Source organism: Streptomyces sp. NPDC045470, from assembly GCF_040646595.1.
GTDB lineage: Bacteria > Actinomycetota > Actinomycetes > Streptomycetales > Streptomycetaceae > Streptomyces.
Genome location: NZ_JBEZAN010000012.1, coordinates 163,689 through 221,359 on the forward strand (window position 1 = coordinate 163,689; position 57,671 = coordinate 221,359).

Annotated in this window: 42 protein-coding genes and 2 pseudogenes (2 of these 44 cut by a window edge); 27 read left to right on the top strand and 17 right to left on the bottom strand. The window is 73.7% G+C overall.

The annotated features are described in order from the left end of the window. The 4 genes from AB0A97_RS28430 to AB0A97_RS28445 all read left to right on the top strand — a co-directional run. On the top strand, positions 1 to 764 hold the 3' portion of the coding sequence (locus AB0A97_RS28430; RefSeq protein ID WP_361155152.1) for an RNA polymerase subunit sigma-70. The gene continues 325 nt to the left of window position 1, outside the view; 764 of the gene's 1,089 nt are visible here — the last part of the coding sequence; its start codon lies beyond the left edge, outside the window; it ends in the stop codon at positions 762 to 764. A 97-nt stretch (positions 765 to 861) separates the two neighbouring features. Further along, the gene (locus AB0A97_RS28435) at positions 862 to 1,314 is read left to right on the top strand and encodes a hypothetical protein (RefSeq protein ID WP_361155154.1); all 453 of its coding nucleotides are present in this window, start codon (positions 862 to 864) and stop codon (positions 1,312 to 1,314) included. Positions 1,315 to 1,586: 272 nt separating this feature from the next. Then, positions 1,587 to 3,278, top strand: a complete 1,692-nt coding sequence (locus tag AB0A97_RS28440; RefSeq protein ID WP_361155155.1) for an adenosine deaminase — start codon at positions 1,587 to 1,589, stop codon at positions 3,276 to 3,278. A gap of 112 nt (positions 3,279 to 3,390) precedes the next feature. Continuing rightward, entirely contained in the window at positions 3,391 to 4,080 is a 690-nt protein-coding gene (locus AB0A97_RS28445; RefSeq protein WP_361155157.1) for a chorismate mutase, read from the top strand. 31 nt (positions 4,081 to 4,111) lie between these two features. Here the strand turns inward: AB0A97_RS28445 and AB0A97_RS28450 are convergent, their stop codons facing one another. Then, the gene (locus AB0A97_RS28450) at positions 4,112 to 5,368 is read right to left on the bottom strand and encodes a cytochrome P450 (protein ID WP_361155159.1); all 1,257 of its coding nucleotides are present in this window, start codon (positions 5,366 to 5,368) and stop codon (positions 4,112 to 4,114) included. Between the two features lie 445 nt (positions 5,369 to 5,813). Beyond that, on the bottom strand, positions 5,814 to 7,448 hold the full coding sequence (locus AB0A97_RS28455; protein WP_361155160.1) for an acyl-CoA synthetase: 1,635 nt from the start codon (positions 7,446 to 7,448) through the stop codon (positions 5,814 to 5,816). Positions 7,449 to 7,660: 212 nt separating this feature from the next. Here AB0A97_RS28455 and AB0A97_RS28460 point away from each other — a divergent pair, with 212 nt between their 5' ends. The 5 genes from AB0A97_RS28460 (at position 7,661) to AB0A97_RS28480 (ending at position 12,119) form a co-directional block, all read left to right on the top strand. After that, positions 7,661 to 8,461, top strand: a complete 801-nt coding sequence (locus tag AB0A97_RS28460) for a crotonase/enoyl-CoA hydratase family protein (RefSeq protein WP_361155161.1) — start codon at positions 7,661 to 7,663, stop codon at positions 8,459 to 8,461. Between the two features lie 56 nt (positions 8,462 to 8,517). Further along, positions 8,518 to 9,510 (top strand): OB-fold domain-containing protein, encoded by a 993-nt coding sequence (locus AB0A97_RS28465; protein WP_361155163.1) that lies wholly within the window; start codon positions 8,518 to 8,520, stop codon positions 9,508 to 9,510. After that, positions 9,510 to 10,586: a thiolase domain-containing protein gene (locus tag AB0A97_RS28470; RefSeq protein ID WP_361155164.1), complete on the top strand. Its 1,077-nt coding sequence runs from the start codon at positions 9,510 to 9,512 to the stop codon at positions 10,584 to 10,586. The genes AB0A97_RS28465 and AB0A97_RS28470 overlap by 1 nt, the downstream gene beginning before the upstream one ends. Before the next feature lie 56 nt (positions 10,587 to 10,642). After that, positions 10,643 to 11,809 (top strand): thiolase domain-containing protein, encoded by a 1,167-nt coding sequence (locus AB0A97_RS28475; RefSeq protein ID WP_361155269.1) that lies wholly within the window; start codon positions 10,643 to 10,645, stop codon positions 11,807 to 11,809. A gap of 70 nt (positions 11,810 to 11,879) precedes the next feature. Next, positions 11,880 to 12,119 carry a DUF397 domain-containing protein gene (locus tag AB0A97_RS28480; RefSeq protein WP_361155165.1) on the top strand — a complete coding sequence of 80 codons (240 nt, stop codon included), beginning with the start codon at positions 11,880 to 11,882 and terminating at the stop codon, positions 12,117 to 12,119. A 96-nt stretch (positions 12,120 to 12,215) separates the two neighbouring features. Here the strand turns inward: AB0A97_RS28480 and AB0A97_RS28485 are convergent, their stop codons facing one another. The 4 genes from AB0A97_RS28485 to AB0A97_RS28500 form a co-directional block, all read right to left on the bottom strand. Continuing rightward, positions 12,216 to 13,430 carry an RICIN domain-containing protein gene (locus AB0A97_RS28485; RefSeq protein WP_361155167.1) on the bottom strand — a complete coding sequence of 405 codons (1,215 nt, stop codon included), beginning with the start codon at positions 13,428 to 13,430 and terminating at the stop codon, positions 12,216 to 12,218. A 256-nt stretch (positions 13,431 to 13,686) separates the two neighbouring features. Next, a complete protein-coding gene (locus AB0A97_RS28490) occupies positions 13,687 to 14,376 on the bottom strand; it encodes a hypothetical protein (RefSeq protein ID WP_361155168.1) in 690 nt (229 codons plus the stop codon). A gap of 441 nt (positions 14,377 to 14,817) precedes the next feature. Then, a complete protein-coding gene (locus AB0A97_RS28495; protein WP_361155169.1) occupies positions 14,818 to 15,618 on the bottom strand; it encodes a DUF2637 domain-containing protein in 801 nt (266 codons plus the stop codon). A 64-nt stretch (positions 15,619 to 15,682) separates the two neighbouring features. After that, the gene (locus AB0A97_RS28500) at positions 15,683 to 15,913 is read right to left on the bottom strand and encodes a hypothetical protein (protein WP_031002141.1); all 231 of its coding nucleotides are present in this window, start codon (positions 15,911 to 15,913) and stop codon (positions 15,683 to 15,685) included. A 546-nt stretch (positions 15,914 to 16,459) separates the two neighbouring features. On the opposite strand from AB0A97_RS28500, the gene AB0A97_RS28505 reads away from it, so the two are divergent. From AB0A97_RS28505 to AB0A97_RS28530, 6 genes and pseudogenes are all read left to right on the top strand, one after another. Further along, entirely contained in the window at positions 16,460 to 18,004 is a 1,545-nt protein-coding gene (locus AB0A97_RS28505; protein ID WP_361155171.1) for a cytochrome P450, read from the top strand. Positions 18,005 to 18,018: 14 nt separating this feature from the next. Continuing rightward, on the top strand, positions 18,019 to 19,203 hold the full coding sequence (locus AB0A97_RS28510) for a terpene synthase family protein (protein ID WP_361155173.1): 1,185 nt from the start codon (positions 18,019 to 18,021) through the stop codon (positions 19,201 to 19,203). A 155-nt stretch (positions 19,204 to 19,358) separates the two neighbouring features. Next, positions 19,359 to 20,735: an NAD(P)/FAD-dependent oxidoreductase gene (locus tag AB0A97_RS28515; protein WP_361155175.1), complete on the top strand. Its 1,377-nt coding sequence runs from the start codon at positions 19,359 to 19,361 to the stop codon at positions 20,733 to 20,735. Positions 20,736 to 21,000: 265 nt separating this feature from the next. Further along, the gene (locus tag AB0A97_RS28520) at positions 21,001 to 23,931 is read left to right on the top strand and encodes an AAA family ATPase (protein ID WP_361155176.1); all 2,931 of its coding nucleotides are present in this window, start codon (positions 21,001 to 21,003) and stop codon (positions 23,929 to 23,931) included. 42 nt (positions 23,932 to 23,973) lie between these two features. After that, positions 23,974 to 24,474 (top strand): hypothetical protein, encoded by a 501-nt coding sequence (locus AB0A97_RS28525; RefSeq protein WP_031002150.1) that lies wholly within the window; start codon positions 23,974 to 23,976, stop codon positions 24,472 to 24,474. 65 nt (positions 24,475 to 24,539) lie between these two features. Further along, positions 24,540 to 25,020, top strand: a pseudogene (locus AB0A97_RS28530) (NUDIX domain-containing protein). A 62-nt stretch (positions 25,021 to 25,082) separates the two neighbouring features. Here the strand turns inward: AB0A97_RS28530 and AB0A97_RS28535 are convergent. Both AB0A97_RS28535 and AB0A97_RS28540 read right to left on the bottom strand, forming a co-directional pair. Further along, positions 25,083 to 27,083 carry a peptidoglycan recognition family protein gene (locus tag AB0A97_RS28535; RefSeq protein WP_361155178.1) on the bottom strand — a complete coding sequence of 667 codons (2,001 nt, stop codon included), beginning with the start codon at positions 27,081 to 27,083 and terminating at the stop codon, positions 25,083 to 25,085. Positions 27,084 to 27,327: 244 nt separating this feature from the next. Continuing rightward, positions 27,328 to 28,464 carry an aminoglycoside phosphotransferase family protein gene (locus tag AB0A97_RS28540; RefSeq protein WP_361155180.1) on the bottom strand — a complete coding sequence of 379 codons (1,137 nt, stop codon included), beginning with the start codon at positions 28,462 to 28,464 and terminating at the stop codon, positions 27,328 to 27,330. 260 nt (positions 28,465 to 28,724) lie between these two features. Between AB0A97_RS28540 and AB0A97_RS28545 the strand changes: the two genes are divergently transcribed. Next, entirely contained in the window at positions 28,725 to 30,233 is a 1,509-nt protein-coding gene (locus AB0A97_RS28545; RefSeq protein ID WP_361155182.1) for a hypothetical protein, read from the top strand. A gap of 116 nt (positions 30,234 to 30,349) precedes the next feature. On the opposite strand, the gene AB0A97_RS28550 is transcribed toward AB0A97_RS28545, so the two are convergent. Continuing rightward, the gene (locus tag AB0A97_RS28550) at positions 30,350 to 31,831 is read right to left on the bottom strand and encodes a SpoIIE family protein phosphatase (RefSeq protein WP_361155183.1); all 1,482 of its coding nucleotides are present in this window, start codon (positions 31,829 to 31,831) and stop codon (positions 30,350 to 30,352) included. Positions 31,832 to 32,154: 323 nt separating this feature from the next. Here AB0A97_RS28550 and AB0A97_RS28555 point away from each other — a divergent pair, with 323 nt between their 5' ends. The 3 genes from AB0A97_RS28555 (at position 32,155) to AB0A97_RS28565 (ending at position 36,042) form a co-directional block, all read left to right on the top strand. Next, complete coding sequence (locus AB0A97_RS28555; protein ID WP_361155185.1) at positions 32,155 to 33,579, top strand: HEAT repeat domain-containing protein; 1,425 nt, start codon at positions 32,155 to 32,157, stop codon at positions 33,577 to 33,579. A gap of 148 nt (positions 33,580 to 33,727) precedes the next feature. Then, positions 33,728 to 34,855, top strand: a complete 1,128-nt coding sequence (locus AB0A97_RS28560) for a glycosyltransferase family 1 protein (RefSeq protein ID WP_361155186.1) — start codon at positions 33,728 to 33,730, stop codon at positions 34,853 to 34,855. Then, complete coding sequence (locus AB0A97_RS28565; protein ID WP_361155187.1) at positions 34,852 to 36,042, top strand: glycosyltransferase; 1,191 nt, start codon at positions 34,852 to 34,854, stop codon at positions 36,040 to 36,042. Before AB0A97_RS28560 ends, AB0A97_RS28565 begins: the two co-directional genes overlap by 4 nt. Before the next feature lie 28 nt (positions 36,043 to 36,070). On the opposite strand, the gene AB0A97_RS28570 is transcribed toward AB0A97_RS28565, so the two are convergent. From AB0A97_RS28570 to AB0A97_RS28580, 3 genes are read right to left on the bottom strand one after another with little or no spacing between them, the layout of a single operon-like run. Further along, on the bottom strand, positions 36,071 to 37,126 hold the full coding sequence (locus AB0A97_RS28570) for a bile acid:sodium symporter family protein (protein ID WP_361155189.1): 1,056 nt from the start codon (positions 37,124 to 37,126) through the stop codon (positions 36,071 to 36,073). Continuing rightward, positions 37,119 to 37,568, bottom strand: a complete 450-nt coding sequence (locus tag AB0A97_RS28575; protein ID WP_361155191.1) for a hypothetical protein — start codon at positions 37,566 to 37,568, stop codon at positions 37,119 to 37,121. The genes AB0A97_RS28570 and AB0A97_RS28575 overlap by 8 nt, the downstream gene beginning before the upstream one ends. Positions 37,569 to 37,583: 15 nt before the next feature. Continuing rightward, a complete protein-coding gene (locus tag AB0A97_RS28580) occupies positions 37,584 to 38,447 on the bottom strand; it encodes an isocitrate lyase/PEP mutase family protein (RefSeq protein WP_361155192.1) in 864 nt (287 codons plus the stop codon). Positions 38,448 to 38,780: 333 nt separating this feature from the next. Between AB0A97_RS28580 and AB0A97_RS28585 the strand changes: the two genes are divergently transcribed. Next, the gene (locus AB0A97_RS28585; RefSeq protein ID WP_361155193.1) at positions 38,781 to 42,425 is read left to right on the top strand and encodes a hydantoinase B/oxoprolinase family protein; all 3,645 of its coding nucleotides are present in this window, start codon (positions 38,781 to 38,783) and stop codon (positions 42,423 to 42,425) included. Here AB0A97_RS28585 and AB0A97_RS28590 read toward each other — a convergent pair. Genes AB0A97_RS28590 through AB0A97_RS28600 form a run of 3 tightly spaced genes read right to left on the bottom strand, consistent with a single transcriptional unit; the run spans position 42,408 to position 44,748 of the window. Beyond that, a complete protein-coding gene (locus AB0A97_RS28590) occupies positions 42,408 to 43,289 on the bottom strand; it encodes a biotin-dependent carboxyltransferase family protein (RefSeq protein WP_361155272.1) in 882 nt (293 codons plus the stop codon). The genes AB0A97_RS28585 and AB0A97_RS28590 overlap by 18 nt on opposite strands. Then, positions 43,289 to 43,927, bottom strand: a complete 639-nt coding sequence (pxpB, locus tag AB0A97_RS28595; RefSeq protein WP_361155274.1) for a 5-oxoprolinase subunit PxpB — start codon at positions 43,925 to 43,927, stop codon at positions 43,289 to 43,291. Before pxpB ends, AB0A97_RS28590 begins: the two co-directional genes overlap by 1 nt. Before the next feature lie 44 nt (positions 43,928 to 43,971). After that, the gene (locus tag AB0A97_RS28600; RefSeq protein WP_361155195.1) at positions 43,972 to 44,748 is read right to left on the bottom strand and encodes a 5-oxoprolinase subunit PxpA; all 777 of its coding nucleotides are present in this window, start codon (positions 44,746 to 44,748) and stop codon (positions 43,972 to 43,974) included. 251 nt (positions 44,749 to 44,999) lie between these two features. Here AB0A97_RS28600 and AB0A97_RS28605 point away from each other — a divergent pair, with 251 nt between their 5' ends. From AB0A97_RS28605 to AB0A97_RS28635, 7 genes are all read left to right on the top strand, one after another. Next, entirely contained in the window at positions 45,000 to 45,734 is a 735-nt protein-coding gene (locus tag AB0A97_RS28605; protein WP_361155197.1) for a GntR family transcriptional regulator, read from the top strand. Positions 45,735 to 45,847: 113 nt separating this feature from the next. Beyond that, positions 45,848 to 46,555 (top strand): DUF969 domain-containing protein, encoded by a 708-nt coding sequence (locus AB0A97_RS28610; protein WP_361155198.1) that lies wholly within the window; start codon positions 45,848 to 45,850, stop codon positions 46,553 to 46,555. Beyond that, positions 46,552 to 47,520 carry a DUF979 domain-containing protein gene (locus AB0A97_RS28615; protein ID WP_361155199.1) on the top strand — a complete coding sequence of 323 codons (969 nt, stop codon included), beginning with the start codon at positions 46,552 to 46,554 and terminating at the stop codon, positions 47,518 to 47,520. The genes AB0A97_RS28610 and AB0A97_RS28615 overlap by 4 nt, the downstream gene beginning before the upstream one ends. A 113-nt stretch (positions 47,521 to 47,633) precedes the next feature. After that, the gene (gene pcp / locus AB0A97_RS28620) at positions 47,634 to 48,287 is read left to right on the top strand and encodes a pyroglutamyl-peptidase I (RefSeq protein WP_361155201.1); all 654 of its coding nucleotides are present in this window, start codon (positions 47,634 to 47,636) and stop codon (positions 48,285 to 48,287) included. 55 nt (positions 48,288 to 48,342) lie between these two features. Then, on the top strand, positions 48,343 to 49,884 hold the full coding sequence (locus tag AB0A97_RS28625; RefSeq protein WP_361155203.1) for a hypothetical protein: 1,542 nt from the start codon (positions 48,343 to 48,345) through the stop codon (positions 49,882 to 49,884). Positions 49,885 to 50,017: 133 nt separating this feature from the next. Then, positions 50,018 to 50,914: a hypothetical protein gene (locus AB0A97_RS28630; RefSeq protein ID WP_361155276.1), complete on the top strand. Its 897-nt coding sequence runs from the start codon at positions 50,018 to 50,020 to the stop codon at positions 50,912 to 50,914. Between the two features lie 89 nt (positions 50,915 to 51,003). After that, positions 51,004 to 55,779, top strand: a complete 4,776-nt coding sequence (locus tag AB0A97_RS28635; protein ID WP_361155205.1) for a hypothetical protein — start codon at positions 51,004 to 51,006, stop codon at positions 55,777 to 55,779. Here the strand turns inward: AB0A97_RS28635 and AB0A97_RS28640 are convergent. Beyond that, positions 55,772 to 56,896 (bottom strand): annotated as a pseudogene (locus AB0A97_RS28640) (aromatic ring-hydroxylating dioxygenase subunit alpha); the annotation flags it as partial. The gene AB0A97_RS28635 and the pseudogene AB0A97_RS28640 sit on opposite strands and share 8 nt — an antisense overlap. Further along, a protein-coding gene (gene solA, locus AB0A97_RS28645; RefSeq protein ID WP_361155207.1) for an N-methyl-L-tryptophan oxidase crosses the window boundary here: on the bottom strand, positions 56,893 to 57,671 show its 3' portion. The gene runs 424 nt beyond the window's last position; the window shows 779 of its 1,203 coding nt (coding positions 425-1,203); its start codon lies off the right edge, out of view; its stop codon occupies positions 56,893 to 56,895. The gene solA and the pseudogene AB0A97_RS28640, both read right to left, overlap by 4 nt.

A 57,671-nucleotide genomic window follows, 5' to 3' on the forward strand; every position in this document is an offset into this window, starting at 1 on the left:
ACAGCGCGGGCGTGCCGAAACGTTCCGCGCCGGCCGAGGTGACCTGGCTGCAGCCCTACCCCGACGCCCTGCTGGACCTGGCCGCGCCGGACGGCAGCGGCCCGGAGGCCGCGGCGATCGCCAGGGAAACCGTCGAGCTGGCCTTCCTGGCGGCGATCCAGCACCTGCCACCACAGCAGCGGGCCGTGCTGATCCTGCGCGACGTCGTGGGTCTGCCCACCGCGGAGACGGCCGGCATGCTCGAAGTGAGCGGCGCCGCGGTCAAGAGCGCGCTGCAACGCGCCCGCGCCACGCTGCGCGAGCAGTTGCCCGAGCGGCGCACCGACTGGGGGCGGGGCGCCATCGGCCCCACCGAGGCCGAGCGCGCACTTCTCCAGCAGTTCGTCGACGCCTCACGGGCCGCCGATGTCGCGGCGCTGGCCGCCCTGTTGCGTGCGGACGTCCGGCAGACCATGCCGCCCGCCCACCTGGTGTTCGACGGGCGCGCGGCCGTCATCGGCATGTGGCGCGCGGTCCTGGAGGGGGACCAGGCGTGGGGCGACTGGTTCGCCGTGCCGCTCGCCGTGAACCGGCAGCCGGCCGTCGCGAACTACGTACGGCCGCCAGCGGCGTCGGCGTACACCGCGGTCAACATCGACGTTCTGCGTATGGAGCACGGCAGGATCGCCGAGATCACCACCTTCGCGCCGGACCTGCTGCCGGCCCTCGGCCTCGCCTCCGTCCTGACGCCCGCCGAAGTCGAGGACGACCCGGACGGTCAGTGACGCAGATCACTTCCGTCCGCCGATTCCTTTCCGGGGGCCCGCCGGTCGTACGAGGACGAGCACGAGGACGAGCCGTGACGGAAAGGAAGGAACCGTGATGACGGAGCAGCGGGACGGAAGCGGCGAAGTGGCGGGGACGAACGAGGGGATCGGGGAACTGGAGCGACTGCTGGGCCGTTGGCGGGTCGAGGGCGGGGTGACCGGTACGGTCACCTACCGCCGCCTCGACGGAGGGTTCTTCCTGGTGCAGGAGGTGGAGCTGGAGCAGCACGGCCGGCGGATCACCGGCATCGAAGTGATCGGCAGGGAGAAGCCTTTCGGCGCCGTGACTCCGGGGGAGGACATCGCGTCACGTTTCTACGACAACGAAGGGCACACCTTCGACTACGTGTACGAGATGGAGGGGGACACCCTGACCATCTGGGGCGGCGAGAAGGGCTCGCCCGCGTACTTCCGGGGCACCTTCACCGCGGACGGCAATGCGCTTGCGGGTGCGTGGGTCTACCCGGGCGGCGGAGGGTACGAGTCCACGATGACCCGGATCGGCTGACCAACTGCCGGGGCCGGGGGGACTCAGCGGAGTTCCCCCGGCCTTCGGCTTCGGCCTCGGCTCCCGGTTTCGGCCTCCGGCCTCGGCTCCCGGCCTCGGTCCCGGCTCCGGCCCCTGGCTTTGGCCGCGGCCTCGGCCCCCGGCCTCGGCCGCGCCGTCGCGGGATGCGCGGGCGTCCGTTCCGCACCGAGTGGCGGGATCTTGTTCACCCAAGGGGACGCACACCCGCCTGCCGTCACCGTCCGGCCCGCCGAACTCGCCAGTATGAGCGCGTGATCTCTTTCCCTCGCCATCGCGGACGGCACCGCCGGTCCGCCCCGCTCGTACTGGGTGCGGGCGTCCTGGCAGTGCTGTCGTTGCTGCCGTCCTCCGCGCTCGCCGCACCGCCGGCCCCGGAGGTGACCGCCGCCCCGGACCCCGCCGCCCCGGGTCCGGCGGTCCCGGGCACGCCCGCCGCCGACGCGGCTCTCCCGGGCACGGCCTCCGCTCCCACCGGCGCCGAACGCCGGGTCTCCGCCTACCTCGACGGGATCAGGAAGCGGCCCGCGGCGCTGCGCGCCTTCTTCCGCGACCTGCCCAAGGGCGCCGACCTGCACAACCACCTGTCCGGCGCGGCCTCGACCGAGCTGCTGATCAAGCTGGCCGGGGACGACGGCCTGTGCATCGAGACCAGGACGATGACCGCCCGGCCCGCTCCGTGCGGGCCGGGTACGCGTCCGGCGGCGCAGGCCAGGCAGGACCGTTCCTTCCACCGGCAGATCCTGCGCGCCTGGTCGATGCAGGACTTCTCGTCGGCGTCCGGCGAGTCCGGGCACGACCACTTCTTCGCGGCCTTCGGGAAGTTCGGTGAGGTGAGCTGGCGCCACGGCGGCGAACTGCTGGCCGACGTCGCCAACACCGCCGCCCGGCAGCACCAGTTCCACCTGGAGACGATGCTGACGCCCGCCTCCGGGGGCAGCAAGAAGCTGGCCGAACAGGTCGGCTACCACGCGGACCTGCGGCGGATGCATCAACTGCTGACGGCAGGCGGCAAGTTGGACAAGCTCGTACGCGACGCGGGCCGGGAGATCGACAAGGACACCGCGGCGTTCCGCAAGGCGGCGCGCTGCGACACCGCCAGGCCGGGCCCCGGTTGCCGGCTGACCGTCCGCTACATCTCGCAGGTGTCGCGCGGCTCCACACCGGAACGGGTCTTCACCCAGATGGCGCTCGGTATGCGCCTCGCCGAACGCGACCACCGCTACGTCGCGGTGAACCTCGTGCAGCCGGAGGACGAGCGGAACGCGCTGCGCAACTACCGGCTCCACATGCGGATGCTGGACTACCTGCACGGTGTCTACCCGCGCGCCCACATCACCCTGCACGCCGGTGAACTCGTCCCCGGCCTGGTCAAGCCCGAGGACCTGCGCTTCCACATCAACGAGGCGGTCCGCACCGGGCACGCGGAGCGCATCGGTCACGGCGTCGACGTGGCGCACGAGGACGGTGCGCCCGCCCTGCTGCGCACCATGGCGCGGCGCGGCATCGCGGTGGAAGTGCCGTTCACGAGCAACCGGCAGATCCTCGGGGTCTCCGGTGCCGACCACCCGTTCCCGCTGTACCGGCGCTACGGCGTTCCGGTCGTGCTCGCCACCGACGACCCCGGGATCTCGCGCAGCGACATCAGCGCCGAGTACCGGTACGCGTCCGGCACGTACGGCCTGCGGTACCGCGAACTGAAGGACCTGGCGCGCGCGTCCTTGGAGCATGCCTTCCTCCCGGGCCGCAGTCTGTGGGGCGACCGGAACCACGGGAAGCGCGCGTACGAACTGGCGCGCCCGTGCCGCATGGAGCGTCCGGGCGGGCACCAGCCACGCGCGGCTTGCACCCGGTTCCTCGCCAAGAACCTGAAAGCGGCTCTCGAATGGCGGCAGGAGGTCGCTTTCGCCCGCTTCGAGCACCGCATCCTGCACGCGCGGCACTGAGCGCGGCGCAGCGACGAACAGCGGGAGCGGGGACGCTTCCTCGCTCCCGTGCCGCCGTCAGTAGGATCGCCAGGGCAAACCCGAGTCCGTGCCGGTGTCCGGGAGGCCGACGGTGGTACCGAACGCGCGAACGTCCCTGCGCCGCCTGCTGATCGCAGGCGCGGCCACGACCGCTCTCCTCACCGCCGTACCGGCTCCGGCGTCGGCGGGTACCGCGTCCACCTCGGCCGTCGTACGGCCCGCAACGGCGAACTCCGCGCCCGCCGCGCCCCCTCGGGAAGCGGACGCGCTGCGCCCCCTCGCCGCCCTGTCCGCCCGGCGCCTCGCCACCGCCGACCTGGTGGCCGCGGCCAAGTGGGGCACCGGCAGCCCTGTCGACGACCCGGTGCGTGAGCAGCAGGTGCTGGACGCGGTGGCGCGGCAGGCGGCGGAACTCGGGACCGATCCGCGGTGGACCGCGCGGATCTTCCGGGACCAGATCGAGGCCAACAAGACCGTGCAGCGCGGACTGCACCGCCGGTGGGCCGCGGATCCCGCGCGGGCGCCGGGCGAGCGGCCGGATCTCGGTGAGGTGCGCAAGGAGATCAACCGCGTCAACGACGCGCTGGTACGCGCGATCGCCGCGTCCGGCGCGGTACGCACCTCGCCGCGCTGCGTTCCCTCGCTGGTGGGCGCCGCCGCACACGTACGCCGCGAACAGCGCCCGGACGCCCTGCACACGGTGGCGCTGGCCCGCTCCGTACGGTCCGTGTGCGGCGGTGAGGCCCTGGTACCGGCGTCAGCACCGGCTCGGGCGTCCTGACGGCTCCGCCGCCAGGCGCCCCTGCGAAACGTCACGAACCGGGTGCCAGGAGCACCGGCATTTCCCCGAACCCGTTGAAGACCAGCGACGGACGACGGGCGGGCGGCCGTTCCGGTTCGTGCAGGCGCAGGTCCGGGAAGCGGGCGAAGAGTGCGGGCAGGGCGACGGCCGCTTCCAGCCGGGCGAGGGGCGCGCCGAGGCAGTGGTGGATGCCGTGCCCGAAGGCGAGGTGACGGGTGGTGGCCCGGGTGACGTCGAAACACCCGGCCGCGGGCCCGTGCTGCCGGGGGTCGCGGCCGAACGCGGTGTACGAGAGCATCACCGGATCGCCCGCGCGGACGGTCCGGCCGGCCACGTCCACGTCGCACAGCGCGTAGCGGAACGGGAAGTGGGCCACCGGCGGGTCCCAGCGCAGCGTCTCTTCGACCACGGCGCTCCAGGGCACCTGTCCGCTGCCCGCGAGGGCGAGCTGGCCGGGGTGGGTCAGCAGTGCGTGTACGGCGTTGACCAGCAGGTTCACGGTGGTTTCATGCCCGGCCACGATCATCAGCAGGAGCGTGTCGACGAGTTCGGTGCCGCTGAGCGGGTGGGGGCCGGGAGCGACCAGCGCACTCGTCAGGTCGTCCCCGGGACGGGCCCGCTTCTCGTCCAGGAGGCCGGCGAGCGCGGTGCGCAGCTCGCGGTGGACCGCCGGCGTCCCGGACGGGTCGGAGGGAGCGCCGAACAGGGCACCGCACAGTGACCGCAACCGGTCGCGGCGGTCGCCGGGTACGCCGAACAGCTCGCAGACGACCCGTATCGGCAGCGGGTGGGCGTAGCGGGCCCGCAGATCGACCGGCTCCCCGGGCGGGCCGGCGGCGAGGCCGTCCAGCAGTTCTCCCGCCAGCTCCTCGACGCGCGGCCTGAGCAGCTCCACGCGGCGCACGGTGAACGCGCGGGCCAGCGGCGCCCGGAGCCGGGTGTGGTCGCCCGCCGTCGCGGTGGTCATGTTGGCGACGGTCAGCAGCGGCGCCAGCGGCCAGGAGCGCGGGACCTCGCCGCTGCGCCAGGCGCGCCAGGCGCCGATGTCCTTGACGAAGCGGCTGTCGGCGAGCACCTCCCGTCCGGCCTGATGGTGGGTCACCAGCCAGGCGGACACTCCGCCGGGCAGCAGAACGGGCACCACCGGCCCCGCCGCGCACAGCGAGGCCGTGCCGGAGCGGGGATCGTGCTCAGCGGGGTCGAGCCGTACCGGAATGCCGTACGTGCCGGAGAGTTCGTCTCCGAGCTCCACGCCGTCGAAGTCCATGCTTCAGGTTAGAACCGTCACCGGGCCCCTTCCCACCCTCGGCGTGGGCCATGGCTTGCTGCATTCGCGGGTCATGGGCTGCTGCATTCGGGGGGAGCGGCGTGTGCCAAGCGGGTGAAGGGCGGGGGCCGGTTGTCGACCTGGCGCGGGGTGCGGGCAACCGTGCGGGTGTCCCCTTCTTCCCACTCAGGAGAACACCCTCATGTCGAAGATTCTCGCCGTCATACCCCGGCCCGGCGCGGCGCACACCGGTTCCCGGTCGTGTGGGCCGCGCCGCCATCACCGCCGTACCGTCTGAACCAGCCGGTCAGGGGCTCCGGCCGCCGTCGGGGCGGCGGCCGGAGCCCGGCTGGAACGGCGCGGGAGCCGTGTCCTGCGGAGTCCGCCGGAGCCCCGCGGAAGGCCGCACGCGGCGGACCTCGGACCGCCACGCGGACCGCACCCGCTACGGAGCGCCCGCCCCGGAAGCCACCGCCTTCGCCCACCGGTAGTCCGCCTTGCCACTGGGGGAGCGCTGGATGCGTTCGGTGAACACCACCGAACGCGGAATCTTGTAACCGGCCAGCCGTGTGCGGCAGTGGTCCTGCACCGCGGCCAGGGCCAGCGGCGCCGCACCGTCGCGGAGTTGCACGACCGCGGCCACCCGGCTGCCCCACCGCTCGTCCGGTACCCCCGCCACCAGCGCGTCGTAGATGTCCGGATGCGCCTTCAGTGCCTGTTCGACCTCCTCCGGGTACACCTTCTCGCCGCCGGAGTTGATGCACTGTGAGCCCCGGCCGAGGACCGTGACGATGCCCGCCTCGTCGACGGTCGCCATGTCACCGAGGAGCACCCACCGCTCGCCGTCCGCCTCGAAGAACGTCTCGGCGGTCTTGCGCGGGTCGTTGTAGTAGCCCAGCGGCACATGTCCGCGCAGCGCGAGCCGCCCCACCTCGCCCGCCGCCACCCGGGCGTGCGCGGGGGAGGCGGGATCGACCACCGCAGTATGCGCGTTGACGCGCAACCGGAAGCCCCGGCCGGGGCCCGAGTCCTCGGTGGCGGTGCCGTTGAAGCCGGACTCGGAGGAGCCGAAGTTGTTGAGCAGCAGGGCGCCCGGCACCAGCGCGGCGAACTGCTCCCGTACGGTCTCCGAGAGGATCGCCCCGGAGCTGCTGACGCTGAACAGCGAGGAGCAGTCCGTGCCCTTCAGCGGACCGGCCAGCGCGTCCGCGAGCGGGCGCAGCATCGCGTCACCGACCAGCGACATACTGGTCACCTTCTCCCGTTCGACGGTGCGCAGCACCTCCTCCGGGACGAACTTGCGGTGCAGGGCCACCTTCTGGCCGAAGTGGAAGGCGATGAAGGCGGTGAGGGTGGAGGTGCCGTGCATCAGCGGGGGAGTGGGGAAGAAGACCAGGCCCTCGCCGCCCGCGGCGACGCGTTCGGCCAGTTCCTCGGGGCGCCGTACCGGTTCGCCGGTGGGCGCGCCGCCGCCCATGCCGGAGAAGAAGATGTCCTCGTGCCGCCACAGCACGCCCTTGGGCATGCCGGTGGTGCCGCCGGTGTAGATGACGAGCCGGTCGCCGCCGGAGCGCGGAGCGAAGTCGCGCCCGGACGAGCCGGACGCCTCGGCGTCGGTGAACGGCACCGGCGCGACGGCGGGCTCCGGGGCGCCGGCGGGCGGCGCGCCCACCCGTACGAGGTGGCGCAGCCGGTCAGCGCGCGGCAGGGCGGCCGCCACCCGGCCGGTGAACTCCGCGTCGAAGACCAGGGCGACGAGGTCGGCATCCTGGTAGAGGTAGGCCAGCTCGTCCTCGACGTAGCGGTAGTTGACGTTGACCGGTACGGCGCGGATCTTCAGGCAGGCGTAGAGGGTCTGGAGGTACTCGACGCCGTTGTAGAGGTGCAGGCCGACGTGCGAGCCGGGGGTGACGCCGTGGTCGCGCAGGTGGTGGGCGAGCCGGTTGGCGGCGCGGTCCAGCTCCCCGTACGTGAGGCGGCGCTCCGCGCCGGTGCCCGGGTGGTCGAGGAACACCAGCGCCTCACGCCCGGGAACCGTGTCCACGACCGACTCGAACAGATCGGCCAGGTTGTATTCCACGTCTCCTCCAGAACAGGCGGCGGCGTCGGCTCGCGGTCATTAGAGCGCCGCACGCCGTACGGGGGAAGGGGCACGGCGCCGGAAACTGACTGTCTGTCAGAAAACTCTTGAAGTCGGCCCCCGGCTCCTGCAACCTGTTCTACGTTCCGGGGTGGACGGGCGGCTCTCGGTGGCGGCGGGCACGGACCGCGGCCGCACGGACAGGAGGACGCATGGGCGGGACCGAACATCTGACGGTGACACGCGAGGGCGCGACCCTGGTGCTCACCCTCGACCGGCCGGAGGCGAAGAACGCGCTGTCGCTGCCGATGCTGGTGGGCCTGTACGACGGCTGGACCGCCGCGGACGCGGACGACTCCGTGCGCTCGGTCGTGCTCACCGGCGCGGGCGGCGCCTTCTGCGCCGGTATGGACCTCAAGGCGCTGGCCGGCCGGGGCATGGACGGCGAGCCGTACCGCGAGCGCCTGAAAGCCGACCCCGACCTGCACTGGAAGGCGATGCTGCGCCATCACCGCCCGCGCAAACCGGTCATCGCCGCCGTCGAAGGGCCCTGCGTCGCCGGCGGCACGGAGATCCTCCAGGGCACCGACATCCGGGTGGCCGGGCGGAGCGCCACGTTCGGGCTCTTCGAGGTACGGCGCGGCCTGTTCCCCATCGGCGGTTCCACCGTCCGCCTCGCCCGTCAGATCCCGCGCACCCACGCCCTGGAAATGCTGCTCACCGGGCGCCCCTACACCGCGGAGGAGGCCGCGCGCATCGGGCTGATCGGCCATGTCGTGCCGGACGGCGACGCGCTCGGCAAGAGCCTGGAGATCGCCGCGCGGATCAACGACTGCGGCCCGCTCGCCGTCGAGGCGGTCAAGGCGTCCGTCTACGAGACCGCCGCGATGACCGAGGAGGACGGGCTGAAGGCCGAACTCGCCCGCGGCTGGCCGGTATTCGACACGGACGACGCGAAGGAAGGCGCCCGGGCCTTCGCCGAGAAGCGCCCGCCCGTCTTCCGGCGCGCCTGATCCGGCGCGCCGGCCCCCGGCCGTGCCCGCCCCCCGTACGGAAGCGAGGAGCCCGTATGCCCCCGACCTCCCGCACCGCCGCCCCCGACGCACCCGACCCCGACGCCCCTGACGTGCTGTCGGCCCCGCTCGTCGTCGCGTTCCCCTTCACCCGGTCCCTCGGGCCCGTGCAGAGCGCCTTCCTCACCGGGCTGCGCGAACGGGCCGTGCTGGGCGTCCGGACCGGGGACGGGCGGGTGCTGGTGCCACCCGTCGAGTACGACCCGGCCACCGCCGAGGAGATACGCGACCTCGTCGAGGTCGGCAGCACGGGGACCGTCACCACCTGGGCCTGGAACCCGGCCCCGCGCCGCCACCAGCCGCTGGACACCCCGTTCGCCTGGGTACTCGTCCGTCTCGACGGCGCCGACACGGCCCTGCTGCACGCCTTGGACGCCCCCGGCCCCGACGCCGTGCGCACCGGGATGCGGGTCCGCGTGCGGTGGGCGGCGGAGCGTACCGGGGCGATCACCGACATCGCGTGTTTCGAGCCGTACGAGGGCGACGGGAGCGCGGAAACCGCCCCGCACGCCGGCGAGTTCCCCGACCCCGTCACCGGCATCACCGCCCCCGCCCGCCTCGACTACACCTACTCACCCGGCCGCGCCCAGTCCCGCTACCTCGCCGCCCTCGCCGGACACCGGACCGTCGGAGAGCGCTGCCCCTCCTGCCGCAAGGTGTACGTACCGCCCCGCGGCGCCTGCCCCACCTGCGGCGTGGCCACCCGTGACCAGGTCGAAGTCGGTCCCAAGGGCACCGTCACCACCTTCTGCATCGTGAACATCAAGGCGAAGAACCTCGACATCGACGTGCCGTACGTCTACGCGCACATCGCCCTGGACGGCGCCGACCTGGCCCTGCACGCCCGTATCGGCGGCATCCCGTACGACGAGGTGCGCATGGGCCTGCGGGTGGAGCCGGTGTGGCGCGGCGACGGCCGCTACCCGGACCACTACCGGCCCACCGGCGAACCCGACGCCGACTACGACAGCTACAAGGAGCTGGTCTGATGCCCGCGACCCCCGGCCCGCCCGCGGAGCGACGCGAGGTCGCGGTCGTCGCCTTCGCGCAGAGCGACCACGCCCGCGACACCGCCGAGGTCTCCGAGGCCGAACTGCTGCTGCCGGTGCTCCAGGACGCCCTGGGCCAGGCCGGCCTGCGGGCCGGGGAGATCGACTTCACCTGCTCGGGGTCGTCGGACTACCTGGCCGGACGGGCCTTCTCCTTCACCATGGCACTGGACAGCGTCGGCGCCTGGCCGCCCATCGCCGAGTCGCACGTCGAGACGGACGGCGCCTGGGCGCTGTACGAGGCGTGGGTCAAGCTGCTGACCGGGGCCGCCGAAACCGCGCTCGTGTACGCGTACGGCAAGTCCTCGTCCGGCGCGGTCCGCGACGTGCTCACCCGCCAGCTCGACCCGTACTACCTCGCACCCCTGTGGCCCGACTCCGTCTCCCTCGCCGCCCTCCAGGCCCAGGCCCTCATCGACGCGGGTGACACGGACGAGGCGGCACTCGCCGGCATCGCGGCACGCGTCCGCGCCGATGCGGCCGCCCGTCCGCACGCCCGGCACAGCGGGCCGGTGCCGCCCGGCGACTACGTCGTCCAGCCCCTGCGCACCACCGACTGCCCGCCCGTCACCGACGGCGCCGCCGCCGTCGTCCTCGCGGCCGGGGACACCGCGCGGCGGCTGTGCGACCGGCCCGCCTGGATCCGCGGCATGGACCACCGCATCGAGGCCCACGCACTCGGCGTACGGGATCTCACCGACTCGCCGTCCACCCGGCTGGCCGCGGAGCGCGCCGGAGCCTTCGAACAGCCGGTGGACACCGCCGAACTGCACGCCCCCTTCACCGCGCAGGAGGTCGTGCTCCGCAAGGCACTGCGGCTGGACGACCGGGTACGGATCAACCCGTCCGGCGGCGCGCTCGCCGCCGACCCCATGATGGCCACCGGACTGATCCGGATCGGTGAGGCCGCGCAGGCCGTCCGGCGCGGCGCGTCCCGGCGGGCGCTGGCCCACGCCACGTCGGGGCCCTGCCTCCAGCAGAACCTGGTCGCCGTACTGGAAGGGGACCCGCGATGAGCAAGTCCGGAGCACCCGAGGGCGGAACACCCCGACCCGGAGCGTCCAGGGCCGCCGTGTCCAAGGAGCCCGTCGCCGTCGTCGGCATCGGCCAGACCCGGCACGTCGCCGCGCGCCGCGACGTCTCCCTGGCCGGCCTCGTCCGCGAGGCGGCCCGACGCGCCCTCGACGACGCCGAACTGACCTGGCCCGCCATCGACGCCGTGGTCATCGGCAAGGCCCCCGACTTCTTCGAGGGCGTCATGATGCCGGAGCTGTACCTCGCCGATGCCCTCGGCGCGGTCGGCAAGCCGATGCTGCGGGTGCACACCGCCGGCTCGGTCGGCGGCTCCACCGCCCTGGTCGCGGCCGACCTCGTCGCCGCCCGGGTGCACCGCACCGTCCTGACCCTGGCCTTCGAGAAGCAGTCCGAGTCCAACGCCATGTGGGGGCTGTCGCTCCCGGTCCCCTTCCAGCAGCCGCTGCTGGCCGGCGCGGGCGGCTTCTTCGCGCCGCACGTCCGCGCCTACATGCGGCGTACGGGCGCCCCCGCCACGGTCGGCTCCCTGGTCGCGTACAAGGACCGCCGCAACGCGCTGAAGAACCCGTACGCCCACCTCCACGAGCACGACATCACGCTGGAGAAGGTCCAGGCGTCCCCGATGCTCTGGGACCCGGTCCGCTACTCCGAGACCTGCCCGTCCTCCGACGGCGCCTGCGCGATGGTCCTGACCGACCGCGCGGGCGCACGGCGGGCGCCCCGCCCCGCCGCCTGGATGCACGGCGGGGCCATGCGCAGCGAACCGACCCTCTTCGCGGGCAAGGACTTCGTCTCCCCGCAGGCGGGCAAGGACTGCGCCACGGCCGTGTACCGGCAGGCCGGGATCACGGACCCGCGCCGGGAGATCGACGCGGTGGAGATGTACGTACCCTTCAGCTGGTACGAGCCGATGTGGCTGGAGAACCTGGGCTTCGCCGCGCCGGGCGAGGGCTGGAAGCTCACCGAGTCCGGGGTGACGGAACTCGACGGCGACCTGCCCGTCAACCCCTCCGGAGGGGTGCTCTCCGCCAACCCCATCGGCGCCTCCGGCATGATCCGCTTCGCCGAGGCGGCCCTCCAGGTCCGCGGGCAGGCGGGGGAACACCAGGTCCCCGGCGCGCGCCGGGCCCTGGGCCACGCCTACGGAGGCGGCTCGCAGTTCTTCTCGATGTGGCTGGTGGGCGCCGAGCCGCCCGCCACCTGAAGCGCGCCCTGTCCCGCACCGGGCGCGATGACTAGGCTGACCGCGACGCCGAACCGGGAGGAGCAGCGACGTGGCCGAGGGCATCATGGAACAGCGGCTCGTGGACGGGACCAGGCCGGAACTCGACCTGTCCGGCGCCGCCTGGCAGTCCAGCAGCCAGGGGATGGGCGATGTGCAGGTCGCCTTCGTCGAAGGCTGGATCGCGATGCGCAACCGGCGCACTCCGGACGTACCCGCGCTGGTCTTCACCCCCGCCGAGTGGCGCGGCTTCGTCCTGGGCGCCCGGGACGGCGAGTTCGACCTCACCTGACGCGCCACCCCCGCGCCGCGGCCCCTGCCCGGGGCAGGCGGCCGGACGACCGGACGGAGACGGCCGCCGGTCATCCGGCCGCGCGCGGCCGGGCGGTTACGCCCACAGCCCCAGCAGGAACGGATAGGCGTGCAGGACCGGCGCGGGCCCCTGGATGAGATCGCGCAGGGTGAAGACGATGTACTCGGTGCCCTTGGTGGCGAAGAAGTGCACCTCCTCGCCCACGGTGGCGGAGGCCACCGCGTCCGGCGCCGTCCAGCCCTTGGGCAGCTGGCCCAGCGGCACCGGCTGCACCTCACGCAGGTCCGGCGCGCGGAACCGGCCGTCGATCAGCACGGTCTGCTGCTCGCAGAACAGCAGGTACTGCGAGTCGTCGGGCCGGGCGGGCGTCGCCTCCAGGACCCGGCCGTACGGCTCCAGCTCCCGGGACGGGAAGTACTCCTCGGTCCGGTCGATGCCGTCGTTGTCCTTGTCGGAGAAGGCGACCGTCAGGTCCCCCTTGACCCCGAGGTAGGTCCGGCCGCTGCGCCGCGGGGCCCGGGTGACGAAGTCGAAGCCGCCGTGGAACTCCTTGGGCAGGTGCGGGAACCGCGCACTGATCTTCCGCGGCCCCTCCTCGACGCGGTTGCGCGAGGAGAACCGGATGACCTCGTCACCGCGGAAGCCCTCGAACCGTACGAACGGCGTGGTGTCGCCCGGCACATACTTGGCGACGGTGCCGAAGACACCCCCGGCGGCCTCCAGCGAGGCCTTGAAGACATGGGTGACGGTGGAGATGATGCCGCCGCCCGGCTCCACCAGCAGGCCGGTCAGCGCGTCGAAGACCGGGTCGCCGCCGCGCGCCTCGACCGGCTCGAAGGTCCACTGCTCGGCGGTGCGGTAGACGCCGGTGTTCTCCGTCGACTGGTCGACGACCGCGCCCACCGCGGCCGCGTTGTCGCGCACGTTCATCCACAGCCCGCTGTGCAGGTTGGCGACCCGGTACGGGTCCTCCTCGACGAGCTGCCACGACTGGCTGCGATACGCCGGAGTGTTCTCCTCCAGATGCTCCTGGACCAGGGGCGTGCCCTTGTCCTTGCCGCACCTGCGGACCTGGAGGTAGCCGCCGCTGTGCTGGTTCTGCAGCCGGAAGGTGCGCTCGCCGCCCGGCGCGGACTCCAGCCGCCATGCCTGGGCGGCCCGCTGCGGCCAGTCGTACAGCCGCTCCTGGACGATGTCCGCGGGGGACTGTTTGGTGTGGCCCTTGACGGTCAGGTACAGGCCGCTGCTCACGTTTCGGATCAGGTACGTGCCCTTGGCGCTGACGCTCACGGGAACCTCCTGGGAGCGGACGGAAAGAGTTCCGGTTCCGGCGTCCCACCCTAGGAGCCCGCTTCCCGGGACGCGACGGTACGGCCACCAGACCCGGCCAAGGTCAGGTGCCGGCCCCCGCCCGGGTACGCACCGCCCACAAGGCCCGATTCCCGGCGGCCGCGCTCCGCCGCTCCGTCGGGCACCCCAGCAACGACCGGAACAGCACGCAGGAAAGCGGACCGCGGCCCGCCCGCCCCGGCAGCGGGGGCGCGGATCAGGGCTGGTTGGGAATGGAACGGGCCCGCTCCAGCGAGTTCGCGGCGACGGGGGCCGGGCCGGGCTCGGCGCGCGGAGCCGGGTCGGCCGCGCGGGACGCGTACGCGGTGGGCGGCTCCGGCGGCTGGGCCTGCTGGGTGTCCGCGAGGACCGTGGTGGCCAGGTGCCGCAGCACGTCCGCGTGCGCGTGCAGCATCTGGTGCGTACGGGTGTCCTCGGGATCGGCCAGCAGGATGCGGGCGGCGGTGTTCACGGCCCGCAGCCGCGGCTTCTGGGCCGTACGGTGCGCCCGGGGCAGCGACCGCCAGGCGGTGTTGGCGACGGTGATCAGCCGCCACAGGTCGTTGGTGGCCGGGTCGGTGTCGTAGAACCGCAGGCCGTACCGGCCGACGAGCCAGTACGAGAGGGACAGCGCCACGACCACCACGAGGTCGAACGTCACCCAGGCGCGCGCCATGTGGTCGCGGTCCATGGCCATGTCGACCAGCAGCGCCACCCCCGCGCCGCCCGCGCCGAACAGGACCGAGGCGAGCACGCCGAAGAAGGCGACGGCCGGAACGATGCCGATGCCGTTCTCACTGTCCACCCGGAGCAGTCCCTGCCAGTGCGGGGCCAGATAGCGGGCGTAGCGGACCGGCTTCGGGGCGGGTTCCGTGACAGCGATTCTCTTCGCCCAACTCACTGCCATCGCTGCACACTCCTTCGTCGGGCACTGACGCACGGCTTCACGCCTCGACCAACGAATAACGGAATTCCCGGATACGCTCGGCCGGGTCAAACAACGTTTCTGCGGTGGAGTTTCCTCCGGACAGCCGGGCGCACTGGGGGCGTGGGCACGGAGTTGTCCCGGAGCGCCCGGACGCGGTCGCGCGAAACGCCGCCGGGACCCGGAAAGACGCCGGAACGCACCCGGTCGGCAGGCTGATCGGAGGATCAACGGATTACTCCGGGCCGGTATGTGCACGACACCGTGCGCAGACCGGCCCGGAGCTGTTCCGGCCGCCGCCAGGAAACGCGGCCGCACGGAAAAAGAACCATGACCGGAAAACAAAAGCCGAAAAACGATGACCGTCCGCGCCCCGGCGACCCTCCGTGCGGAGGGCGCCGGAACGCGGACGGCTGCCGGGGCTCAGCGACCGGAACGGTGCCGGTGGGCGCCGCGGTTGGAGTACGCGTGCCGGGTGGACGCCGCCGGGGCATCGGGATCGAGCTGACGGATCAGCTGGTGGAAACAGAGCAGCACGGTCACCGGCGGCAGTCCCGCCACGGTGATCCCCGCCGGGGTGGTGGGGGCCTTGGCGATGCACAGCACCGTGGCGACGGCCGCGAAGAAGATCACGACGCACCAGGAGTGCGCGGTGCGGCGCCGGTGGGTGCGGGCCCGCAGGATGGACAGGATGGCGGCCACCCACGGCCCGTAGACCAGCAGCGGCCACAACTGGGCGATCCGCGGTGTCGTGGCCTCGCCCGCCAGGGCCCGCAGCGGCGGGTAGGACGCCACCGCGGCGAGCAGGGCGACCGCCATCACGATCACGGACGTCAGGGTGACGGTGACCAGGCTCAGGATGCGCCGCCACGACCGGGTGCCGCCCTCCCGGCCGCCGCGGGCGGCGCGCAGGAAGGACGGCTTGCGGTGGCTGTGCCGCTCGGACACCGGCAGGCCGGCGGTGACCGGCGGCTGTTCGGCGGTGTCCAGCAGCTGCGCCAGTTCGGCGTCGAGGTCGTCGGGGACGACCATCGGCTCCGCGTCGTAGACGTGCGCGTCGTAGGCGTCGGCCAGGCTCTCGTGGGCCGGCTGGTCACGGAAGAGAGGGCCGTCGGCGAGGCCGAAGGCGGCCGTCAGGTCGGGCTCGGAGGTGACTTGGGCGGGGATCCGGTACCCGTCGGCGGTGGACGGCGTCAGCAGGTGGAGGGTGGGGGGATCGTACACGGCAACTTCCCTGCGGGCTGGGCGGCGGCGTCGAGGCCCGGGCTGTCAGGCGGCTAGGCCGCCCTCAGCACCGCCGGGGCCCGGCGCCGTACTCGGCTTCGGCGGGTTGCGACCACATCGCCTTGATCCGGTCGAGTTCCGCGCCGAGGCGGTCCAGCAGATCGGCGGAGAGTTCCGGCCGGAAGTATTCCCTTTCGCATTCCGCCTCGGCCGGCGGCCGGTCGGTTGCGGGGGAGTCGGAGATGCCAACGGGCTTGAAGAAGCGCCGGCCGAGACGTCGGGCCGGCTGATCCACAGGAGTGTCAGGCATACATGCGGAACGAAAAGGGCCGACACAAAGGGACGGGTATCCGGTCCGGAGCGGCCCAAGTGAACTCAAGCAGACGTGGAGGGTACGAAGAGGAGGTGATCGGAAAGGTGGATGATTCGCTTCCGGCCGCCGCGCCGACGCGGCCCGCCGGACGGGTCACCGGCCGCCGGCGCGGGCTCCTATACCACCGATCCCCGTCGCGCGTCACCACAGCCTTGAACGGCGTGTTTGGGCGGACGGCCCCGGCGCGCCGCCGCGCCCGCACGAACGGTTGTGCGCCCGAGAGCGCCCACCTCGGAAGTAAAAGGTTTCTGCCGACGTCGGAGCGGCTCCGGCGCGCGCCGTACCGTTTCAGCGTATGCCGCTCCGGTGAGCTGACCCCCACTCCGACGCGCCCCCCGGAGAAAGTATGTCCAGGGGACCGGCCGGGCGCCCCGGGTAGGTAATGGTGCGTCACATCTACCCGTCTTCCGCTCCCGGGCCCGCTCGACGGCCGCCCGGGACACCGGCCGAACAACGAGGTGGTCCCCGATGGGAATACGTGGACAGGCAGACGTCCGCGCACCGCACGGCCCCGCGGCCGCCGCACCCGGCACCTGGGTGGTCTCGACCGCGCCCGGCGGCGTCCCGCTGCTCGGGCACGCGCTCCGGCTGTGGCGGCGCCCGCTCGAATTCCTCGCCTCGATGCCCGCCCACGGCGACCTGGTCGCGATCCGCCTCGGCCCGCAGCGCGTGTGGCTGGCCTGCGACCCGGCCCTGGTGCAGCAGATCCTCATGGACCCGCGCACGTACGACAAGGGCGGGCCGCTGTACGACACGATGCGCATGGTGCTCGGCAACGGCCTGGTCACCTGCCCGCAGAACGTGCACCGCCGGCAGCGCCGGCTGGCCCAGCCCTGCTTCCGCCCCTCCCGGATCGCCGACTACGCCGCGGTGATGAGCGCCGAGATCAGCGCCGCCGTCGAGGAGTGGCGGCCGGGCCGGGAACTGGACGTCACCGACGCGATGATGGACCTCTCCGCCCGGGTGACCACCGGCGTGCTGATGTCCACCTCCCTCGCCCCGGGCCTCGCCGCCGAGGTACGCGCGTGTCTGGCGACCGCCATGCGCGGCGTACTGCTGCGCGCGGTCGTCCCGCTCGGGCCCCTCTACAAGCTCCCGACCCCCGGCAACCGCCGCTTCGACCGGGCCCTGTCCCGGCTGCACCACATCATCGACCAGATCATCGCCCAACGCCGCGCCGGCCCCGCCGAGCACGACGACCTGCTGGCCACCCTCCTCGAAGCCACGGACGACGGCGGCACCGCCGCCGGCAACGGCCCGGCACCGTACGGCGCTTCCGCACCGGACGCCTGCCCGGCCGGCCGCCCCACCCCTTCACCCACCACCCGGGAGGTACCCCACGACCAGGAACCGCTCACCGACCAAGAGGCCCACGACCAGCTGATGACCTTCCTGGTGGCCGGGATCGAGACCACCGCGCTGGCCCTCGCCTGGACCTTCCACCTCCTGGCGGCCCACCCCGAGGAGGAACGCCGGCTGCACGCCGAAGTCGACACCGTGCTCGCCGGCCGCCCGCCCGTCCCCGCGGACCTGCCCCGGCTCGCCCACGCCCGGCGCGTGGTCACCGAAGCCCTGCGCATGTATCCGCCCGGCTGGGCGCTGACCCGCGTCACCACCACCGAGACCACGCTGGCCGGTCACCGGCTGGCACCGGGAAGCACCGTTCTGTACAGCGCGTACGTGCTGCACCAGGACCCGGTGGCCTTCCCCGACCCCCAGCGGTTCGACCCCGACCGATGGTTGCCGGAACGCGCGGGGAGCGTTCCGAGCGGTGCGATGCTCCCGTTCGCCGCCGGCAACCGCAAGTGCATCGGCGACCACTTCGCGATGACCGAAGCCGTGCTCGCCCTTGCCGCCATCGCCGCGCGCTGGCGCCTGCGCCCGCCGGCCGCCAGGACCGTACGACCGGTCCCGGCCGCCGTGCTGAGCCCGGGCCCGCTGCCCATGGTCTGCGAGCTCCGCGGCAGGCCGGACGGCGGAGCAGCGCAGGCAGTGCCGTCTCAAGCACCGTGAACATGGAGAGAACCATGCAGGCAACAGGCTACGGCGCCCCGGAACACGAGATTCCCGCCGCCCGTTCGGCCGCGGTCCCCTTACCGGGGGCCGGGCCGGAGCACGACCTCGACGCGACGGCGCCGCACGCCGCCGTCGTCGTGCCCCAGCTCTTCTGCCCCATCCCGGCGGCGCCGCACCACGAGACCGCCGGCATCGAAGCGCGGGTGGTGGACTGGATGGCGCGGTTCGGGTTCTGCGACGACGACTTCCACCACGCCCAGGTACTGGCCAACCGCACCGCCGAGTGGGCGTGCCGGATCGCGCCCGACGGCGCCACCGATCCGCTGCAGATCGGGGCCGACTGGTCCTGCCTGGGCCTGCTGCTGGACGACGTCTACCTGGACGGCGGGCTCTTCAGCCGGAACCCGGAACGTTTCCTCCCGATGGCCGTCCAGGTCATCCACGGGGCCGACCACCCCGAGACCACCGACGGCCCGACGGCCGACCCCTACACCGCGGCCTTCGGCGAGGTCTCGCACCGCTACCGGCGGCACGCCACCGGCACGGTCGTACGGCGCTGGGTCGACGGCGTTGCCGAATGGTTTCTCGCCGCGTGCGTCGGCATGGGCCAGCGGGCCTCGGGGACCGTACCGAGCCTGGAGGAGTACTTCGTCATCGGCCCCCGGGACCGCGGTACCAAGGCGTCCATCGCCGTCATCGAGATGGCGGAGGGCACCTCGCTGCCCAGTGAGGCGGCCGAGACACCCCGAATACGAGCCCTGACCCAGATCGCCTCGGCGCTGGTGACCTTCGCCAACGACGTCTACTCGTACCACCGCGAGGTCAAGGAGCAGTCCCTGGAGTCCAACCTCGTCGGCATCCTGGAGCACGCGCTGCGCGTGCCGCCCCAGGAAGCCATGATCCGGGCGGCCGCGCTGCACGACCGCCTGATGTGCCTGTACGTCACCCTGCGGGACCAGACCGCCGTACGGGCCGCTCCCGAGGTGCGCTGCTACCTCGGCCAACTGGACCACTTCATCCGGGGCAACCTGGACTACAGCGCCGTGACCCCGCGCTACCGGTCCGACCCGAGTGCCGCCCCCGATCCGGCGCCCGCGTTCGGTGTCTGGGCGGACTCGCCCAGTGACGGGAGTCTCGAACCGCTGCCGCTGCGCCCGGTCGCGTGGTGGTGGGAGCAGCTGAGTCCCGCGATGTGAGCCAGGGGGACGTCGCTGTCCCCCGGCTCCGCGGTCCACGGGGCCGGCCCGTTCCCGGCGGCCCTTCGGACCCTTCGCCCCTGTCGCAACGTCCCGGTACCCGGACCGGCGCCCCGGCGGGCGCGGCCGGGCACCGGCAGGAAGGGTGAACCGTTGTGAGTGCAAAGCCCCGTGTCGTCGTGGTCGGCGGCGGGATAGCCGGCCTGTCCGCGGCCTTCCGCCTCCAGCAGGCCGGATGCGAGACCGTCGTCCTGGAGAGCGCCGGGCCGGAGATGGCCGGCGGCCGGATGGCCACCGTCAACGTCTCGGGATTCGCCGTCAACCGGGCGGCGACCATCCTCATCCACAGTTACCGCGAACTGATCCGTCTCATCGCCGCGGCCGGCCTGGCCGGCGAGGTCGTCCCCGGTAGCGACCTGTTCGGCCTGGTCCGCGGCGGCCGGGTGGACCGCGTCCGCCTCGGCTCCCGCCGACAGCTCGCCACCGGCGGTCTGCTGACCAGCTTCCCCCTCGGGGACATCGTCAAGCTGCTGCGCGACTACCGCCGTGCGCGCCCGCTGCTGACGCCGCACGACATGTCCCCGATGGCCGCGGCCGACTTCGAGTCCGTCCACCAGTACGCCACCCGCCGCGGCCTGCGGCCCGAGACCCTGGAGTACCTGCTCGACCCGCTCGTCTCCGGGCTGTGCCTGGGAGAGCCGGAAGAAGTGTCGGCCGCGATGCCGTTCGTCTTCATCGACGTCATCCTGTGCGGCGGCGGCTTCTTCACCTCCAAGGAAGGTGTCGGCTTCCTGCCCAAGGGACTGGCCCGGCAGCTCACCGTCGAATATCACGCCCGGGTCACCTCGGTCGAGGACCGCGGCGAGGAGGTGGCGGTCACCTGGCACCGGCCGGGCGAGGCGGAGCACCTAGAGACCGCCGCCGCCTGCGTCCTGGCCGTGCCGCCGCCCCAGGTGCCACCACTGTACGGACAACTCACGGCCGACCAGCGCGAGTTCCTGGACGACGCCCCGTACGCCCGCAGCATCCATGTCGCCTTCGGACTGGACCGCCCGACGGCGGAACGGGCCATGCTGGTGCAGGCGTCCCGTGTCGAACACCCGGACCTCTGTGCCTTCGTGCTGGAGCACAACCTCTCCCCTCGGCGCGTACCGGAAGGGACGGGGCTGGTCATGACCCACCTGCGCGGCGCGTGGTCGGACCGCAACTGGGACCTGGGGGACGACAAGGTGGTGGACCACGTCCTGGCGGGCGTCCGGCGGATGGGCGTCCTGCCCGAACTGGAACGCCACACCACGATGACGCACATCTGGCGCGTCTCGCCGTGCCTGATCGGCCGGCGTCCGGGGGACTACCGCGCCATCGCCCGTTTCGCGGCCGGATTCGACCCGCGCGGCCGGGTCCAACTGGCCGGCGGCGACATCCTGGGCCACTCCACCACCAACAGCAGCGTGGCGTCCGGCGAGCGGGCCGCCCGCAACCTGGTGACCCGGCTGCGCACCGAGGGGACGCTCACGCCGGAACGCCACTGACCCGCGCACCGGGCGGCTCAACTGCCCTTGTATCACCACCAGTTCACTCGTAAGAGTGGCCGCTTACGGGGGTGTCGGCCGGGCCGGTCCGTGCTACGTGCGGGCGCCTATAGCACGGTCCGGCCCCCGGTGTGCAGCATGTCACTCATCCTGGTTACCGCGGGTCCGTATGGGCGTACGCTCTGCGCTATCGCAGGCAGAGTGCGGCCGGACGGGCCCGCACTCGCGGCGGGCGGGAGCACCCACGCGGCGAACGGATTCAGTCATGGCCAACGGATGGGAGCAGGTGCGCAACGCACGGCGTGTCCTGCTCGAACGGAACGCCGAACTCGAAGCCCTGGAGGCGGCCTTGGACCGCCTCTGCGGACCTGGTGGCGGCCCCGCCGCCGCCCGGCGCGGCGGTCTGCTCTCCTTCGCCGCACCCGCCGGCATGGGCAAGACCGCACTGCTCGGCGAGGTCCGCGCCCGTGCCGCCGCGCACGGCTGCACCGTACTCTCCGCACGCGGCGGCGAGCAGGAACACGGCATGGCGTTCCACGTCGTACGCCAGCTCGTGCAGCCCGTCCTGGCCGCCTACGACGAGGCCGCCTCCCGCACCGTCCTGGGCAGCTGGTACGACATCGTCGCCCCGGCCCTCGGCCTGGTGGCCGACGCGGGCGGCAGCGTGCCCGACCCGACCGGGGTACGCGACGGCCTGGACTGGCTGGTGACCCGCCTCGCCGTGCAGCAGGCGCCCACCGTGCTGGTCCTGGACGACGCGCACTGGGCCGACCAGGAGTCCCTGAGCTGGCTCACCGCGTTCGCGCCCCGGGCCGAGGACCTCCCGATGCTCGTGGTGGTCGCCTACCGGCCCGAGGAACTGCCGCGCGACGCCGCCCCCTTCCGCAAGCTCGCCGAACGCCACGCCACCCGCCCCTTCACCCTCACCCCGTTCACCTGCGACGCGGTCGCCAGCATCGTCCGCGAGGCGATCGGCGGGGCAGCCGAGGACAAGTTCTGCACCGAATGCTGGGCGGTCACCGACGGCAACCCCTTCGAAGCCGTGGAACTCGCCGCCGGACTCCGCGAGCGCGGCCTCAAGGGCAGCCGGGACGACCTGCCCGCCCTGCGCGACGTCGCCTCCGCCGTCAAGGGCAAGGGCCTGATCGACCGGCTGGACAAGCTCGGCGGCGCCGCCGTCCGCCTCGCCTGGGCGATCGCCGTCCTGGGCGCCTCGGCCGCTCCCGACATCACCGCCGGTGTCGCCGCGCTCGGCGCCGAGGCGGCGGCCGAGGCCGTCACCCAACTGCGTGAGGCGCGCATCCTGGCCCAGGCCGAGGCCCCCGACGGCATCCTGCAGTTCGCCCACCCGCTGATCGCCACCGCCGTCCACCGGGCGATCCCGACCGCGCTGCGCGTCGGCATGCACAACGTGGCCGCCGAAGCGGTGGTGGAAGCCGGACTGGGGCCGACGGTCGCCGCCCGGCATCTGCTGGAGGTGCCCTGCCAGGGAGACGACTGGGTGGTCCACCGGCTGCGCCAGGCCGCGCGGGAGTACGTACGGGCCGGCGCACCCGACGCCGCCCGCCGCTTCCTGGCCCGCGCCCTGCGCGAGCCGCCCTCGCCGGAGAACCGCGCCGCCGTCCTGTTCGAACTGGGCGCCGCCACCTTCCTCTCCGCCCCCGAGGTCACCGTCAACTACCTCCGCGAAGCCCTGGAGGAACCGGACGTCGACCCCGAGCTGCGCGAGGCCGTCACCTACCGCCTGGCCCAGGCGCTCGCCCACACCGACAAGGTCGCCGAGGCCGCCGCGCTCGCCGCCGACGAGGCCCGCCGCACCAGCGTCCCCGGCACCCGGCTGCGGATGCAGGCCGAGAACTTCGTCTGGAGCGCCTTCCGCGCCGACGAACCGGACTCGGCGGCCCGCTCCCGCAGGCTGACCCGGCTCGCCGACCACCTCACCGGCGACGGCCTCGCCGAGCGCTACATCCTGGGCCTGCGCGCCTGGGACTGCGTGGTGCACGGCGAGCCCGCCGCCACCGCCCTGCGCTACGCCGAGGCGGCCCTGGTCGGCGGGCTGAGCTGGACCGAGGACAACCGCGGGTTCGAGGTGCCGGTCGCCGTCGCCATGACGTTCATGTACTGCGACCAGCCCGGCCGCGCCGAGGAACTGTTCACCCGCGGCATGGCCGAGTGCGAGCGCAAGGGCTGGCGCGGCGCCCACCTGGCCTTCGGCCACGCCCTGCTCGGCTACATCCGCTACCGTCGCGGCGCGCTGACCGAGGCCGAGACCCTGGTGCGCGAAGGGCTGCGGATCGCCGAGCGGGTCGGCGGCGCGGTACCGGCCCGGTGGTACGCCATCGGCATCCTCATCGAGATCCTGCTCGCCCGCGGCCGCGTCGACGACGCCCAGGAACTCGCCGACCACTTCAGCTACGGCGACATCGTGCCCAACGCCGTCGTCTACCCCGACTCGCGCACCGTCTACAGCGAACTGCTGATGGCCCGCGGCCTGCACCGGCACGCCGAACACCACCTCAAGGCGGTCGGCAGGCGGCTGGAGGCCCGCGGCATGCGCAACCCCGCCTGGTGCCCCTGGCAACTGCACCTCGCCCGCGCCACGGCGCTCACCGACAGCCCGCGCGCCGTCCAGCTGGCCGAGGAAGGCGTACGGCGGGCCCGCAGGTTCGGCACCGCGACAGCCGTCGGCGAGGCCCTGCACTGCGCCGCCACCGTGATCGGCGGCGGCCGGGCCCTCAAACTGCTCGCCGAGGCCGTACGGGAACTGGAGCACTCACCCGCCGGCTACGCGCTGGCCGAAGCCCTGGTCGACCACGGAGCGGCGCTGCGCCGGGCCGGCCTGCCCCAGGACGCGGCCGAGCGCCTCTACCGCGGGCTGGAGGGCGCGGTCCACTGCGGAGCCGACGGTCTGGCGGAACGCGCCCGCGACGAGCTGTCGGCGGCCGGTCTGCGCCCGCTCCAGTTGCACAGCACCGGCACCGAGACCCTCACCGCCCAGGAGCGGGCGGCCGCCGAGCGGCTCGCCCTGGGCTGGCCCACCAGCCGCATCGCCGAGGAGCTGGCCACCCCGGAGACGGTCGTCACCCGCCTGCTGTCCAGTGTCTGCCGCAAGATGGGCACGGACTACGCGGGCCTGCCGCGGCTGCTGGAGACGGCCGCCCCGGGCGTCGCGCCGGCCGAGCCGCCACTGGGTTGACGCCGGGCCCGCCGGCCGCCGGCGGCCACGTACGATGGCGGTATGTCCTTCCTCCGCCGCCGCAGCGCAGCCACGCCCGCCGGGCCTGACTTCGACGTCCTCGCCATGGACCCCGGGGACTGGCCCGGCAATCTCGGAGCGGGACTCCTGCCCGCCCCCGACGGTAGCTGCCAGGGGGTCTTCCTCCGCTACGACCTGTTCGGCGGCCGCGGCCCCGCGATGATCATCGGCAATCTGCCGGAGGGCTCCCCGGCGCGCGACCTGGCGGACGGACAGGTGCCGTTCGAGGTGGCGCAACTGCTCGCGGCGCTGGAGAACGACGAGCCGGTCACCGTCGTCGAGACCGAGGACACCCCGGTCATGCACGACGACAACCTGCTGATCGTCAAGCGCATCAAGTGCTCCGAGGGCCGGATCTCCTGCGCCCAGTTCGACCGCAGCGACGGCGTCCTGGTCACCATCGCCAGTTGGGACCGGCCGATCACCGACGACCTGTACGCCCTCCTGAAGCCGCTGCCGGCGGAGATGTTCCAGCAGGGCTGACCCGAAGGCACGCCCCGGCCGTACCGGTTCCTGGCATCGTGGCCGCCATGGCCGCCATGGCCGCCATGGCCGAACTGGTGGGCCGGGTGGACGAGCGGGACCGGGTGGTGGGCGTGGCCGTCCGCGCCGAGGCCGTCCGCGAGGGGTGGCTGCACCGGGTGGCGACCGTCGTGTGCCGCGACAGGCAGGGCCGGATACTGGTCCACCGGCGGACGTCTCACGGTTTCCGGGCCGGTACAACTGGCTGATCGGCGGCGCGGTGCACGCGGGGAGTCGTACGAGGAAGCCGCCGCCCGCGAACTGTCGGAGGAACTCGTCGTCCGGGCCGCGGCCCGGCTCGCCTTCACGTTCCTGTGCCGCGGGGCGATCGCCCCGTACCGGCTCGGCGTGCACGAAGCCGTCATCACGGGCGACGGGATGCCGGACCCGGCGGAGATCGCCTGGCACGACTGGCTGACCGAGCCCGCTCTCCGGGAGGCCGTGCGGCGGGGGGACCTCGTCCCCGGCGGCCGGGAAGCCTTCACGAGGTACGCCGCCCTCGCCTGAGCGCTGACGCGGCCGGACGCCGTGCCGGGCCACTGAGAGCCCGGCACGGCGCTGCCCGCGTGCTACCGCTGCGAAGACCGCACGTCCACATCGGCCGCCCGCACATAGCCGACCCGGTGCCCCACCTGGATTTCGTAGTAGACGTCCTGGCCCCGCACGACCGTGTGTTGGGACAGGTCGTACGTCGGGGCGTAGAAGTACTCGCCGCGCACCCGGTTGCCGACGGCGTAGCGCTGGCCGGACAGCAGCTTGTACGGGAGCGGCGTGACGGCCTGTACCGGCACGCCCGCCGGGTAGGCCGCCGCCTCCGGGTACGCCCGTCCGTAGACCGGGATGTCCGCCCGGCCCGCCTTCGGCGTGATCACCAGCCCCTTCGCGTCGACCGCGGTGGGCTGCTTCGGCGGGTTGTGGAACCACGCCTTCTGGCCCAGGTACCAGACGGCCGTCCACTCCCCCCGGCGCTCCGCGACCGCGTACCGCTGGCCGGTGGTGGCGCGGGCACCGGTGTCGTTGACCCCGGTCGTCGAGGGGCTGCCGTCCGGGCGCAGACCGATGTCACTGACCAGGGGCGCGCTCGCACTCGGTGCGGTGTGCAGGCGCACCGCGGCCGAGCCGTGCGGCGCGCACGGCTGCCCCGGCTTCTCGCAGTCGGTGTAGACGGGCCGGTGCCGGTCGTAGTCGGGGCGGATGGTGACCAGGCCGCCCCCGGGGCCCGCCGTGCGCACGAACGGCTTGCCCAGCAGCCGGAAGTAGTGCGCCCAGTCCCAGTACGGGCCCGGGTCGGTGTGCATGCCCTTGATCGTGTCGGGTGTCGTGCCCGGCACGTTGTCGTGGCCGATGATGTGCTGCCGGTCCAGCGGCAGGTCGTACTTGCGCGCCAGGTAGCGCACCAGGCGCGCCGAGGCCCGGTACATCGCCTCGGTGTACCAGGCGTCCGGAGCCGCGAGGAAACCTTCGTGCTCGATGCCCACGGAGTGCGCGTTGACGTACCAGTTCCCCGCGTGCCAGGCGACGTCCTTCGTCGGCACGTGCTGGGCGATCAGTCCGTCGGCCGACCGGATCGTGTAGTGCCAGGACACATAAGTCGGGTCCTTGATGAGCTTCAGCGTCGTCTCCCACGACCCCTCGGTGTCGTGCACGACGATGGCGTCGACCCGCTGGTCCCGGGGCCGGTCCGCCTTGTCGTGGTTGCCGTAGTCCCCGTCGCCGAACTTCTCGTACGGCGCGGGCACGGACACACAGGAGACCGTACGCGGGCATTCGAGGCGGGAGCCGTCCGCCGGCGCGGCGGCGGACCGCAGCCCCAGGCGCCCGAGCTGCGCCCGGTCCGGCGTCAGGCCCGGCGCGGCGGGAAGTGTCACCGCCTGGCCGGCGCCGGTCGTACGGGACCGGCCCTGCCGCAGGACGTCGTACACGTCGTCGGCGAAGCCCGCCGCCGTCCGGGCGTCGTCCGCGCCCGAATAGCGGGCGACGGCCCCGTACCAGCGGGCCGGATCGGCGGAGCGCAGCCCCAGGCGGCGCTGCTCCTCGGCCAGCAGCGCCGCACCGCCGCGGATGTTGGAAGCCGGGTCCCGGCGCAGCCGTTCGGCGGGCAGCCCGGTCAGCCGCGCCGCCCGCTCCAGGGTGCGCAGCCGGGCGGGCAGCTCCGTGGTGGCGGGGAGCCGCGCGTGGGCCCGCTTGCGGGCACGGGAGTCGTCGCCGCGCGGATCCTCGTCACCGTGGCTGTGGTGCGGCCGCTCGGCCAGCGCCGTACGGGCGTCGGTCAGGTGCATCGGGCCGTAGCCGCCGGAGACACTGGGCGCGCCGCCGTGCCCGTCCCAGCGCGACTCCATGTACGCCACGGCCAGCAGCACGTCCCGGGGGACGCCGTAGCGCGCGGCGGCGTCCGCGAACGCCTGCTGGAGGGAGTCGGCGGCGGGCTGTGCCGCCGCGGCGCGGGGCTGCCCGTCCGGGCCGGACGGCGCGGCGGAGACCAGCGGCAGCAGCAGGGCCGCCGCCGCGACGGCGGTGGCGGCCCTGCGCGCTCTGGAGCGGGGGGTTCTCTTCTCGTCGGATCCTCGCAATGCAGCCTCCTGTGGCCGACCGGGACGAGCCGGGGCGTCTGGCGGATGGTGTGCATACGGCCGTGCGCGGAACGGGATCCTTACAGCTATCGCCTGGCCGACGATCCGTCAATCACCGTGCGCCCCACGGGTTTCGTATGTCAGCGCGCATCCCGCAATCCCGTACGAGAGCGAGGGCAGCCCCCGGCACACACGGGTGAGCGGCACGCCCCTACGGCGTGCCGCTCACGTGCCCCTCGGCGGATCAGCGGGTGCCGACCGCCGCCCGTACCGCACGGCGCGCCATCTGGCAGTCGTCGTGCAGCCGACGCAGCAGCAGCCGCTGTTCCTCACCCGCCGCAAGCGCACCACCGGGGTGACCCGGCCCCGGCGTGCCCGTCGGCGTGGGCTCGCGCATGGTGCGCTGCACGGCGGTTTCGTAACGCCGTATTTCGCGGGTGAGCACCAGCATCAGATTGACCAGGAAGGCGTCCCGTGCGGCGGGTCCCGCGGCCTGCGCGAGCTGGCTGATCTGGCGGCGCGCCACCGGGGCGTCACCGAGCACCGACCACAGGGTCGCGAGGTCGTAGCCCGGCAGGTACCAGCCGGCGTGGTCCCAGTCGAGCAGCACCGGCCCGGCGGGGGAGAGCAGGACGTTGTTCAGCAGCGCGTCGCCGTGGCAGAACTGACCCTGGGTGTGGGCCAGGCCGTGCAGCAGCTTCTGCAGGTCGCCCAGGTCCCGGTCGGTCAGCAGACCGAAGTCGTGGAAGCGCCCGATGCGGCCCGCGTAGTCCAGCGGCGCGTCGAACATCCCGGCCGGCGGTCGCCAGAGGTTGACCCGGCAGATCGCGCCGAGCGCGGCCCGTACGTCGGCGCGCGGCGGTGCTTCGGTGGGATGCCGTTGAAGGGAGGCGACCCGGCCGGGCATCCGCTCGACGACCAGGGTGCAGTTGTCAGGATCCGCGGCGACCAGCCTCGGTACGCGCACCGGCGGGCGGTGGCGTACGAAGGACCGATACGCAGCTATTTCGTGCCGGAACCGCTCGGCCCACGCGGGGGAGTGGTCCAGTAAGCACTTGGCGACCGCGGTCGTACGGCCGGCGGTGCCCACCAGGAGGACGGACTTGCCGCTCCGGCGCAGCACCTGGACCGGATGGAACTCGGGGCAGATGCGGTGCACCGAGGCGACCGCGGCGCGCAGCTGAGCACCCTGGGGGCCGGACAAGTCGAGTCTCCCGCTGAGCGGTTGGGTGCCTCCCCCCTGCACCCGCCGGTTGCGGCCGCCGGTGAGGCCGGAAACCGCCCCCTGGGACTGGGAGGGGTCGAGATACGGCCCGCTTCCCGGAGGCTGCGGACGGTACGGCCGGTTCGGGGCGCTCACGGCGGACGATGCTGCGTACATGGGTGAGACAGATCCCTTCGTGCGCCGACGAGTTGCAGTGCGGCTCCCGGCCCGGCGACCCGGGGCCCGAAGGCCCCGGATCCGGTGTCCGCACCCTGGGGAATGCGGTACCGACACCGGGCCGGGGGCTGCACTTCTACAGAACACGCGGGCGCGGGTGGCAGACCATCTGGCGGACCCTGGCGAACCCTGGCGAATGCTCGCGGGCGTCCTCGGCGGCCCGTTACTGTCAAGTCAGTCGAGGAACCTGGGGGCTTGACGTGGACAGGGAGCCGAACACCCGTCTCGCGGACCTTTTCGGCCTGGCCGGCTGGTCCAAGGGCGAGCTGGCGAGACTGGTCAACCGGCAGGCGGCCGCCATGGGGCATCCGCAGCTGGCGACCGACACCTCGCGGGTACGGCGCTGGATCGACACGGGGGAGACCCCGCGCGACCCGGTGCCCAAGGTGCTCGCCGCCCTGTTCACCGAGCGTCTCGGCCGTGTCGTAACCATCGAGGACCTCGGGTTCGGTCGTTCCGGGCGCGCGGGGAGGAAACAGGCCACGGACGGTCTCCCGTGGCCGCCCGAGCGAACGGCGGCGGTCCTCACGGAATTCACGGGAATGGACCTCATGCTCAACCGACGCGGCTTGGTGGGCGCGGGCGCGGCGCTCGCCGCGGGCTCCGCACTCAGCAGCGCCATGCACGACTGGCTGCACACCGATCCGGCGCTGGCAGCCGACGCCCCCCGATTCGACGACCCGTTCGACTACAACACCATCGACCAGATCGGCTACGACCGTTACGAGGCGGCTCCCGTGGGGTCGCAGGAGATCGACGCACTGGAGCGGTCGGTCGAGGTCTTCCGCGCCTGGGACGCGGCCCGCGGCGGCGGGCTGCAGCGCAAGGCCGTGGTGGGCCAGCTCAACGAGGTGGGCGGGATGCTCGCCTACCACCACCCCGACCATCTCCAGCGCAGGCTGTGGGGGGTGGCGGCCAACCTCGCCGTCCTGGCGGGCTGGATGTCCCACGACGTGGGGCTGGAGCCCACCGCCCAGAAGTACTTCGTCATCGCCGCCCACGCGGCGCGCGAGGGTGGCGACCGCCCGCGCGCGGGCGAGGCGCTCTCCCGGGCGGCCCGCCAGATGGTGCACCTGGGCCGTCCCGACGACGCCCTGGACCTGATGAAGCTGGCCAAGTCCGGCTCCGGCGCCGAGAACCTGCCGCGGACCCGCGCGATGCTCTGCACCATCGAGGCGTGGGCCCAGGCCAGCAAGGGACAGGGCCAGGCCATGCGGCGCACCCTGGGCGAGGCGGAGGAACTCTTCGTCGCCGACCGGGGCGATGTGCCGCCGCCGAGCTGGATGCAGATGTTCGACGAGGCGGACATGCACGGTATGCAGGCGCTGGCCTTCCGTACACTGGCCGAACACGACCCGCGGGCGGCGAAGATCGCCCAGGCGCACGCCAAGCAGGCGCTGCGGCTGCGCGACAACGGCCGGCAGCGGTCGCAGATCTTCGACTACCTCTCGCTGGCCTCCGCCTGCTTCATCGGCAACGACCCCGAACAGGCCGACCGCTACGCCCGGCTGGCCCTGGTGTCCATCAAGGAGAACTCCTCCCACCGCACCTGGGACCGGCTGCGGGAGATGTACCGGCTCACCGGCCGGTACGCGAACTACGCCAAGATCCAGGACCTGCGGGAGGAGATCCAGCGGGTGATGCCGAAGGCCAAGAACAAGGGGCTGGGCCCGGGAATCGGTCCGGTGGGCAGCAACCTGCGGGTCTGACGCCGACGGCTACCAGCGGGGCCTGGAACGGACAAGAGCAAGGCGAGCCAAGACCCGTGACCCCGGTCCTGGCCGTACGGACATCGCGTCATACGGACACCGCGCAAGGGTTTGCGCTACCCGCTCACCCTGGCGATCAGCACACACGCGTCGTCCTCGCGCTCGGCACCGCCGAACTCCTCGGCGATGACGCGGACACAGTCCTGCGCGTTGCGCGCCGCGGCGAACCGCGGTGCCAGCGACAGGAGGCGCTCGGCACCCTCGTGGGGCGCGAGCGCGCCGTGCGACCGGCGCGGCACCAGGCCGTCCGTGTGCAGCACCAGAAGGTCGCCGGGCTCCAACTGCTCGCACCGTTCCGTGTAGGCGGCTCCGGTGGTGGCACCGAGCAGCACGCCCTCCGGGGGGCTCAGCGGGCTTCCCGTGCCGTCGCGGAACAGCAGCGGGGCGGGGTGGCCGGCCTGGGCCCAGACGAGCTGACGGGAGGCGGGGTCGAAACGGCAGCAGACCGCGCTGCCTAGGGCGGGCTGTGCGGAGGTGTCGAGGAGCTGGTTCAGATAGCCCATCAGCGGGCCCGGCTCCTGACCGGACACCGCCATGCCGCGCAGCGCGCCCAGCACCATCGCCATGCCGGACGTGGCGGTGGCGCCGTGGCCGGTCAGGTCGCCGACGCTCAGCAGGGTCCGGCCGTCCGGAAGCTGCAGCGCGTCGTACCAGTCCCCGCCGATCAGAGCGCTGGTGCCGGAAGGGAGGTAACGGGCGGCGAGGTCGAGTGCGACGGGCCCGCCCTGCGGGAACCGCAGGGAGCCGCGCCACGGCGGCAGCACGGCTTCCTGCAGCTCGACCGCAAGCCGGTGCTCCGTCTGCGCCATGTGCCGTTGACGCTGCAGCGAGTCACGGGTCTCGCGCACCGCCCGCTGGCTGCGACGCAGCTCGCTGACGTCGCGCAGCACGGCCCACATGCACGCCGTGCTGCCGTCGGCTTCGAGCACCGGCTCGCCCACCATGTGCACCGTACGGACGCTCTGGTCGCTCCGTACGATGCGGAACTCGTCGTCGATCGGGCGGCCGTCCACCAGGCAGTCGGTGACCATCGTGGTCAGTAGCTGCTGGTCCTCGCAGAAGACCAGGGACGGCAGCTCGTCCAAGGTCAGGGGCCCTTCGGCCGGGTCCCGGCCGAAGATCCCGAACAGCTCCTCGGACCAGCTCACCTCGTCGGTGAGGAGGTTCCACTCGGCGCTGCCGACCCGGCTGAGCAGTGAGCCGCGCGGATGCCCCGCGGGCTCGGGCGGCGCCACCGGCAGCCGGTCGTCGTCGGCTGCGCCCGCCGTGTCCTGGGCCGTCCCGGGGTCGGCGGGCAGGCCCTCCCGGAGCTGGTCCAGGTGTCCGCCGAGGTCGTCGAGGTGATGGACGGCGAGGTCGCACAGCGCCCGCTGCCAGCGCAGCCGGGGGTCGTCGGGCTCGTCGCCGCCCGCCGCGGTCTCCCGGCGTACGGCGTCCAGGCCGCCCCGCAACCGGCGTGCCTGGGTGATCAGGGCCTCGACCACGTCGCGCTCGGGCGGCTGGGCGGCTGGTCGGTCCGCGAACAGATGGGACGGCATGACGTTCTCCGATATCAGGCGGCGCCGGGGCCTGGTCTGACGGAAGGGCCGGTAACGACTGTTGCACAGGCTGCGACCGCCCGTAAGGGATTTGGCATTACCCGATACGGTGGTGCACTTGGCATATGCCCCCGGCCTCCCTGGGGCAATCTTCGGCCGAATCAGCGGAACGGAGCGTTCCAGGCTAGGCTTCGGCCGCCGTAGCGCGCTCGGTCCCACCGATCCATGGTGGGAACGACGCATACGACCCGTGGTCACCGGCAAGAATGCCGGTCAGCGGAAATCCCGTTGCCAGCCTGCCCCCCGCACCGGATGCTGACCTCATGTTCGATCCAGACATAGCGCCCAGTGGCACCCTGCTCGGCCTCCTGCAGCGAGGCCGCGGCGACGGGACCCTGCACGCCCTCGCGGCGCCGCGGGCCGAGGCGCTCGCGGCACTGAACGACAGCGTGCTGCGCGACCCCCGCCGCGACTGGCAGGTAGAGAACCGCTCCCTGTACTACGCGCGCCTCTACATGCAGCTCGACGGCGGACTCGAAGAGATCGAACGGCATCTTTTCCACCCCGACGACCTCACCGACCCCGGCGAGGAGCGCACGGGCCTCGCCCTCGCCGTGCTCGGCCACCTCGCCGCGTACGGCCGGGACGCCGCCCTCCTCCTCCTGCGCAGCTACGCCGCCGCCGGCACGAACTGGCGCTGGGCCCTGGACGAGCTCGCGCTGCGGGACGACGACGCGGGACTGGCGACCCTCGCCCCCGCGGTCCTCGCCCGCTTCCCGCACACCGCCGAGGGCGACGCCGAGCTGGCCGCCGCCGTCCGCGACGCCTTCGAGCCCCGCCCGTGGCGGCTGTGGGCCGAGGACCCCCGCTACGGCGAACGCGTCCGCGCCGCCCAGGAACAGGGCTGCTTCGACCGCTGGCAGCGCCAGCTCAGGCCCAGCGGCCCCCGCCCCGGCTGGAGCGTCACCGAAGTACTGGACTGGGCCCAGCAGGGCCTGGAGCTGCATCCCGAGGAGTGGCGCCAGGTCCCGGCGGCGCGCTGCCTGGCGGCCGTCGCGGGCCCCGAGGACCGCCCCGAGCTGCTGCGCGCCGCGCGCACCGGCCCGGACGCCGCCCGCGCCGCCGCCCTGCGCCACCTCGCCGAGCGCGGCGACCCGGAGGCCCTCGACCTCATCGAGGCCGCGGCCGCCGACCCCTTCTCCAGCCGTCCGCTCGCCGAGGCCGCGCTCGCCGCCTTCGAGCGGATGCGCGCCGTGGCCGCCGTCGAGCGGGCCCGCCGGTGGGCCCCCCGCCCCGACGCCCTCGGCGCGGCCGGCGCCACGATGCTGGCCCGCCGCGGCAGCCGTGGCGACGCCGACCTGGTGCTGGCGGCCCTACGCCGTACGGTACGGACCGAGGGACCGGACGCGGACGGACTGTGGGAGCTGGTCGACGGGGCGGGACGCCTGGGCGTGGCCTGCGCGGCGCCGGTGCTGCGCCACATCTACCGCGAGACCTCCTCCTCCCACCTCAGAGGCCGCGCCGCGGGCGCGCTGGCCGTCACCGACCCCGGGTTCCCGGCGGGCTTCGCCGTCGAGTGCCTGTGGGACTGCGAGGAGAGCACCCGCGAGCTGGCCGCCCGGCACGCGGCGACCGGCGACGACCGGGTCGTGGAGCAACTGCGCAGGCTGGCCGCCGATCCGGCCGAGGAGGCCGAGGTGCAGACGGCGGTACGCAGCCGCTTCGGGCCGGACGCGCCGGCGCTCTGAGCCGCGGGGGCGCAGGGGCCGCGGGAGCGCACGGGCCGTCCGCGCCGGGCGCCCGTGCTCCGGCGCGGGCGTCAACGCTCACGGGACGTTCCCCGGCAGGAAAGATCCCCGTGGCCGGTTCCACGCCCGGTGGGCCGACAACAGCCGTATGCGTGTTGCCATCGTCAGCGAGTCCTTCCCGCCCGACGTCAACGGCGTCGCCCACTGCGCCCTCGAAACCGCCCGGCACCTGGTCCGGCGCGGGCACGACGTGCTCGTCGTCGCCCCGACGGGCGCCGACGGGACACCGGACGGCGGACCGGGCGCCCCCTGCTCCGTCGTCCGGGTGCCCTCGGTGCCGCTCCCGGGTCACCCGCAGGTCAGGGTGGCGCTGCCCGGCCGCCGGCTGGCCGCCGCGCTGGACGGGCACCGGCCGGACGTGGTGCACCTGGCCGGGCCCTTCGTCCTGGGGGCCCGCGCGATGGCCGTCGCCGCGCGGCGAGGCGTGCCCGCCGTCGCCGTCTACCAGACCGACCTGGGCGGCTACGCCCGTGCCTACCTGCGCACCGGCGGCGCCGCGGCCTGGCGGCGCCTGCGGACGGTGCACGCCGCGGCCGACCGGACCCTCGCGCCGTCCTCCTCCGCCCTGCACGACCTGGCCGCGCACGGGGTGCCCCGGCTGCGGCTGTGGCCGCGCGGCGTGGACTCCGCGCGGTTCCACCCCGCTCGCCGCGACACGGTGCTGCGCAGCTCGCTCGCCGCGGGCCGGACCCTGCTGGTCGGGTACGTCGGGCGGCTCGCGCCCGAGAAGGAGGTACGGCTGCTGGCCCGGGCCTCGCGGCTGCCCGGCGTACGGACCGTGGTGATCGGGGACGGGCCGAGCGCCCCCGGCCTGCGCGCCGCCCTGCCCGGCGTGCGTTTCCTGGGCCGCCGCACGGGCGACGAACTGGCGCGGCTCGTCGCCTCCCTGGACGTGTTCGTGCACACCGGCCGCTACGACACCTTCTGCCAGACCGTCCAGGAAGCGATGGCGGGCGGCGTACCCGTGGTGGCGCCCGCCGCCGGCGGCCCGCTGGACCTCGTGGAGCACGGGCGTACGGGGCTGTTGGTGCCGCCGGGTGACGGGGAGGCGCTGCGCGACGCGGTCCGGCTGCTGGCCGGCGACCCGGCCGCGCGCGCACGGCTGGGCGCCGCGGGCCGCGCGGCGGTCGAACACCGCACCTGGGAGGTGGTCGGCGACGAACTGCTGGGCCATTACGAGGACGTGCTCGCCGACCGGACGGCGGTGGCCGCATGACGGCGCGGACGGGCACGTCCGCGCGGTTCGTCCTCGACGAGACCCGGTACGTCGGAGCCGGACTGCGCATCGTACGGCTCGCGAACTTCGTGACGCCGGAGTCGGGCGGGCTGCGTACCGCTCTGCGGGCCCTGGGCGCCGGATACTGCGCCGCCGGGCACGATCCGGTCCTGATCGTGCCCGGCCCGGCCGCGGGCGACGAGGACACCGGCCAGGGACGGGTGATCACCCTGCCCGGCCCGGTCCTGCCCGGCACGGGCGGCTACCGGGTGCTGGCCGACCGGCGCCGGGTCCGGCGTGTCCTGGAGGAGCTGGCCCCCGACCGCCTGGAGGTCTCCGACCGCACGACGCTGCGGTGGACCGGGGAGTGGGCGCGGCGGGCCCGCGTCCCGGCGGTGGCGGTGTCGCACGAGAGTGTGGACGGCGTGCTCCGCACCTGGGGCGTGCCGCGCGGACCGGCACGCGCCGCCGCCGACCGGATCAACGCCCGGACCGCGCACGCCTACAGCCGGGTGGTGTGCACGACGGAATGGGCGGCGGCCGAGTTCACCCGGGTCGGCGCGCGCAACGTCGTACGGGCGCCGCTGGGCGTCGACCTGACGGCCCGGCACCCCGCCCTGCACAGCCCGGAGCTGCGGCGCCGGTGCGCGGGTGGCGCCGACGTGCTCCTGCTCCTGTGCTCGCGGCTGTCGGTGGAGAAGCGGCCGGGACGCGCCCTGGACGCGCTGGCGGAGCTGCGGTGGCGTGGTGTCGACGCGGCCCTGGTGGTCGCGGGCGAGGGGCCGCTGCGGTCCCGCCTGGCGGCCCGGGCCCGTACCGAGCGGCTGCCCGTGGCGTTCCTCGGGCAGGTCGCCGACCCGGGTGAGCTGGCCGCCCTCCAGGCCGGCGCGGACGTGGCCCTGGCGCCGGGCCCGGCGGAGACGTTCGGGCCGGCGGCCCTGGAGGCGCTCGCCTGCGGAACGCCGGTCGTGGCGAGCGCCGCGTCGGCCCTGGCCGGTCTCGTCGGCCCCGGCGGTGACACCGCCCTGGACGACGGCCCCTCCTTCGCGGACGCGGTCCTGCGGGTCCTCGGGCGCCCCGAGGCGCAGCGCCGTGCGGCGGCCCGGCAGCGCGCGGAGGGCTACGGCTGGAAGCCGGCCGTAGCCGCCTTCCTCGCGGCCCACGACGCCGCCGTACCGCCGCTGTGACGCCGCCGTGCCGCCCGTACGGCAGGGGTCAGGCCGACGGTTCCCCCTCGACGGTCCGGGGCCCCAGCCGCAGCGACGGCTCCGGCGTGACCGGGGTGTCCTCCGGTTGACGGGCCCACCGGGCGGCGATGACCGCGCAGACCATCAACTGGAGCTGGTGGTAGAGCATCAGCGGCAGGATGACCAGGCCGGCCGCGCCGCCGAAGAGCACCGCCGCCATCGGCAGCCCGGTGGCGAGGCTCTTGTTCGAACCGCAGAACACGATGGTGATGCGGTCCGCCCGGCAGAAGCCCAGCCGCCGGGCGGCCAGCGAGGTCGTGACCAGGGCGGTGGCCAGCAGGCCCGCGGCCAGGAGCAGCAGGGCGAGCAGCCGGGCCGGGGTGATCTGGTGCCAGATGCCCTGCTCCATGCCCTTGCTGAAGGCGGTGTAGACGACGAGGAGGATGGAGCAGCGGTCCAGGAGGCCGAGGGATTTCTTGTGCCGGGTGAGCAGGCCGCCGATCCAGCGGCGCAGCACCTGCCCGGCGAGGAAGGGCAGCAGCAGATGGGTGGCGATGGAGAGCAGGCCCGCCGCCGAGAAGCTGAGGGCGGAGCCGATCAGCCAGGCCGCGAGCAGCGGGGTGGCGGCCATGCCGAACAGACTGGAGTACGTGCCGGCGCAGATGGCGGCCGGGACGTTGCCGCGGGCCGTGGAGGTCAGGGCGATCGAGGACTGGACGGTCGAGGGGACGACGCACAGGAACAGCAGCCCCGTGTACAGCCGGTCGGAGAGCAGGAACGGGACGAGGCCGCCGGCCGCCAGGCCCAGCAGCGGGAAGAGGACGAAGGTGCCGGCCCCGGTCAGCAGGTGAAGCTTCCACTGCCGTAGCCCGTGCAGTGCCTCACGGGTGGAGAGCCGCGCACCGTAGAGGAAGAAGAGCAGGCCGATGGCGAGGTCGGCGGCGGTGTCCGCGGCCACGGCCCCCGCTCCGGTCGCGGGCAGTACGGTGGCGAACAGGACGGTGCCGAGGAGGGCTGCCACATAGGGGTCGACCGCTCGTGCCAGGCGGCGCGGCGTGCGGGCGGCCGGTGCCGGGTCACTCATCGTCGCCGGTCTGCCAGGGCGGGTGGCCGACGCGGGACGGGTCGGCACCGGGGCCGTTGGCGTCCCGGGTCCGTACGTCGATGGCGCCGCCGCCTCCGTCGTGGTCGCTGCCCGCCGTCCCCTTGCCGGCGAGCAGGGTGTTGAGCGTCCGGTCGACCTCCAGCCAGGAGTCCGCCGAGGAGTTGTCGACGACGAGCAGGCCGACGGCCGTTCCCGCGCGGGGCGGTGGCGGGGTCTCGTCCTCGTCGTCCTGGGAGTCGCACGGCGGAGCGGGCGGCGGGACCGGCGGCCCCGGTGCCGCGGCCTGGGCGGCGCCGCCGCCCCACAGCACGCTCAGCACCGTCGCGACGGCGAGGGACAGCGTGGAGGGGCGCACGGCCCGGGACCGCGTGCCGCGGTCCCGGAGCCGCCCGGCGCCGCCCCGGAAGGGGTTCGGTGCCATACGGTCAGCCTCTTCTCAGACGGGGGCCGGGGCGCGGTGGGCGTGATGCCTGCTGATGTTCTTCTCCAACAGCTCGGTGGCGCACCGCAGTTCGACGCTGCCGGTCTGGCCCGTGACGGGCAGCCTGCCGTCGGCGTTCTTCAGGTCGGCCAGCGCTCCGTCGATGGCGCCGTGTGCGGCGAACAGGCAGGGGGTGCTGTAGATCGCCACGTCCACGCCGAGTTCGGTGAGTTCGGTCAGTGACAGGCGGGGCGACTTGCCGCCCGCGATCTGGTTGAACAGCAGCGGTTTGCTGCCCACCACGGACCGGATGCGTTCGATCCACTCCACGCTGCGCACCCCGTCCACCAGGACGACGTCCGCGTCCGTCTCGGCGAGCGCCGCCGCCCGCCGGACGATCTCCGCCTCCTCCGTGGCGTCCGTACGGGCCACCACGACCAGGTCCTTGCGGCTGCTCAGCACCAGGTTGAGCTTGTCCAGGTACTCCTCCAGCGGGAGGATCAGCTTGCCGTCCGCGTGTCCGCACCGGCGCGGTCTCTTCTGGTCCTCCAGGATCACGCCCGAGGCCCCGGCGCGCTCCAGGCTCTGGACGACGTGGCAGGCGACCTCGGGGTCCACATAGCCGTCGTCGATGTCCACCAGCAGGTGGTGGGACGGAAAGGCCAGGCGCAGCCGTTCGGTGAACTGCACCATGTCCGGCCAGGCGATGAATCCGATGTCGGGCAGGCCGTAATAGGATGCCGCGAAACCGAATCCGGAGACGAACATGCCGTCGTAGTGCTGGGCCGCGATGGACGCCGAATACATGTCGTAGATACCGATGAGCGGTGTGGTGCGAGGCGACCCGACCGCCTCGCGCAGGGCGCTGCCGTACTGCATGGTTCTCCTGCCTCTCGGGCCCGCGGAGCGCGGGTCCTTGGGGTGTTCTTGACCCGACGGTCCCAGGAAACAAAGAGCTAGTAAAAGGATTCCGGGAAGCAACACCCGTTTGAGGAAACGCCGCAGGCCACGGGGGTTGTTCGGAAATTATTATGAGGTGATGGGCGGACTGCGGAAGTGACGTTTCCGCGGGGGGATCGCGGGAGCGTAAACGTGATGAGCTGAAATGCGCCGGAGGTCGCCCGGGTGTTTTCGGGCGGCCTCCGGCGTCCGTCCGGGCGCGCCGGAGGCCGAGCACGCCGGCGCCGCCGGGCCCGCTGCCACAATGGCGGCATGACGGGACGCTGGGAGTTCTGGATCGACCGGGGCGGCACGTTCACGGACGTGGTGGGGCGGCGGCCGGACGGGCGGCTGGTCACCGGCAAGCTGCTCTCGCACCGCCCCGGGAGCGCCGAGGACGCCGCCGTCGCCGGCATCCGGGCGATGCTGGGGCTCGCCCGCGGCGCACCGGTGCCCGCCGAGCGGATCGCCGTCGTCAAGATGGGCACGACCGTGGCGACCAACGCCCTGCTGGAGCGCGCGGGCGAGCCGACCGTCCTGGTCACCACCGAGGGCTTCCGGGACGCGCTGCGCATCGCCTACCAGAACCGGCCGCGGATCTTCGACCGGCGGATCGTGCTGCCCGAGGCGCTGTACGAGCGGGTGATCGAGGTCCCGGAGCGGGTGGACGCGCGGGGCGAGGTCGTCCGGCCTCTGGAGACGGAGGTGGTGCGGGCGGAGCTGGCGCGGGCGTACGAGGACGGGCTGCGCAGCGCGGCGGTCGTCCTGCTGCACGGCTACCGCTGCCCGGACCACGAGCAGGCTGTCGCCGCCCTGGCGAAGGAGGCCGGGTTCACGCAGGTGAGCTGCTCGCACGAGGTCAGCCCGCTGATGAAGCTGGTGCCGCGCGGCGACACCACCGTCGTGGACGCCTATCTGTCGCCGATCCTCGGGCGGTACGTGGCCGAGGTGGCCCGCCAACTGCCGGGCGTACGGCTGATGTTCATGCAGTCCAACGGCGGTCTGCGGGAGGCCGCGCACTTCCGCGGCAAGGACGCGGTGCTCTCCGGCCCGGCGGGCGGCGTCGTCGGGATGGCCCGCTCCTCGGCCGAGGCGGGCGACGGGTACGACCGGGTGATCGGCTTCGACATGGGTGGCACCTCCACCGACGTGTCGCACTACGCGGGCTCCTTCGAGCGGATCTTCGGCAGCGAGGTCGCGGGCGTACGGATGCGGGCGCCCATGATGAACATCCACACCGTCGCGGCGGGCGGTGGCTCGGTGTTGCACTTCGACGGGCGGCGCTACCGCGTCGGCCCGGACTCGGCCGGTGCCGTCCCAGGCCCGGCCTGCTACCGGCGCGACGGCCCGCTGACCGTCACGGACGCCAACGTCATGCTGGGGCGCGTCCAGCCGGCGTACTTTCCCGCGGTGTTCGGGCCCGACGGCGACCGGCCGCTGGACGACGCGACGGTACGGGAGCGTTTCGACCGGCTGGCCGAGGAGGCGGCCGAGGCCACCGGCGACCGGCGCGGCCCCGAGGAGGTCGCGGCCGGGTTCCTGGACATCGCCGTGCTGAACATGGCCAACGCGGTCAAGAAGATCTCCGTCCAGCGCGGTTACGACGTCACGCGCTACGCGCTCACCAGCTTCGGCGGCGCGGGCGGCCAGCACGCCTGCGCGGTCGCCGACGCGCTCGGCATCGGCACGGTCGTCGTACCGCCGCTGGCCGGGGTGCTGTCCGCGTACGGCATCGGGGTCGCCGACGCGACGGCCATGCGGGAACAGGCCGTCGAGGTGGGGATCGACCCGGAGTCGGACGCCACGGACCTCGCCGAGGTGCACGGTGTCTGCGACCGGCTGGCCGCCCGTACCCGTCGCGAACTGCTCGACGACGGCGTCCCGGAGGAGAGCGTCACCACCCGGGGGCGGGTGATGCTCCGCTACGCCGGGACGGACTCCGCGATCGGCGTGGCGCTGGACACGCCGCGGGCGATGGCCGCCGCGTTCGTCCGGGCGCACCGGGCTCGGTACGGGTTCACGATGGACAAGCCGCTGATCGCCGAGGCCGTGTCGGTGGAAGCGGTGGGCGCCGCGGGCGGCACGGCCGGGCACGAGGTGCCGACGGGGGAGCGGGCGGGGGCGCTGCGGCCGGTCGCGACGGTGCGGATGCTCGCGCAGGGGCGCTGGCAGGACACGGACCTGTTCGCCCGGGGCGACCTGCGCCCCGGCGACATGCTCACCGGTCCCGCGATCGTCGCCGAGGACGACGCGACGACGGTCCTGGACCCGGGCTGGCAGGCCCGCGCGGGGGAGCGCGGCCATCTGCTGCTGACCCGGGCGCGGCCCCGCGCGAGCGGTCCCGCGGTCGGCACGGACGCCGATCCGGTGATGCTGGAGGTGTTCAACAGTCTCTTCATGGCGATCGCCGAGCAGATGGGCGTCCGTCTGGAGAACACCGCCCACTCGGTCAACATCAAGGAGCGGCTGGACTTCTCCTGTGCCCTCTTCGATCACGAAGGCAACCTCATCGCCAACGCCCCGCACATTCCCGTGCATCTCGGGTCGATGGGGGAGTCCATCAAGGAGGTGCTCCGGCGTCGGCGCGGCACGGACGGAGAGCTGCGGCCGGGTGATGTGTACGCGGTCAACGATCCGTACCACGGGGGTACGCACCTGCCGGACGTCACCGTCGTCACCCCCGTCTTCGACGACGCGGGCGAGGAACTGCTGTTCCTGGTGGCCTCGCGCGGCCACCACGCCGAGATCGGCGGCATCACCCCGGGCTCGATGCCCGCCTTCAGCCGCACCATCCAGGAGGAGGGTGTCCTCTTCGACAACTGGCTGCTGGTACGGGACGGCAGGCTGCGCGAGGACGAGACGCGCGACCTGCTCGCCGCCGGGCCGTATCCGTCACGGGCACCGGACGCCAACATCGCCGACCTGCGGGCCCAGATCGCCGCCAACGAGAAGGGCATCCGCGAACTGCGCAAGATGATCGAGCAGTTCGGCCTGGACGTGGTGCGGGCCTACATGGGGCACGTCCAGGACAACGCCGAGGAATCGGTACGCCGGATCATCGCGCGGCTGGCGGACGGCTCGTACCGTTACGAGACCGACGGCGGCGCGGTGATCCAGGTCGCGCTGACCGTGGACCGCGCGGCCCGCAGCGCCGTACTGGACTTCGCCGGGACCTCGGAGCAACTGCCCGGCAACGCCAACGCGCCCAGCTCGGTGGTGATGGCGGCGGTGCTCTACGTCTTCCGTACGCTCGTCGCCGAGGACATCCCCCTCAACAGCGGCTGCCTCAAGCCGGTCGAGGTGCGTGTCCCGCCCGGTTCCATGCTCGCGCCGGAGTTCCCCGCCGCCACCGTCGCGGGCAACGTGGAGACCTCGCAGGCCGTCACCGGCGCGCTCTACGCCGCGCTCGGCGTGCAGGCCGAGGGCTCGGGCACGATGAACAACCTCACCTTCGGCAACGACCGGGTGCAGTACTACGAGACCGTCGCCAGCGGCTCGGGCGCGGGCGACGGCTTCGACGGCGCGGACGCCGTGCAGACCCACATGACCAACTCCCGGCTGACCGACCCCGAGGTCCTGGAGTGGCGCTACCCCGTACGGGTGGAGAGTTTCTCCGTACGCGAGGACAGCGGCGGCGACGGCCGGTGGCGGGGCGGCCGGGGCGTCGAACGCCGCCTGCGCTTCCTGGAACCGGTGACGGTGGCGCTGCTCACCGGGCACCGCCGGGTGCCGCCCTACGGGATGGCGGGCGGCGGACCCGGCGCGACGGGCGCCAATCTGGTCCGCCGCGCGGACGGCACGGAGGAAGCCCTGGAGGGCTGCGACGTGGCGGAGATCGGCGCCGGGGACGTACTGGTGATCCGTACGCCGGGGGGCGGCGGTTACGGCAAGCCGGACGGATCAGCCGGAGACGCGTGAGCGCCGGGGGACGAAACGGACGGACGTGCCCGGTGCGGCCTGGGCCGCCGCGGCGAGGAAGCGTTCCGGCACAACGCCGACGACCGGGTAGCCGCCCGTCGTCGGGTGGTCGTTGAGGAAGAGCACGGGCAGGCCGTCCGGGGGGACCTGAAGCGCTCCCAGCGGCATGCCCTCGCTGGGCAGCTCGCCGTCCTTGCGGCGTTCCAGGGACGGCCCTTCGGTGCGCAGGCCGATGCGGTTGCTCGCCGAGGAGACGCGGAAACGGCCGGTGGCGAGCGTCCGCAGGCCCGCTCCGGTGAACCAGTCGTCGCGCGGCCCCAGTACGCAGGGCAGCACCAGTTCCGCGACCGGCGGTGCCGGGAGCGGGACGACGTCCACGGAGGCGGGCGGGCCGTGCGGGGTGCCGAGCGGCAGCACGCCGCCGTCGGACAGCGGCGCGGGCCCGAGGCCGGAGAGCAGGTCGGCGGCGCGGCTGCCGAGCACCGGCTCCGCGTCGACGCCGCCGGCGAAGGCGAGGTACGAGCGGAGTCCGGCGGTGGCCGGCCCGGCGTCCAGCACCGCGCCCGCCGGGACGCGTACCGGCGCGCCCCAGGGGGCGGGGCGGCCGTCCACCGTGACCGGACAGGGCGCGCCGGTCACCGCGGCCACGGTGTCCGTGCGGACCCGTACGGCGCAGCCGGTGAGGGTCGTCTCCAAGGTGGCGGACGTCTCCGGATTGCCCACGAGGCGGTTGGCGACCCGGTGGGCGGGCTCGTCCAGGGCGCCCGCACGCGGCACGCCGAGGTGGGCGTGGCCCGCGCGGCCGAGGTCCTGGACGGTGGTCAGGGCTCCGGCGCGTACGACACAGAAGGCGCGGTCGGTCATCATGCCTCCTGGGATTCAGTCGAAACCGGGATGAAGCGGACGCGGGTGCCGGGGGAGAACAGGGCCGCCGGGTCGCGGTCCGGGTCCCACAGGTCGACGTCACTGGTGCCGATGAGCTGCCAGCCGCCGGGCGAAGAGCGCGGATAGACGCCGGTGTACGGGCCCGCCAGGGCGACCGAGCCGACCGGCACCTTGGTGCGCGGCGTGGCGCGGCGCGGTACGTGGTGGCGCTCCGGCAGGCCCGTCAGATAGCCGAAGCCGGGCGCGAACCCGCAGAAGGCGACGTGGAACTCGGTGCCGGAGTGGATACGGACCACGTCCTCGGGCGTGGTGCCCCACAGGGCTGCCACGTCGGCGAGGTCGGGGCCGTCGTAGCGCACCGGGATCTCGATGGCGGGCCGGTCGCCGGCGGTGGCCGGGGGGACGTCCCAGCCGGACAGCTCGGCGGCCAGCCGTCCCGGGTCGGCCAGCCCGTCGAGCAGGACCGTACGGGCGGCCGGGACGATCTCGCGGACCGCGGGCAGGGTGCCGGCGGCGGCGCGGCGCAGCAGCTCGGCGTGGAACGCCTCGACGGCCGCGGCGTCGTCCAGCTCGACCAGCAGCCCGTGGTCGCCGACCGGCAGCGGGCGCAGGGACAGCCGCGACCGGCCGGCCGGGGTGCGGCCGCCGGGGGTACCGGTGCTCACGCGAAGCTGCCGATCCGTACGCCGGCCGCGGTCAGCTCGTCGCGCACCCGCCGTGCGAGGTCCGCGGCGCCGGGGGTGTCGCCGTGCAGGCACAGCGAGCGCGCTTCGGTCTTCACGGTGCTGCCGTCGACGGCGGTGACGGTGCCTTCCGTCGCCATGCCCAGCGCGCGCTTGACGACCTCGTCGGGGTCGTGGATGACGGCGCCCGGCTCGCGGCGGGAGACCAGGGTGCCTTCGGGGGTGTAGGCGCGGTCGGCGAACGCCTCGCCGACGACGGGCAGGCCGACGCGGCGGGCCGCCTCGTGGAGCTGGGAGCCGGGCAGGCCGAGGATGGGCAGCGGGGTGCCGGCGGTCCGTACGCCTTCCAGGACGGCGGCGGACTGCGCCTCGTCGTGGACGCAGCGGTTGTAGAGCGCGCCGTGCGGCTTGACGTAGCCGACCCGGGTGCCGGCGGCGCGGGCGAAGACCTCCAGCGCGCCGATCTGGTACGCGATCTCGTCGGCCAGCTCGCGCGGCGGTACGTCCATGGCGCGGCGCCCGAAGCCCGCGAGGTCGCGGTAGGAGACCTGGGCGCCGACGACCACGCCGCGCTCGGCGGCCAGCTCGCAGACCCGGCGCATGGTGCTGGGGTCCCCGGCGTGGAAACCGCAGGCCACGTTGGCGCTGGTGACGACGGAGAGCAGGGCCTCGTCGTCGGTGAGCTCCCAGCGTCCGAAGCCTTCCCCGAGGTCGGCGTTGAGATCGACGAGGGGGGTGGTCACCGGGTCGCTCATAGAAGTCGCAAGTCCGTTCCGGAGGTGGCCGCCACGCGGGCGGGTGCACAGGCCGCAGAGGTTTCGGGACCGGCCGGCCCGTATCCGTAGTGGCTCTCCCCCTGAGGGCACTCGGGCCGGCCGGTGGTCAGGCCAACGTAAGCGATCGTTCAACGATCCGACAAGAGGTGTGTTGTCTCGTTCTGCCATCTGGGATTGACTGCCGCTCACAGCACAAGGGGTGCACGTACGGGGCGAAAGCGGGGACGACGATGGCGGGCGGGATGACACGGGGCGACCGGCACAGGCTCGCCGAGGTCTCCGAGCTGGCGGGCGACCGGGTACTGCTGGGGCGTTCCAGCACCGCGGAGCGGGTGGCCGACATTCTCCGGGACCGCATCACCGAGGGCTACTTCCCACCCGGCGCGCGACTGTCCGAGGAGAGCATCGGCGGGGCCCTGGGGGTCTCGCGCAACACCCTGCGGGAGGCGTTCCGCCTGCTCACGCACGAGCGCCTGCTGGTGCATCAGCTCAACCGCGGGGTTTTCGTACGCATCGTGACGGTGGCGGACCTGGACGACATCTACCGGGTCCGTACGCTCGTGGAGTGCGCCGCCGTACGCAGCCTGGGTGAGCCGCCGCACCCGGTGGGGGCGATGGAGGCGGCCGTGGTGGCCGGCGAGACCGCCTTCGAGGAGCGTGCCTGGCGGGACCTGGGCACCGCGAATCTCCGGTTCCACCAAGCGGTGGTGGGCCTGGCGGGCAGTCCGCGCACCGACGAGCTGATGCGCGGGGTGCTCGCGGAACTGCGGCTGGTCTTTCACGTGATGGACGATCCGCGCCGGTTCCACGCGCCGTACCTGACCCGCAACCGGCAGATCCTCGAAGAGCTCCAGGCCGGGGACGGGGCCGCCGCCGAGCTGCTGCTGGAGTCCTATCTGGAGGACTCCAGAGTGCAGCTTTCCGGGGCGTACGCCCAGCGCATGGCGGCGCGGGAGGGCGTGTAGGAGTACCGGAGTTTCGCTCCCGTCAACCCCTTGTCGGATCGTTGAACAATCGCCTAACCTCCTCGCATCCTCCTCACGGTCCGCGTGGGGTCCCGTATGCGGAAGGCGGACCCATGATCGTGCTTCTCGGCGTGCTCGTGGTCGTGGTCGGCTTCGCCACCAAACGCAATGCTCTGCTGGTCGTGGGGGTGGCGGGCATCGTCACCGGTCTGCTCGGCGGCCTGTCGCCGCAGGAGGTCCTGGCGGCCTTCGGCACCGGCTTCGCCAGCAGCCGGGCGGTGACGATCTTCGCGATCACCCTCCCGGTGATCGGCCTGCTGGAGCGCTACGGCCTCCAGGAGCAGGCCCGCCGGCTGATCGCCCGCTTCGGCAAACTGACCACCGGCCGTTTCCTCGCCCTCTACCTGGGCATGCGGCAGATCGGCGCGGCCGTCGGGCTGACGCACGTCTTCGGGCACGCGCAGACCGTGCGCCCGCTGGCCGTGCCGATGGCCGAGGGCGCCGCCGAGCGCAAGCACGGGCGGCTGACCGAGAAGGGCCGGGAGAAGGTCCGCTCGTTCTCCGCGAGCGCCGACAACGTGGGGCTGTTCTTCGGTGAGGACGTCTTCCTCGCGGTCGGCTCGATCCTGCTGATCACCAGCTTCGTCAACACCACGTACAACACCCACCTGGAGCCGCTGCACCTGGCACTGTGGGCGATCCCCTCCGCGCTGTGCGCCTTCGCCGTGCACGGCTGGCGGCTGCTGCGCCTGGACCGGTACCTGGAACGCGAACTGGTCGCCGCCAACATCGAGCCCGTCGCCGAGGGAGCAGCCAAGTGATCAAAGCGGAGTGGTTCTACTGGCTCGTCGGCCTGAGCTTCCTGGTGATGGCCTCCCAGATGCTCACCGACCGCAGCAACCCCAAGCGGCTGGGCACCACCGCCTTCTGGGGCCTGCTCGGCGTCGGCTTCGTCTACAGCAGTTGGGTCGTCGAGAAGAAGGCCCCGGCCGAGCCGCTGGGCGCGGCCGTCCTGATCATGGTCCTGCTGGCCGGCTTCGGCTTCACCGGGCGCGGTACGCCGCGCACCACCACGCCCGAACAGCGCGAGGCCAGCGCCCTGAAGCTGGGCAACAAGCTGTTCGTGCCCGCGCTGGCCATCCCGGTCGTCGCGCTGCTGTGCGCGGTCCTCGTCAAGAAGCTCTCGATCGGTGGTGAACCGATCCTCCAGGAGGGCAGCGAGACCATCCTGGGGCTCGGCATCGGCGCCGTCGTCGCCCTCGTCGTCGGCATGATCATGCTGCGCGAGAAGCGGATAGCGGTCCCCGTGCAGGCCGGGCGCTCCATGCTGGAGTCGATGGGCTGGGCGATGCTGCTGCCGCAGCTTCTCGCCACCCTGGGCACCATCTTCCAGCTCTCCGGCGTCGGCACCCAGGTCGGCAAGCTCGCCACCTCGGTCCTGCCGGAGGACTTCCTGTACGTCGCGGTCGTCGTCTACTGCGTCGGCATGGCCCTGTTCACCGTGATCATGGGCAACGCGTTCGCCGCCTTCCCCGTGATGACCGCGGCGGTCGGCTGGCCGGTGCTCATCGAGCACTTCCACGGCGACGCGCCCGCCGTCCTGGCCATCGGCATGCTCGCCGGGTTCTGCGGGACGCTGGTGACCCCGATGGCGGCCAACTTCAACATCGTCCCGTCGGCGCTGCTGGAGCTGAAGGACCAGTACGGACCGATCAAGGCCCAACTGCCCACGGCCGGCGTGCTGCTCGGCTGCAACATCGTGGTCATGGCCCTGTTCGCCTTCTGACCCCGCCCACCGCCCCACGCACCACCGCACGACACGAACCGCACCGCACCGCACGACACGAACCGCACACGGACCGGGGGGCACCGCGCGGCTCACGAACCACAGGGAACGCCATGACGCGGACGACCCGCATCCTGCTCACCGGATTCGAGCCCTTCGGCGGCGAGAGCTCCAACCCCTCCTGGGAGGCGGTGCGGGCCGCCGCCGCGGAGCCGCCCACCGGGCTGGAGATCACCGCCGTCGAACTGCCCTGCGTCTACGGACGCTCGCGCACCGCCCTGCGCGAGGCCGTCGCGGCGCACGACCCCGACATCGTGCTCTGCGTCGGTCAGGCGGGCGGCCGGCCCGACCTGACGGTGGAGCGGGTCGCCGTCAACATCGACGACGCCCGCATCCCCGACGTGGCGGGCGCCCAGCCCATCGACGAGACCATCGTCCCCGGCGGCCCCGCGGCGTACTTCGCCGCGCTGCCCGTCAAGGCGTGCGTGGCCGCCGTACGGGAGGCGGGGGTGCCGGCCTCCGTCTCCAACACCGCGGGCACCTTCGTCTGCAACCACGTCTTCTACGACCTGATGCACCTGATCGCGACCGAGCGGCCCGCGCTGCGCGGCGGCTTCGTGCACGTACCGTACGCCCCCGGACAGGTCGCCGGCCGGTCGCTGCCCTCACTCGCGGTGAGCGCCGTCGCCGAGGGACTGCGTGTGATCGCCGCCACCGCCGCGCGTACAAATACGGACATCAAGGCCGTCGGAGGCGCCACACACTGACCTGGGCCCCGTGCCGTTTCGTCCGTTGTCAGTGCGAGCGCCTACGCTGTGCGACGTGACTTTTCCTGCCCCCGGGACCGCTGCGTCCCAGCTCAACGGCGTGGCCCGGCCCGAAGGACCCTCCCGGCCCGCGCCGGGCCCGGCCGCCGACGAGGGCCTGGCCCGCCGGCTGCGCGCCCTCGCGTGCACCGCGCCGCTGCACGACCTGGACGCGCGCAAGGCCAACCTCGCCGGTGAGTACGGGGTGTACGCGATGGCGGAGGTGGCGCTCGCCGCCATCGACCTGGTCACCCTCCACATGGACTTCGACACCGGGGCCGACCACGAGGAGATAGTGGCCAAGCTGCTCCCGCGCATCGCCGCGCAGACCCCGCGCCGCCCCGCGGCCGAGCACGAGCGCGTCGCCCGCTGGGTGCTGGAGAACCTGATCAACGTCGGCAGCGTCGACCGCGGCTTCCGCGCCGTGTACGGCACCTTCGGCCCCGAGGGCGAGTACGTCCGCCGGGACTACGACTTCAAGCTCATCGAGGAGGTCCCGGGGCCGGGCGGCGGGGTCTACCTCCGTACCACCGACGAAGCCGTCAACGTCCTGGTCGGCGCCCTCGACACGGACGTGACGAGCGCCCAGATCGCCGCCGAGGTCAAGCTGGAGGTGCTCATCAGCCGCGGCCGGCTGGCGGACGCCCAGCTCGCCGCCGAGCAGGCCCGCTACCGCACCGTGCAGTACGCCGAGACGCTGCGCCGCACCCTGGACGCCACCCGCCGCAACGTCCGCGCGGTGGACTGGCTGCGCGCCGTCCCCGACATGATCGCCGAAGCCCTCGACCACGTCGCCGAGCGCTACCGCCACGAGAACGCGATCCTCACCAACATCCGCAAGGCCCGCGACGAGACCGAGGACCAGGAGCACAAGCGGCGCGCCGCCGAGCTGGTCGACATCGTCAAGGACTGCATCCGCCGCCACACCCAGCTCCAGTCCCGGCTGCTGGAGGCGGGCCCCCTCTTCCGCGCCGAGCAGGACCGCCAGGCGTTCGCGCCGCCCGCCGGACGCTCCGGCCTCGACCTGTACGGCCAGCTGGTCGCCCCGGTCCTGCCGCTGCCCGTGGAGCAGGCGATCCGGGTCACCGACGCCTTCTTCGCGCACGGCACGGGCTTCCGTACGGGCACGTCCGTACGGCTCGGCGACCTGGTCGGTCTGCTGTTCCAGCCGCCCGTCGAGCGCGAGCACCTCGGTGCCGAGATGCCCGAGCCGGACCTGATCGCCACCCCGGACGACAGCCGCTTCTCCGAGGAGCAGCTCGAAGCCGCCCAGGCCCTGCTCGACCTGCCCGCCGACGCGCCCCGTCGGCTCTCCGGACTGCTCGCCGAGGCCCGCCGCAGCGACCCGGACCTGCCGTATCTCGTCGCCCTGCTGGCGGTGCACGCGGCCAGCCCGCCGGTCGGCACGGCCTACCGCCAGGGCGAACAGCAGCTGCTCTTCGCCGTCGACGACGGCACCGTGCTGGAGGATGAGGAGTTCGGCGGCGCCGACCTCATCGTCGGCAAGGCCCTGCTGGACGCGGCGGGCATGGCGGCCGACCGTTCGGAGGTGGCGTGATGCCGGCGGCCGGACAGGACGCGCGAAGATCGCCGGCAGCACGGTGGCAGAAGGAAGTTCGCATGGAGGTACGGGCGTGAGTGAGTACGGAACGGGCGTCGAGGACGGCACCGAGGACCCGGCGCAGGGCGACCTGACAGCCGCGGCGGAGCACCCCGGGTGGTCCGCGCCCGGCCCCACCGCCGCGCCTTCGGGCGGCTCCGCGCCCGTGACGCCCGCCGACGCCGCGGACGCCGCGCGCCTCGTCTCCTTCGGGCTCCAGCCCAAGCTGCTGCCCGCCCGGGACGCCGAGTACGGCGAACTGCTCCGCCGCTACCGCGACGAGCCCGCCTTCGCGCGCCTGGCCGACGCCGTCGCCACCGGCCTCGGCCTGGTCGTCCTGGAGGTCTCCCCGCGCGCCGGCATGGCCGTCACCGCCGACGAGGACTCCGTCTTCGCCGTACGGATGGGGGACTACGCCCGCCGCGCCTCCGCCGACTCCGCCGACCGCTTCCTGCACGGCCTGGCCCACCTCGCCGTCGCCGCCATGGCCTTCCCCCGCCCCGAGGACCTCGCCGACGACGGCTACATCGGCCGCATCACCGTCAACGGCGTGGACGCGTTCGTCCGGCAGGCGTGCCGCCGCCTGGAGGAGCGCGCCGAGGAACAGGGCGAGAACACCGACCCCGCCACCGACGCGCCCGGCCTCGAAGCCGCCTGGCGGACCTACGCGCGGCGCAGCGCCACCGGCGCCACCAAGGACGCGCGGCGGCTCGCCGGTTCGACCACCGGCATCATCGCCAAGGCCGTCGCCTTCCTCGTCGACTCCGGCTTCCTCCAGCGCACCGGCGACGACTCCGGCGGCGCCTACCGCACCACGGCCCGCTACCAGCTCCAGGTGCGTGACATGGCGGGCAGCGCCGCCATGGCCGAACTGCTGGAGCTGGGCGTCGTCCCGGTCGGCGACGGCAGCGCCAGCCTGCTGCCCGCCGAGGACACCGACGACCTCGACCTGGTCTCCGACGCGGGACTGCCCTTCCACTCCGCCTGACGCCCGGGGCCGGGCACCACCCGGCCCCCGGACACACCGACCGCCGGTCCACCGACCACTGTCCGCCCACACAACGAGAGTCCGCCGCCATGTACGAGCTGTCCCGGGTCCGCCTCTACTCCATCGGGCCCGCCGGTGCGCGCTACGCCGACACCGTGCTGGACCTGCGCGGAGTCGGTGCGCCCGTGCCCGACCCGGCGCCGGCGCAGGCGGACTTCTTCGAGGACGAACCGGTCGGCCCGCCGCGCCGCCCCGCCCCCGCCGGCGTCCTCTTCCTGGAGAACGGCGGCGGCAAGTCCGTCCTGCTCAAGCTGATCTTCTCGGTGATGCTGCCCGGCCACCGCAACACCCTGGGCGGCGCCAGCTCCGGTGTGCTGCGCAAGTTCCTGCTCGCCGACGACTGCGGCCACGTCGCCCTGGAGTGGCAGCACACCCTCACCGGCGAGTCCATCGTCGTCGGCAAGGTCAGCGAGTGGCGCGGCCGGCAGGTCTCCAACGACCCGCGCAAGTTCGCCGAGGCGTGGTACAGCTTCCGCCCCGGGCCCGGCATGAGCCTGGACTCGCTGCCGGTCGCCGAGGCCACCGTCGTCCGGCCGCGCGGCGAGCCGGCCGAGGGCTTCTCCGGGGCCAGGGGCCGCCGCCGTACGATGAAGGGCTTCCGCGACGCCCTGGTCGAGGCCGGCAAGAACTACCCCAACCTGGACGTCTCCTGGGTCGAGATCCACGAGCGGTGGAACGAGCACCTCGGCGAACTGGGCCTGGACCCCGAACTCTTCCGCTACCAGCGGGAGATGAACGCCGACGAGGGCGAGGCCGCCGGCCTCTTCGCGGTGAAGAACGACTCCGACTTCACCGACCTGCTGCTGCGCGCGGTCACCGACACCCGCGACACCGACGGCCTCGCCGACCTCGTGCACGGCTTCGCGCACAAGCTCGGCCGCCGCGCCGAACTGACCGCCGAACGCGACTTCACCGCCGGTTCGCTGGACCTCCTGTCGCGCATCGCGGACGCCGCCGAGCAGCGCGAGACCGCCCGTGACGTGCACGCCGGCGCCGAACGCCGCACCCGTACCCTCGCCCGGCGGCTGCACGCCCGCGGCACCGAGGAGCGCGGCCGCGCCGCCGAGTTCGCCGAGCAGGTCGCCACCGCCGCGCACGCGGTCACCGACGCCGAGCGGGTCCGCGAGCGCCGCGCGCTGATCTCCGCCGAGATCGCCTACCGACACGCGTCGCTGGCGCTCGCCGCCGCCGAGAAGGGCGCCGCCGCCCAGCGCCGCGAGCTGAACGACGCCCGTACGCTGCACTCCGCCTGGCAGGCCGCCGAGACCGTGCTGCGCCACCGCGCCGCCGCCGACCGGGCCACTCGCGTCGCCGCCGCGATCCGCGAGGCCGAACGGGACGCCGCGCCCGCGCTCGCCGCCCGGACGAAGGCCGCCACCGAGCTGGTGCGTGCCCTCCAGGGCGCCGCCGACGTCAGCGAGGGCATCGCCAACGAGCAGGAGGAGCGCTCCGCCGCCCTCCAGGACACCAGCGACACCGCACACCGCGACGCCACCGCCGCCGCCACCCACGCCCAGCGCGCCCGCAGCGAGGCCGAACACCTCAAGCAGCGCCTCGCCGAGGTCGAACAGGAGACCGCCGAGGCCGTACGGGCCGGCTGGCTCGACGACTCCGCGCCGGACGCCGACCCGGCCCGCGCCGCGCTCGCCGCCTCGGACGCGGAGAAGTCCACGGTCGAGGGCTGGGACGCGGCCCGCGAGGCCGCCACCCGCTCCGCCGACCGGGCCCGCGAGGCCGCCACCCGCCTGGCCGCCGCCGAACTGGCCGCGGCCCGCGCCGAGGACGCCGCCCAGGCGGCGGAGCGCGCGTACGACGCCGAGCGGCAGGCCGCCGAGTCGATCGGCGCCGAACAGCGGCTCGCCGACCTGCTCGGACTGCCGCAGGCGGCGCCCAAGGCAGGCGTGCCCGGACCGCGTACGGGGCAGCCCGACGCGGACTCCCCGGAGGACGCCGGCCCGCGCCGCGCCCGCCGCCCCGCCTCCGACGGCCCCCTGAGCGCCGAGGAGCTGGACCGCAACGCCGACGACCTGCGAGAACTCCTCGACGAGAGCGTCGCCTCCGCCGAACGCCAGCTCTTCGACCTGCGCACCGCCGCCGCCGACGACGCCCGCATCCTCGGCGCGCTGGGCGACGGCGGTCTGCTGCCGCCGGGCCCCGACGTGCTCGCCGCCGTCGAGTACCTGGGCGAGCACGGCGTGCCCGCACTGCCCGGCTGGCGCTACCTCGCCCAGTCCGTCGACCCCGCCGACCACACCCGGGTGCTGGCCGCCCGCCCCGAACTGGTCGACGGCGTCATCATCACCGACCCGGAGACCCACGCCCGCGCCCGCGACGTCCTCGCGCAGGCCGCGCTGCTGCCGCGCTCCACCGTCGCCGTCGGCACCGCCGCCGCCCTGCTCGCGCCCACCCCCGCGCCCGACGCCCAGGACAGCGGCGTCTTCCTCGTCCCGCCGAACCCGGCCATGCACGACGAGTCCGCCGCCGACGAGGAGCGCCAGGCGCTGCGGGCCCGCGCCATAGAGCGGGACGACGAGATCCGCGTGCTGGCGGCCCGGCTGGCCGGCGACCGCGCGCTGGCCGCCCGCCTCTCCTCCTGGCGTACGGGCTGCCCGCCCGGCCGCCTCGCCGAACTGGCCACCGCCGCCGAGGAAGCCCGTACGGCCGCCGACGCCGCCGCCGGGGAACTGGCCGAGGTCCGCACGGTACGGGCCGAGGCCGACGAGGAGGCCGCCGAGACCGCCCGGGTGCGCGACGAGCGGCAGGAGGCCGCGCAGCGCGCCCGCCGGGTCGCCGACGCCCTCGCCGGGCTCGCCCACCGGCTGCGCGAGCGCGCCTCCTGGCAGGCCCGGTTGCGTGAACTGGCCGACGAAGTCGCCGAGTTGGAGGCCCGCGCCGAAGAGTGCGTGGACCGGGCGCGCGCCGCCGACGAGGACCGCCGCACCGCCCAGCGCGCCGCCGACGACGCCCGGCGCACCGCTCACGCGCTGCGCGCCGAGCGCGCCGAGATCGCGGGCGTGCCGGACGACATGGGCGAGGAAGGCGAAGCGCCCGCGGCCGGCTCGCTGCCCGCCCTGCGCGAGGCGTACCGCGCCGCCTCCCAGCTCTACGAGAAGGTGGGCGTCGGCGCCGACCTGCGCGCCGAACAGGCCCGCGCCGAAGGTGACGAGAGCGCCGCGCTCGCCGAGCTGAACCGCCTCACCAACAAGGTCCGCACCCGCGCCGAACAGCTCCTGGAAAGCCCCGACGCCGCCGACGGCCCGTCCCGGCAGGCCGCGTCCGCCCGCGCCGAGGCCCTGGTCGCCCGGCTGGAGGCGCGCGCCTCCGCCGCCAGCGAGCAGCTCGGCCGGCTGCGCGGCGAGGCCGAACGGCTCGCCCCGGCCGACGGCGAGGCCCACACCGAGCTGCCCGAGGACCTGATCCCCGCCGACGCGGACCGCGCGAAGGAACTCCTGCGCACCGCCAACGCCGAACTGACCACCGCCGACGACGCGCTGGAGACCGCCCGCGCCACCCACACCGAGCTGCTGCGCGCCCACCGCGCCGCCGAGGACGCCGCCGCCGGCTTCGACGAGACCGCCGCCATGCTGCGCGACCTGCTGCGCGACACCCAGGAGGACGAGGGCGAGCGCCCCGAGGCGTACGCGGGCCGCCTGGAGGACGCGCGGCAGGCCGCCGCCGAGTCCCGCCGTTCGCTGCGCGGCTGCGCCGCCGACCTGTCGGCGGCCGAGTCCGCGGTCCGCGAGGCCAGCGACGTCCTCGTCCGGCACGCCAACTCCACCAAGTACGAGCAGGTCCGCACGCCCGCCCGGCAGCAGATCCGCGAACTGCCCGCGGCGGCGCTGCCCGACCACGCCGCCAAGTGGGCCGACGCCTTCGCGCCCCGGCTGCGGGTGCTCACCGACGAACTGGCCCAGCTCGAACGCAACCGCGACAGCATCGTGGACCGGCTGCGCGGCCTGGTCGACTCGTCGCTGACGACGCTGCGTTCCGCCCAGCGGCTGTCCCGGCTCCCCGAGGGGCTGGGGGAGTGGTCGGGTCAGGAGTTCCTGCGCATCCGCTTCGACGACCCGGACCAGGCCACGCTCACCGAGCGGCTGGGCGAGGTGATCGACGAGGCGACGCGCTCGGCGGTCAAGAAGAACAGCGACCTGCGGCGGGACGGCATGTCCCTGCTGCTGCGCGGCGTCAGCGCGGCGCTCCAGCCGCGCGGCGTGGCGGTGGAGATCCTCAAGCCGGACGCGGTGCTGCGCGCCGAGCGCGTCCCGGTCGGGCAGATGGGCGACGTGTTCTCCGGCGGCCAGCTGCTCACCGCGGCGATCGCCCTGTACTGCACGATGGCCGCGCTGCGCAGCAACGACCGCGGCCGCGACAAGCAGCGGCACGCCGGCACGCTGTTCCTGGACAACCCCATCGGCCGCGCCAACGCGACGTACCTGCTGGAGCTCCAGCGTGCCGTCGCCGACGCGCTGGGCGTGCAGCTCCTGTACACCACCGGCCTCTTCGACACCACGGCACTCGCCGAGTTCCCGCTGGTCATCCGGCTGCGCAATGACGCGGACCTGCGGGCCGGGCTGAAGTACATCAGCGTCGAGGAGCATCTGCGGCCCGGCCTGCCGCAGCAGGACCCCGGGTCGGAGCCGGTGCACGGGCAGATCACGGCGACGCGGATGTACCGCCGTCCGGAGGACGAGCAGCCGCGGAGCCAGTCGGAGCCTCAGGCGTCTCAGCAGCCCCAGAAGTCTCAGGAGGTTCAGGACCCTCAGGAGATTCAGGATCCCCAGGACTCCCCGGCAGCAGCCGAGTGACCCACCGATGGAAGTCGCCGATGTGGTGCTCGCTGGGAACGAGCACCCCGCCGGCCCGGTAGGCCCGCGAGTCCATCGCGGGCTGGGTCCGCTCGCAGGCGGCGAAGTCCTGCGCGTTGACCCGGTGGAACAGCTCCACCGACCGGGACAGGTCGGCCCCCGAGGCCACCACCTCGGGGGCGTACAGCCAGTCGCACTCCACCACGGTGCGGTCCGCGGCCAGCGGGAACATCCGGTGCACGATGACGTGGTCGGGCACGAGGTTGAGGAAGACCTGCGGGCGGACGGTGATGGCGTAGTAGCGGCGGTCCTGGCTCTCCTCGATGCCCGCGATCCGGGCGAAGCCGCCACTGCCGTCGACGGTGAACCCCTCGGCCTCCGCCGCGAACGCCGCGCCGTGCCCGACGTAGTACTGCGCTGCGTACCCTTCCGCGAACTCCGGGAGCACATCGGTCAGTTCGGGGTGGATGGTGGCGCAGTGGTAGCACTCCATGAAGTTCTCGACGATCAGCTTCCAGTTGGCGCGTACGTCGTAGGTGATGCGCCGCCCGAGGTCCAGCCCGGCCATCCCGTACCGCTCGATCGCCTCCGTGCCGCCCAGCCGTTCGCCGACCGTGCCGGTCACCGTCTCCTCGAACGACGGCGGGTCGTCGGCCAGGCACACCCACACATAGCCCAGCCACTCGCGCAGCCGGACCGGCAGCAGCCCGCGTTCGGAGCGGTCCACGTCCGGCATCTGCCGGAGGTTGGGCGCGGCCACCAGCCGCCCGTCCAGGTCGTACGTCCAGGCGTGGTACGGGCACTGGAGGTTGCGCCGTACCTCGCCGGACTCGTCGGTGCACAGCCGGGCGCCCCGGTGACGGCACACGTTGAGGTAGGCGCCGAAGCCGCCGCGCCGGTTGCGGACGATCAGCACGCTCTCCCGGCCGACCTGCACCGTACGGAAGGCACCCGGCCGTGGCAGGTCGGCGGCGCGCACCGCGCAGCACCACAGCGACTCGAAGATGTGCTGCTGCTCCTGGCGGAAGACGGCGGGGTCGGTGTAGAGGGAGCCGGGAAGGGTGCTGGTGAGGCTGGCGCCCGTGGTGGTCCCGGCGGTCTCGGGAGCGAGGGTCATCGGACGCCTCCTGGGGCGGACGGGGCAGGCAGGGCAGCCGAGGCGGTGGCCACGAGCAGGCGGCCCGGCGCGAACAGCTCGACGGGGTGCGCGGTCCGGCCGGTCAGCGCCAGGTCGGCGAGGATCTCGCCCACCACCGGTACGAACTTGAAGCCGTGCCCGGAGAAGCCGCAGGCCACGGTCACGGCGTCGGGGTGTGCCGGATGCCGCGCGAGGACGAAGTGCTCGTCGGGGGTGTTGGTGTACATGCAGGTGACGGACGTCAGATGGCGGCCGGGCAGGGACGGCAGCAACCGGGCCGCCTGCCCGGCCATGGCCCGTACCTCGTCCTCGTGCACCGTCCGGTCGACGGTCTCCGGCGTGCACACGGCGCCCCGGCGGAAGAACGCCACCTTCGCGCCGCCGCCCGGTCCGTCGATCGCGGGGAAGCCGTAGATCTGGACGCCGCCGGCGTCCTCCCAGATGTAGACGGGGTGCCGCTCCGGGACGTACGGGCCGGTGCCGCCGGCGGGCTCGAACCAGTGCATGATCTGGCGTTCGACGGTGAACGCCACCCCCAGGTCGGACAGCAGCGCGGGCGCCCACGCACCGGGACAGATCACCAGTTGCCCGGCGGTGTAGGTGTCCTCGGGTGTGTGGACCCGCACGCCGCGGCCGCCCGGCAGCGCTTCCCACCGGGTGACCGGCTCCTGGAAGTGGAGGTCGGCGCCGCCCTGGGTGGCGAGCTGGAGCTGCGCGGCGACGGTGTTCTCCGGGCGCAGGAACCCGGCCCTGG

Bases quoted from the DNA above. Each gene is read 5' to 3' on its own strand.
- AB0A97_RS28635 (WP_361155205.1), top strand. From the start codon at position 51,004: ATGTACGAGCTGTCCCGGGTCCGCCTCTACTCCATCGGGCCCGCCGGT.
- AB0A97_RS28560 (WP_361155186.1), top strand. From the start codon at position 33,728: ATGCGTGTTGCCATCGTCAGCGAGTCCTTCCCGCCCGACGTCAACGGC.
- AB0A97_RS28570 (WP_361155189.1), bottom strand. From the start codon at position 37,126: ATGAGTGACCCGGCACCGGCCGCCCGCACGCCGCGCCGCCTGGCACGA.
- AB0A97_RS28605 (WP_361155197.1), top strand. From the start codon at position 45,000: ATGGCGGGCGGGATGACACGGGGCGACCGGCACAGGCTCGCCGAGGTC.
- AB0A97_RS28610 (WP_361155198.1), top strand. From the start codon at position 45,848: ATGATCGTGCTTCTCGGCGTGCTCGTGGTCGTGGTCGGCTTCGCCACC.
- AB0A97_RS28510 (WP_361155173.1), top strand. From the start codon at position 18,019: ATGCAGGCAACAGGCTACGGCGCCCCGGAACACGAGATTCCCGCCGCC.
- AB0A97_RS28575 (WP_361155191.1), bottom strand. From the start codon at position 37,568: ATGGCACCGAACCCCTTCCGGGGCGGCGCCGGGCGGCTCCGGGACCGC.
- AB0A97_RS28565 (WP_361155187.1), top strand. From the start codon at position 34,852: ATGACGGCGCGGACGGGCACGTCCGCGCGGTTCGTCCTCGACGAGACC.
- AB0A97_RS28450 (WP_361155159.1), bottom strand. From the start codon at position 5,368: ATGGACTTCGACGGCGTGGAGCTCGGAGACGAACTCTCCGGCACGTAC.
- pcp (WP_361155201.1), top strand. From the start codon at position 47,634: ATGACGCGGACGACCCGCATCCTGCTCACCGGATTCGAGCCCTTCGGC.
- AB0A97_RS28525 (WP_031002150.1), top strand. From the start codon at position 23,974: ATGTCCTTCCTCCGCCGCCGCAGCGCAGCCACGCCCGCCGGGCCTGAC.
- AB0A97_RS28470 (WP_361155164.1), top strand. From the start codon at position 9,510: ATGCCCGCGACCCCCGGCCCGCCCGCGGAGCGACGCGAGGTCGCGGTC.
- AB0A97_RS28550 (WP_361155183.1), bottom strand. From the start codon at position 31,831: ATGCCGTCCCATCTGTTCGCGGACCGACCAGCCGCCCAGCCGCCCGAG.
- AB0A97_RS28460 (WP_361155161.1), top strand. From the start codon at position 7,661: ATGGGCGGGACCGAACATCTGACGGTGACACGCGAGGGCGCGACCCTG.
- AB0A97_RS28555 (WP_361155185.1), top strand. From the start codon at position 32,155: ATGTTCGATCCAGACATAGCGCCCAGTGGCACCCTGCTCGGCCTCCTG.
- AB0A97_RS28435 (WP_361155154.1), top strand. From the start codon at position 862: ATGACGGAGCAGCGGGACGGAAGCGGCGAAGTGGCGGGGACGAACGAG.
- AB0A97_RS28505 (WP_361155171.1), top strand. From the start codon at position 16,460: ATGGGAATACGTGGACAGGCAGACGTCCGCGCACCGCACGGCCCCGCG.
- AB0A97_RS28490 (WP_361155168.1), bottom strand. From the start codon at position 14,376: ATGGCAGTGAGTTGGGCGAAGAGAATCGCTGTCACGGAACCCGCCCCG.
- AB0A97_RS28520 (WP_361155176.1), top strand. From the start codon at position 21,001: ATGGCCAACGGATGGGAGCAGGTGCGCAACGCACGGCGTGTCCTGCTC.
- AB0A97_RS28600 (WP_361155195.1), bottom strand. From the start codon at position 44,748: ATGAGCGACCCGGTGACCACCCCCCTCGTCGATCTCAACGCCGACCTC.
- AB0A97_RS28590 (WP_361155272.1), bottom strand. From the start codon at position 43,289: ATGACCGACCGCGCCTTCTGTGTCGTACGCGCCGGAGCCCTGACCACC.
- AB0A97_RS28580 (WP_361155192.1), bottom strand. From the start codon at position 38,447: ATGCAGTACGGCAGCGCCCTGCGCGAGGCGGTCGGGTCGCCTCGCACC.
- AB0A97_RS28585 (WP_361155193.1), top strand. From the start codon at position 38,781: ATGACGGGACGCTGGGAGTTCTGGATCGACCGGGGCGGCACGTTCACG.
- AB0A97_RS28465 (WP_361155163.1), top strand. From the start codon at position 8,518: ATGCCCCCGACCTCCCGCACCGCCGCCCCCGACGCACCCGACCCCGAC.
- AB0A97_RS28540 (WP_361155180.1), bottom strand. From the start codon at position 28,464: ATGTACGCAGCATCGTCCGCCGTGAGCGCCCCGAACCGGCCGTACCGT.